Source organism: Pseudaestuariivita atlantica, from assembly GCF_001205715.1.
Taxonomy (GTDB): Bacteria; Pseudomonadota; Alphaproteobacteria; order Rhodobacterales; family Rhodobacteraceae; genus Pseudaestuariivita; species Pseudaestuariivita atlantica.
Genome location: NZ_AQQZ01000004.1, coordinates 449,029 through 505,960, shown reverse-complemented (window position 1 = coordinate 505,960; position 56,932 = coordinate 449,029). Strand labels below are relative to the sequence as shown.

Here is a 56,932-nt window from a genome sequence, read left to right as displayed (position 1 = left end):
AATCGTCGTGGTAATCGGCATCCGTCAGGCGCGGCTTGGGCGCGGATTCGTGGCGGAAGTTGGGGTCTTCCTCCCAGTATTGCTGCATCAGCGGGCGGTAGTTGAGGTATTCGAACCAGCGGCAGCGGTAAGACATCGTCGCTTCAAGGATCTCCGACCCGACCGTCAGCAGCACATCGCGCGGCGGCATGCAGCCGAACTGGCTGTCGGTGTGGAAATCGGGCGTGGTGGCGGGCAGCGAATGGTCGATGGGCGTGGGGCGGTCGACCTTGACGCCGCGCGCGCGCAACTGGTCGGCAAAGGTGTCGAGCAGCTCGTTCGCGCGGTCGATGGTTTCCTGCGGGCGCTTGCCCCACTGGCCGCGCATGTCGCTGTCTTCGGGCACCTTGGCGTCCAGCGCGGGCTCTTCCGGCGGGATGTGGCAATTGTCGGCCTTGCCCACGATGACGTGGCGCAGCGGGTCCCATTCGTTCCACGAATTGACGATGGTTTTCTCAGGCGTCCAGTTCGACATGCGACCCTCCGGTTTCAGCGGGGGCGGGCCCCCAACCTTGCGATTGAAAGTCCCGGCGTGCAGGAGCGGATATAGTGCAGAAGCGTGGCGCTTCCCGGCGACGCCATCGCCGTATGCAGGCGCGATGGTTATGCGGGGCTTGTGTCCGAGTCCAGTGCCCAAGGCGCGGAATCAAGGCCGCAGGCCGCCGCGCATCGACGGGCCGCCCCCCGGCACGTCGATTTGGTTGGTTTCAGTGCATCGCTTGAATGAAGCAAGGACTTGGCGGGCATAAAGCACCCAGCCCCAGCAGTGGATCGACGCACCGCGGCCCGCCGATGCACGGCTCATGCTATGCGGTAGAGGGGACCAGTTTCCGAACCGCCGACACCCGAAACAAATCGGTATACCACGCGCACCACACCGCCATCGCCGCACCCAGCACGTTCGCGGCAACCACCGCCCACGCGATGCCCGGAAAGCCCGCGACCATCACCAGCGCCCATGCCAGCGGCAGATACAGAAGGAACGTGCGCGAGATCGACAGCGCCATCGACACCTTGGCCATGGACCGCGCGTTCATCGCGGCATTGGTGCAGACGACCATGCCATAGCCCGCCATGCTCCACCCCGCGACGCGCAGGTAGGTGGCGGTATAGGTCGCGGCCTCGCCTCCATCCGTGATGAGGTTCGCCAAGGGCTCGGCGAAGAGCGCCAGCGCGACGCCCACTGCCACGCCATAGCCCACGCAGATCGCCCATGTCTGCAGCATCGCCGTGCGGGCGCGGCCGGGCTTGTCGGCACCCCAGTTCTGGCCCACGACCGGGCCGATCCCCGCCGACAGCGCCATCATCGGCACGTTCGTCAGCGAGGTGATCCGCGTGCCCGCCCCGAACCCCGCCACCGCCGCGCTGCCCACGGTCGCCACAGCCGCCGTCACCAGCGCCATGCCGGCCGGGTTGATCGCATTGGAAAAGCCGGCGGGCAGGCCCACGGAAAAGATCGTTTTGGTCGAGGCCCAGACGCCTCCGAACGGATTGGAACACAGCGACAGCATCCCCTGCTGCCACGCGTATCCCAGCGCCACCGCCGCCGCGACGCCCCGCCCGATGGAGGTGGCGACCGCCGCGCCCTGCGTGCCGAGTTCGGGGATCGGGCCGAAGCCGAAGATGAACAGCGGGTCGAGCCCGATATTGATCACCGCCGCCAGCACCATGATCGCGGCCGACGAAACGCCCGACCCGTATGCCCGGAACACCGCGTTCACGATCATCATCAGCACGAGGAACGGGAACGACATCGCCCAGATCGGCATGTAGGCGCGGATTTCCTGCATCGTGTCCGGCTCGGCCCCCAGCGCGCGGAACAGCCACGGATAGACGGTCCACGTCGCCAGCGCCATGAGCAGCGCCAGCGCCACGCCGATCCCGATGGCATGCAGCCCCAGCCTGCGGGTGTGTTCGGGATCGTCATCCCGACCCAGAGATTGCGACACCGCCGCGTTGGCCCCGGCGCTGAGCCCGATTGCGAGCGAGGAGAACGCCGTCGTAACCGGAAAGATGAACCCGATGGCCGCCAGCGGCGCGCCACCCAGCTGGCCAAGGAAATAGGCGTCGGCCACGCCGATGGACAGCACGGCGAAAATGCCGAAGGACATGGGCGCGGACACGGCGGCCAGCGCGGCGATCACGGGGCCTTGGGTGAGGCGAGCGTTCGTGGACATGGGGCAGAAACGCGCCCCGCCCCGCCCCGTTCCCTGCCTGCGCGCAGGTGGCGCAGGGGTGCCGGGTCGGGAAAGCCCGGCTTTTCAACGGCGATGCGATTTGCCATGCTGACGGGGAAATCGGGGGCTGGGCAGATGTAAATCGCCATAACATCTCCCATATGATTGATAACAGACAATGAATTGGAGGGATCGATGTCGGATTTTGCCGCCCAGGTCGAGGCAAGCCAGAACCAGGTTGCCGAGGCTCAATCGAAGATCGCCGAACTGACCAGCCGGATCGAGGCCGCGCGCCAGAAGATGGAAGCGGGTGAAGACGTGTCGATCGACATCGAGAACGCCTCGCTGGAAGACGTGCACGCCCATACCGAGGTGATGAACGCCAACATCGCCGAACTCATCATGGGGCTCGACGACGTGACGGCGGCCTTCTCGAAAGACTTCGACGAGATGCGCAACAAGACCGGCTGGGAAAGCTTCGTCGGCTTCTTCTCCAAGGACCGCTCGGATTCGATGCGGCAGGAACGCGTGCGCGAGGCGTCGATCGACGACAAGCTGCAGGACCTGATCTCGAAATCCGACGTGATCACCAAGCTGCTCGAAGGGCAGTTGGCGGTGCTGAACGACCAGAAGACGAAGGTGGAAACGAACCTCAGCGGCACGCTGGACGAACGCGAGATGGTGGTGGGCGAACTGGAGGCCGTGAAGGCCGAGATCATCGGGATGGACCCCAAGATCATCGAGCTAGAAACCAAGATCGCCAACGAAACCGACGCCGCCGCGCGGACCAAGCTCGAAACCGAACTGGCCGCGATGAACGCCCGCTACAACGCGCTGGTGCAGGACGAACAGGTGAAGCTGGCGAAGTCGCAGACGCTGGAGCGGTACATCGAGAAGGGCAAAAGCTGGATCGACTCGCTGCAGAACCAGGCGGCGACGCAGATGGTGCTGATCAACAAGCTGCAGACGGACACCAAGCAGCGGGTGGTGCTGTACGACGCGCTGACCAAGTCGCTGAAGACCGCGCAGCAGCAGGACGTCGCCCACCGCATCAACGAGATCGGGGTGCAGACCGACCAGGAAGCGCAATCCGCCATGGCCGCCATCGGCTCGGCCACGAACGAGCGGATGGCCTCGATGCTGGAAGCGCACGAGGATCACATGGTGTTCGCGCGGGATGTGCTGGAGGCGAAGGCCAAGGCGGACGAACGCTTTGCGAGGCGGTTCGCCGCGATTGTCGAGAAGCACGACAGCAATGCTTATGGGGGGTGACGTGGAGGCCCCGGATCAGGTCTGGGGCGGGTGGCGCGTTGCTTTGACGGCCGTCTTTAGTGCAGAGCGCCATCGACGGGCCGCGGTACGTCGATCCTACGTGGCTTCTAAGCCCCTTTATGCCTGCCACGCCCGGACGACGCCCCAGCGGCGGACCAAGACCTGCCAAATCGACGTGCCGTGGGGGCGGCCCGTCGATGGCGCGGCGGCCTGCGGCCTTGATTCCGCGCCGGAGCCTCGCAGGAACCACGCATGACTGACGCCTCCGCCCTGACAGACCTCTTCGCCTCCCGGCGCTACTTCCGGAAGTTCGAAGAGATCACCCGCCACCTTGGCCGGGTGGCGGGCGTGCTGCATGCCGAAGGCAACCTGTCGAAGGACGAGGTCGAGGTGCTGACGCGCTACATCACCGCACTCACCTTCACCTTCCGGGCACTGTCGCTGAAATACCTGCTGGTGGGCCGCGACACGGGGCGATTCTTCGGCTCTCTCCAGATCGACCAGAAGGAAAGCGGTTTCCCGGTCATCACCGAACTGATGACCATGGCCAACGATGCCAGCCAGGCCGCCAACCACCTGCGCAACGCGGCCTCGGGCCGCCAGTTGAAAGAGCAGATGGTGAAGAAGATCGTCGGCGACCACGAGATCCCGACCAAGCTGCAATTCGCCCTGTCGCAGCGCATGTATTACGAAGAACTCGCCAAGGGGGACCTCTTCTGGGCGCGCAACGACCCGGAAATCGTCTGGCTTGGCGGCGACGACGACCGCCGCACCCTGCTGATCCACTGGGCCGTCTATGACAGCGAACTGAACCTGCCGGTCATCTACCTGATGGAATGCGAGGATACCGGGCGCGAAAGCCTTTACCGCGACCAGCGCCGCTGGCCCGAGGTGCAGGCACACCTGATGGCGCAATCCCTTGCCGGGCTGAAGCTGATGACCATTGCCACCGGGTTCGACGAGGATTTCGACGACCTGCACCCCAAGAAGCTGCGCCGCATCCACCTCGGCCCCATGTATTCCTCGGCCTATACCGATCAGTCCGGCCCCCTGTCCGACGTGCTGCGCGACGCCCGCTCGCCCGAGGGGCAGGACTGGGCGCTGGTCTGGACCGAGGAGCGGCTCGTATCCAACGACGTCCGCACCGAACGCACGGGATGGTTCTCGTCCCGCGAATTGCAGATTTTCAAACGCGATCCGTTCCTGATCGACGAGGGCGCAAGCGCGCTCGACCGGGCGGTGATCCTGCCGCAGCGACCCTATCAGGTGCTCGCCGAACGCGCGCCTGCGGGGTTCGGATCGGTCCGCAAGTTCGTCGTCAGCCCCGGCGGGCGCGTACTGGATTACAGGTAGGACAGGCCCGATGCCCGCCCTGCACAAGGAGATTTGAGATGAGCCTGACATCGGACCAGATGGAACTGCGCGAGGAAGAGATCACGGCGCATTACCCCGCCGCTCTGGCGATGCTGCAGGGCTTCGATCACACGCCGCGCATCGCTTCGGGCAATGCCACGACGGGGCCGGAACGCTCTGCCGGGATCGGCACGCGGCGGCGGTTCCGATCGACCACGCCGGGCATGGTCACCCGGTCGACCGCGCGCGCCCAGGGCGTGCACCTGATCGAACGGGTGGAAGGCGAGGGCCTCGTCTCCCCCCTTCAGGCCACGGTGCTGAACACGCTCCGCCGCGCGATATCGGTCGCGCTGGCCGTGGCGGAGGCTTATGCCGAACGCACCGGCCTCTCCGACATGAAGCGCGCCAACCTGCAAGGCTCGCTGGGCGCCGACAGGAAGGCCGCGTTCGGCGAATTGCTGACGGCCGAGGCGCTGGTGACAGGCCACGTCTTTGCCAACGCCACCGCCTTCCTCTTGGCCCCGCACCTGACCGAGGCGACCGTGGACGTGGGCGAACCCGAAGAGGTCGTGGCCGATAACGGGCAGGTCATGCTGCACGGTCTTTTGTGGGAACTCGATGCCCTGATCGAACAGCGGGCCGAGGATGATCCGCGCCTTGTCGCCGCCGTCGCGGGCTTTGCCGAGGCGGTGATGGGCAAGATCGCCGCGCGCGCCACGCAGGCCGGGCGGCTGGAGCCCTTCACCTCCGCCGCATGGCGGGTAGAGGCAGACGACCTGACCATCCGCGGGTTCGAGGCAGCGGCAAAGTCCAAGGGCACCGTCCTGACGATGACCTTCAAGAAGCCGCACGAGGTCGTCGGCAACCACATCGCCAAGTACCAGGCGATGAAGCTCGCCAAGATGCTGATGGCCTACGATTTCGACCGCCGCCTCAACCCATTCGCCGAACTGGGCGGATTCATCTTCACCTTCATGGGCGACGGCAAGCCGGGCACGGGCAAGACCACGCTGATCCAGATGATGGCGGGGCTGATCAACGAATATTGTAGCGTGGCGGGCTACACCTTCCGCTACCAGAACCTCAGCACCGACAACATCGACAGCTACCAGGGCAAGTCCGGCCAGAACGCCAAGGCCTTCATCAACAACATCATCGATCCCGGCGTGATCGGGTTCGGCACCATCGACGATATCGACCAGCTGGCGGGCAAGCGCGGCGACCGGCAGTCTTCGGCGGGGCAGTTGGAGATCACCGCCGTCCTGATGGAAAGCTTCGCGGGCGCAAACACCGTGGTGCGGGGGAACTGCACCTTCGGCATGTTCTCGAACTACCCCGAGAACGTGGATGACGCCCTGCGCCAGCGGGCCGGGGCGCGGTTCCTTGTCGACGGGCCGCAGACGCGCGAGGATTACATCGACATCCTTTACCTTCTGATGGGCAAGAACCACGACATCCCGCTGGGCGAGCACGAGGTATTCTCGGCGCAGGAGATCAAGAAAGCCGTCGCGGCGTCATTCGTGTCGCACTCGAAACCGCACGAGGCCGGGCTCTTGGAGGTGTTCGACCGGGTGAACAGCCAGATCGGGGAACTGGACACGATCGTCAAGATGGGCACCTACCTGAAGGGCATTCAGGAGGCCGACGACCGCTTCACCGGCCGCGCGATCAAGAACATCACCGACGCGGTCAAGGTCCGCGCGATGGACTTCGAACTGCCCGACGAGTGGATGGAAGACCCCGAGTTGTTCCTGTTCCAGCCCTATGACCGCAAGAAGGACATGATCGCCGATCTGCGCGTGCCCATCACGACCGAGATGGTGTTGCAAGAGATCAACCGCTACGCCGACAGCGAATTCCGCTACGCCGACAAGTCGGACGAGGTCGCCATCGAGACGATGGTGCGGGAATACGGACGTCAGGAAAAGGCGAAGCGGCGGTATCTGGAGAGCAAGCAGTGAGATCCCTTGGCCCCTCCACGACAAGGGCCGCGCCCGACCTCGGGTGGGCGCTCCTCCGCGTGGAGCGGAGTAAAGCACCCGCAGCCCGCAAAACAGCCCTTCGGCGCGGGACGGATGCCATGCGCCCTCCCATGGGGGAGGTCGGGCGCGGCCCGGCGGTGCCGCCGGGCGAACGCGGCCTGATGTTCGGCAATCTCTTCGACGTCGCGCGGCGTGGCGACACGCTGACGGTCTCGCAACCGGGACGGAGGGTGCAATGACCCTCCCACGGTGTGGCCGATGATCACCTTCTGGAACACGGTCCTGCCCTTGGGCGTGTTGGCGGTGCTGGGCCTTGCGGTGCCTTACCTGCTGACGCCGAATGAGACGCGATCGCACCGGCGCGTGCTGGTGTCGGTTGTGGCAAGCGCGGGCGTGCTTGTGCTTATCTCGGCGGGAATGCTGGTCGTGCTGGGTCGCGAACAGTTCGGGGCCTTGTCCGAGGGTGGCATCGGGCTGATGGCAGAGATTGCCCTGAACGGATCGTGGCGGTTCGTGCTGGCTTGGGGGCCGATGCTGTTGCTGGCATGGTTCGGCCTGTCTCAACGGGTAGAAGCACGACGCGGGGAGGATTTGGCGCGTGAGGCGTGATGTGAAGACCGATACGTGCACGCAAAGTGACCGGGTCGCGCCCGAACTCGGATGGGCGCTCCTTCGTGTCATTTGGAGCGAGGCGCTGGCAACACGCCGACCGACCCTTCGGCGCGCGACGTATGGCATGCGCCCTCCCGTGGGGGAGGTCGGGCGCGGCCCGGCGGTGCCGCCAGGCTACAACAGCCCAGCCATGGTGCAAACATGTGAGGACACGCGATGCACCGCCTGATCAAACACGGCCTGATGTTCGGCAACCTCGTCCACGTCACCTCCCCGGTGCTGGTCGAACGGTATAACCGCGCGCTCGAACACCTGACGGGCAGGCGCACCACGCTGGACGATTTCCACATCGACATCGCGGGCTCTTCGCCCGAAGTGGGCGAAGAGCTGGGTGACCCGCTCTACCTCAACCACGCGGGCGTGAACCGGCAGTTCATCCTGCTCACGACCGAGCAGAAGACCGCCCCGCTCCTCGACGCGCAATTCTCCCATTCGCGCGACATCCTGCACCGCTTCATCGCCGAGAACGAGGCGCAGCTCTTCGCCCTGACCGCGCGCGATGCCGTGGCGGGCGAACTGGTCAACACCGTCTTCCGCGCCGACACGCCTGCGAAACTCTTCGACATCCGCCGCATCACGGTCGAGGCCGACACGACCCAGGGCACGGTCCGCGATGCCGACAGGCTGGCGGGCATGGTCGACGATTTCATGACGCGCGAGGATGCGTGGTTCGACGACGTTCTGATCGCCAACATGATCACCGTCGCCAAACGCACCGGCGACGTCACCCGCAACCCCGTCCGCCTGAAGGAAATGACGTTCGAGACGGGCAATTTCTGGACGGCGCTTTTCGGCGGGCTCTACGTCTTTCGCCGCGCCGATGACACGGCGGTGATCGGGCGACAGGCGCGCGACCACGACATGCCGGTCGAACACCGATTCACCCCCGACCAGCGGAACGAGATCGCCACGTTCTTCGAGGTCAACGGGCTGGTGGAGCCCATCGTGCAGGCGCGCGGTGTCGATGCAGGCGCGATCCTGCGCCAGAAGATGGATTTCATCGTGATCGACACCGCGGCGAGCCTTGGGCTGAACATCGGCTGGGCCGACCGGCGGGAGGTGCGGCGGCTGGCGCGGAAGGTGGCAAGCGACCTGCCACCCGAATGGCACGGCCTGCGCGCGCTGCTCGCCTATGCCGAGGAAGGCGCGCCATGGCCCAAGATCACCAGCGCCCATCCCGCCTATTTCTATGGCCTGCGCGCGGCTGACACCGACGACGCGCCGCTGGTGAACCAGCTTCTGGCGGAACTGACGCCCAAGGACGTGCGCCAGCTGTTCATCTGCCACAAACCGGCCTTCTACGCCGCCTATGCCAGCTGGCCGGACGAGAAGAAGGCCTATGTGGCGGATTTCCTCGCCAGGGAGTATCAAGTGGACAAGGAAGGGGTGCGCGCGCAGCTTTACGGATTCGAACCGGCAATGGACGACCAGCCGCCGCCCGCACCCCCCGCACCCGAGCCCCGGCCCCGCCCCCGGCGCGACGACCTTGTCGCGCGGGTCGGACCCTGGGGCGCAGTGAGGAGATAGGGGATGTTTTTCGGACTTCTGCGATTGCTGGTGATCGGCTTCGTGTTCCTCACGATCATCTACATCATCCTGTCGCTCTGGTCGCGCTCCGTCCGCCGCAAGAAGCTGGAGGCGGAGTGGGAGGGAGAGGCCATGACCGGCGACCGCGACCAGTGGGTGCGCAACGGGCTGGAAGAATATGACGGGTCGGTCCGTCGCAAACTGATCCTCGGTGTCTACATTATCCCCGTGATTGTCGTGTCGGTCATCGTGTACCTGACCAATTTCGCCTGATCGCCTGAAGGAGCGTTCCGTGATGATCTATATCCGCTGGTTTCTGTTTCTCGTGTTCTGGGGACTGGTCGTGGCCGTCTTCCACTACACCCTGCCGCAGAAGGACGTGGCCCGGATCGTGGACACGTTCGAACAGCGCGTCGATTTCGGCGAGAACTCGATCTTCTGGTCCGCGCCCGACAGCGGCAATGCCGCGACCACGACCAACCGCGACGTGCTGTTCATCCAGTCGGTGCGCCGCGACGGGCGGCCCATGGTCTATCGCAACGAGGATACCGGCTGGTCCTGGCCGCCCTATTTCAAGTTCGACACCAAGAACCTTCAGACCGAGGCGGCGGACCTGAAATCCACCAAGGCCGATCCGCAATGGGTGCTGATCACCCATTACGGCTGGCGCAACGAATTCCTGTCGATCTTCCCCAACGCGATCAGCGTGCGCCCGATTGCGGGGCCCGATGTGTCGAAACCGATCCCGTGGCTGAACATCATCATCATCACCGTGTTCCTGATGATCGTCTGGGCGATCTGGTCGCGCTGGCGGAGGTTCAAGGCGAACCGCATCGACCCCACGCTCGATGACATCAGCGACAACCTCTACATGGCGCGGGAAAACGCGCGGGAGCAGGGGCGCGGTATCCGGCGCTGGTTCCGCGGCAAGTCGTGAGCGGCACCCGCCCCAACATCCTGTTCTTCCAGGTCGACCAGCTTGCCGCGCATGTGCTGCGGGCCTACGGCGATCCCGCCTGCCTCACCCCCAACCTCGACGCGCTCGCCGCGCGCGGCAAGGTGTTCGACACCTGTTACTGCAACTTCCCCCTCTGCGCGCCTTCGCGCGCGTCGATGGCGGCGGGGCGGCTCTGTTCGGCGATCGGGGCTTATGACAACGCGGCCGAGCTTGCGGCCTCCACCCCCACTTATGCCCATCACCTCGCCGCGGCGGGGTACCGCACGGCGCTGTCGGGCAAGATGCACTTCATCGGCCCCGACCAGCACCACGGCTTCCACGACCGCCTGACGGCCGACCTGTACCCCGCCGACTTCGCGTGGGCGCCCAACTGGGCGGACGAGGGCAAGCGCGACACGAACGACGCCCGCTCGGTCACCGTGTCGGGCGTCTGCGCGCGCTCGGTCCAGATCGAGTTCGACGAGGAGGTCACCTTCCATGCCGAACGCTACCTCTATGACCGCGCCGCAAAGCAGGACGGGCCGTTCTTCCTGCAAGTCTCCTACACCCACCCGCACGAGCCCTACCTGTGCCTGCAGGAATTCTGGGACCTCTACGAAGACGCCCCCATCCCCGACCCCGCCGTCCCGGCCCTGACCGAAAAGGAACACGACGCACACTCGGTCCGCATCCTGCGCGATTTCGGCATGCTCGACGCGCCGATCTCGACCGAGGACGTAACCCGCGCGCGCCGCGCCTATTACGGCGCGGTCAGCTATGTCGACAGCCTCGTGGGAAGGGTGCTGGGCGCGCTCGACCGCGCGGGGCTGACGGACAACACGGTGATCCTCTTCACCTCGGACCACGGCGATTTCCTTGGCGAACGCGGGATGTGGTTCAAGAAACACTTCTACGAGCCGTCCATCCGCGTTCCCCTGATGATCGCCGGGACGGGCATTACGTCCGGTCGGTGCGAGACGCCGGTCTCGCTTGTGGACCTTCTGCCCACCTTCGCCGCGCTCGCCGGCGCCCCGGCACCGGACGACACCGATGGCACCGACATCCTGTCACTCGACCCCGACCCAGACCGCGTCATCTGTGCCGAATACCTTGCCGAGGCGACAAGCGCGCCCATCGTGATGGTCCGCAAAGGTGCGTGGAAATACATCCATTCCGAAGACGACCCGCCCCTCCTTTACAACCTCGCCTCCGACCCGAACGAGACGCAAAACCTCGCCTCTGACCCCGCCCATGCCGACACGCTCGCCGCCATGCAGGACGAGGTGCGGGCGCGCTGGGACCTGCCCGCTCTCAAGGCCGCGATCCTGCACAGTCAGGCGCAGCGGCGGCTGATCCGGCAGGCCCACGCCACTGGCGGCACACCGCGCTGGAACCATGGCGAGGTAGCAGGGCAGGACGTGCGCTGGTATCGTGGCGACGGCGGCTATTCGAACTGGGCGTTCGACTACCTGCCACCACAGGACGACGGTTGAGGCCTAGGCTGCGACGAACGCGTCCTTCGCATAGCCCTGCAGGTACAACAGCGCGGTCAGGTCGCAGAAGTTGACGCGCACGGGGCAGGCGGCCTGCACGGCGGGCTTGGCGTGCAGCGCCACGCCCAGCCCGGCGCGGCCCAGCATGCCCAGATCGTTGGCCCCGTCGCCCACCGCCAGCACGTCGTCCGGTGCCAGACCCAGCCGCGCGGTGATCTCTTCCAGCGCCTCGACCTTCGCCTCGCGCCCCAGAACGGGCCGCGCCACGCGGCCGGTCAGCACGCCGTCCTTGGCCAAGAGCGTGTTGGCGCGGTGTTCGTCGAACCCCAGCCGCCGCGCGACCGCGTCGGTGAACGCCGTGAACCCGCCCGACACCAGCGCCGCATGCGCGCCGTTCGCCTTCATCGTCGCCAGCAGGGCCGGCCCGCCCGGCATCAGCGTGATGCGGCTTTCCAGAACGGTTTCGATGATGCTGTCGGGCTGTCCTTCCAGCAACGCGACCCGCGCGTCGATCGCTTCCTCGAAATCCAGCTCGCCATTCATCGCGCGGGCGGTGATCGCCTTCACCCGGTCGCCGACGCCCACATGATCGGCCAGCTCGTCGAGGCATTCCTGCTCGATCATGGTGCTGTCCATGTCGGCCAGAAGCATCTTCTTGCGCCGGCCTTCGGCGGGCAGGACGTTGAGGTCGACATCCATCGTCTGCACCCCCTCCCACGTCTCGGCAAGGTTGCCGGGACGCGTGGCGATGTCGAACTCCGCCGCCTCGTCCGGGGCCAGCCAGCGCACCTCTCCGCCACCCCAAGCGTTCCGCAGGCTGTGCGCCAGCGCGGGATCAAGCGCGCCGGGACGCGCGGTGAGGATGGTGGTGAACATGCGGGCCTCCGGTCCTGTCGCGCGCTGCATAATCCAGCCCGCGCCCCGCGGCCAGAGCACCTGCACCCAGCCGACCCCCACGTTATGCCAATTTTGCTACATTTCCCGGTCGCTTGCGGGCCGCTACCGTCGAAACATCCCAATTGGTACCGGAGTGTTCAGGCAACCCATTTCAACCATCCCTTTCGGCCCCGCGGGGCCATCGTAACGCACCAAATCACCAAGACATGCGCAAAAGTCGCGGAACGGTAGAGTGAGGCTGTTCCAGAACCGGCGCGCATGGCCCCGGACATGCTGTATTCCCCAACACCGCAGCAGGGTGCCGGGCGCGGCCTTCAAGACCTGCATTGGCAGGCGCCGCGATCCCGTATCCCAATGTCCAAGGGCCTACTGGAGACGCGCGGTTCACCCGCGCGTCTCTTTTCCTTTCTTGCCGTCGCCCGTGCTCAGGAACACCGTCAGGTCGGTTTCGTGGTTCTTGATAAGCGGGTCGGGCACCAGCCCTATCCGCATCGCCAGCGCGGCGACCTCGGCCCGGTTGGTGGTGCCGGTCTTCTTCTGGATCAGCGAGATCCGCTGCCGCACGGTGGAAAAGGACACGCCCAGCGCGTGCGCGATCTGCTTGTCCTGAAGCCCCTGCCCCAGCAGCGTCAGCAATTCGCGCTGCTTCCCGCTCAGCATGTTGCGGTCGCAGAACTCGGCCTTGAACAGCTCCGTGTACCGGGTGTGCGCGCTGAGGGCCGCCGCGTGCAGCGTCCAGCCATGCCGGTCGATCAGGGCGTCGAAGGCACCGGCCTCGTAATCGCCGCCGAACAGCAGGTGCGCCGCCTGCCCCGGCACCTCCATCCGCAGCGGAATGACCCATGCCGCCCGCGACCCGAACCGCGCCGCGAGGTGCTGCATCTCCAGCCGGTCGGCGGTCATGTCCGGATACCTGTCGGCATAGGCAAGCCCGATCTTCAGCGGCGTCAGGTGAAAGACCGAATGTTGTCGGAACGTGGAATACTTGCGCACCTTGGGATTGGCCTGCGCCATGGCGATCCAGTCCGACGAAATGGTGGTGCGGATGAATTGCACCTGTTCCCAGTTCTGGAAATCCGACGCGCAGACGTAATCGACGACCGGCAGGCCGACCGACGCCGCCAGCCCGACGATCAGGGTCCAGACATCCTCGGACGTTTCCGTGCGTTCGAGCGCCTGAAGGAAATCGTGCAGGGACTCGGGACAGGCCCGCGCCTCTGGCGGGCTTGATGTTCTGAAATGCGTCATACGCCTGAATTCTGTGCGTTAACTAAAATGGGACTCCTGTTTAGGAACCGGCGATGCCGTGCGTCAAGGAATACAACGTTGGCGGATGTGCGCCCGCGTGGCCTCTGCGCCGCCGCAGCGTGACCGCATGTTTCCGATGGGCGGCACCGATCCGCGCATAACGCCGCGACGCACCGCACGGCTGCGCCATTTGGGCTTGCGCCCCCCGCGCGATGGCCATACCCCCGTCCGTGGGACACCCCTCCCCAACGAGGGGCATATATCTGGAAGGGTATCATGACCGATACACGACAACCGGCTGCGCGGCCGGCAAACCCGCGTTTTTCTTCTGGCCCCTGCGCCAAACCCCCTGCCTTCACGCTCGACAAGCTGTCCGACGCCGCCCTTGGCCGGTCGCACCGCGCCGCCGTGGGCAAGGACAAGCTGAAAGCGGCCATCGAAGGCACGCGCGAGGTGCTGGGCATCCCCGCAGACTACAAGATCGGGATCGTGCCCGCCTCGGACACCGGCGCCTACGAGATGGCGATGTGGACGATGCTGGGCGCCCGCCCGGTCGAGATGCTGGCATGGGAAAGCTTCGGCTCCGGCTGGGTCACCGACGCGATCAAGCAACTGAAACTCGATGCCAAGGTGACGACCGCCGAGTACGGCCAGATCGTCGACCTGACCGCCGTCGATTGGGACGCGGATGTGTGTTTCACCTGGAACGGCACGACCTCGGGCGTGCGGGTGCCGAACGGTGACGTGATCCCGGCGGACCGCGCGGGCCTGACGCTCTGCGACGCGACCTCCGCCGCCTTCGCGATGGACCTTCCATGGGACAAGCTCGATGTGACGACCTTCTCGTGGCAGAAGGTGCTGGGCGGTGAAGCGGCGCATGGCATGCTGATCCTCAGCCCCCGCGCGGTGGAGCGGCTGGAAAGCTACACGCCGCCATGGCCCCTGCCCAAGATCTTCCGCCTGACCAAAGGCGGCAAGCTGATCGACGGCATCTTTTCCGGGGCGACGATCAACACGCCTTCGATGCTGTGCGTCGAGGATTACCTGCACTGTCTTGACTGGGCGCGCTCGGTCGGTGGGCTTTCGGGCCTCATTGCCCGCGCCGATGCAAACGCCGCCGCGATCGCCGATTTCGTCGCGGCGCATGACTGGATCGATTTCCTCGCCGAGGACCCAGCGACCCGGTCGAACACCTCGGTCTGCCTGAAATTCACCGATCCCCGCATCGGTGACGGCGCGACCTTTGCCAAGGCGGTGGCCAAGCGGCTTGAAGCGGACGGCATCGCCTATGACATCGGCGCCTACCGCGACGCCCCTCCGGGCCTGCGCATCTGGTGCGGTGCCACGGTGGAGACGTCGGATATCGACGCCATGCTGCCATGGCTTGCCGCCGCCTTCGACGCCGAAATCACCGCTCAGGCTGCCTGAAACGGGGTCGGGTGAAATCACCCGACCTACCCGCCCCTTCCCCCTGTAGGTCGGCTGCTCGCCAGCCGACCCCCGCCATAGAAAGGAGTGCCTCCATGGCCCCCAAGGTTCTCGTCTCCGACAAGCTTTCGGAAACCGCCGTCCAGATCTTCCGCGACCGCGGTATCGATGTCGACTTCATGCCCGACGTAGGCAAGGACAAGGAAAAACTGGCCGAGATCATCGGCCAGTACGATGGCCTCGCCATCCGGTCCGCGACCAAGGTCACCGAAACCATCCTGCGCCACGCCGACAAGCTGAAGGTCATCGGCCGCGCCGGGATCGGCACCGACAACATCGACAAGGTCGAAGCCTCGAAGAAAGGCGTGATCGTGATGAACACGCCCTTCGGCAACATGATCACCACCGCCGAACATGCCATCGCCCTGATGTTCGCCGTCGCCCGCCAGATCCCCGAGGCCAGTGCCTCGACCCATGCGGGCAAGTGGGAGAAATCGAAATTCATGGGCGTCGAACTGACCGGCAAGACGCTGGGCGTGATCGGCGCGGGCAATATCGGCGGCATCGTCTGCGACCGCGCGCGCGGGCTGAAGATGAAGGTCATCGCCTACGATCCCTTCCTCGGCCACGACAAGGCCGAGAAGATGGGCGTCGAGAAGGTCGAACTGGACGAGTTGCTGACGCGCGCCGATTTCATCACCCTGCACGTCCCCTTCACCGAGCAGACGGCGAACATCCTCAGCCGTGAAAACCTCGCCAAGACGAAGAAGGGCGTGCGCATCATCAACTGCGCGCGCGGCGGTCTGGTGGATGAAGAGGCGCTGGCCGAACTCATCACTTCCGGCCATGTCGCGGGCGCCGGGTTCGACGTGTTCAAGGAAGAACCGGCAACCGACAACCCGCTGTTCAACCTGCCCAACGTCGTCTGCACCCCGCACCTCGGCGCGGCCACGACCGAGGCGCAGGAAAACGTCGCCCTGCAGGTCGCCGAACAGATGTCGGACTACCTTTTGACGGGGGCCGTGACCAACGCGCTCAACATGCCGTCCGTCACCGCCGAAGAGGCCAAGGTGATGGGCCCCTGGGTCAAGCTCGCCGATCACCTCGGTGCGTTCATCGGCCAGATGACGGACGAACCGATCAAGGCGATCAACATCCTCTACGACGGCAGCGTGGCGACGATGAACCTCGACGCGCTGAACTGCAGCGTGGTGGCGGGGATCATGAAACGGGTGAACCCGGACGTGAACATGGTCTCGGCCCCCGTGATCGCCCGCGAACGCGGCATCCAGATCTCGACCACCAACCAGGACAAGTCCGGCGCGTTCGAAGGCTACATCAAGGTCACCGTGGTGACGGCCAAGCGCGAGCGGTCGATCGCGGGCACGGTGTTCTCGGACGGCAAACCGCGCTTCATCCAGATCAAGGGCATCAACATCGATGCCGAGGTCGGATCGCACATGCTCTACACCACGAACGAGGACGTGCCCGGCATCATCGGCACGCTGGGCCAGACGATGGGCGAAAACGGCGTGAACATCGCCAACTTCACCCTGGGCCGCGCGGCGGCGGGTGGCGAGGCCATCGCGCTTCTCTACCTCGACGCGCAGCCGCCCGCGCCGGTGCTGAAGAAGCTGGAGGCGACCGGCCTGTTCACGCAGGTCAAGCCGCTGGAATTCGCGCTGGCTTGACCCGCGCGCCTTGCCGTGACACGCCGCTCCCGTCCCCATGACGGGGGCGGCGTTTTCCGTTCAGGGTCCTTTCATGGCGCAACCGATTTACGCGATTGGCGACATCCACGGCCAGATCGACATGCTCGAAGAGGCGCTCGACCTGATCGCGGCGGATGGCGGTGCGGACGCGCGCATCATCTTCCTTGGCGACCTCTGTGACCGTGGCCCCGACAGCCGCGCCGTGATCGAACGGGTCCGGTCCGGGATCGAGGATCAGGGCCGCAACTGGGCTTGCGTGCTCGGCAATCACGACCTGATGTTCCGCACCTTCGTCGAAACCGGCGCCGACGGCCCGCCCCGGCTGCACGCCAAGGGCCTGACCTGGACCAACCCGCGCCTCGGTGGCCTCACCACGCTCGCCTCTTACGGCATCGACACCGAAGACGCACCGACCGCCGAGATGCAGAAGGCCGCCGCGCAGGCGGTCGACCCGGCGCACCTGCGCTTCATCGACAGCCTGCCGCTCTACCTGTCCGAAGGCGATTGCCTCTTCGTGCATGCGGGCATCCGGCCCCACGTCCCCCTGTCCGATCAGGTCGAGGACGACCTTGTCTGGATCCGCGAAGGCTGGCTCGATTTCGACGGGGCGCTGCCGTGGCTGGTGGTGCATGGCCACACCGCGCTCGATATCGCGCAGCACCACGGCAATCGCGTGAACCTCGACAGCGGAGCGGGCTATGGCCGGCCCCTGACAGCCGCCGTGTTCGAAGGTGACAAGGTCTGGACCCTGTCCGCGCATGGCCGCGCCCGGCTCTTGCCATCGGGCTAAGGCCGGCGGGTGACCGACCGACGCGTAGGACGGGTGATCCTCACCCGTCTCCGGTTGCGATGGGCAGGGTTGGGAACTGGCCCCATTCCGACCACGACCCGTCATAGAGCGCGTGGTCATCCTTGCCGAGGATCGTCAGCGCCAGCGACAGAACCGCCGCCGTCACGCCCGACCCGCAGGTGGTGATCGCGGGTTTGGACAGATCGACGCCCGCCGCCTCGAACGCAGCGCGCAAATCGGCCTCGTCCTTCATCGTGCCGTCCCCGTTCAGGAGGCTCTGGAAAAAAACGTTCTTCGATCCGGGAATGTGGCCCGCGCGCAGACCGGGGCGCGGCTCTTCGGCCTCGCCCTGGAACCGTGCCGGGGAGCGAGCATCGATGATTTCCGTATTGCCAAGCTTGGCCGCCTGCGACACCTGCGTCACGTCCCGCACCATCTGGTTCTGGAACCTGACAACAATGTGACGGTCGCGCACGATGGGTGGCATGTCTTCTATTGGACGGTTCTCGGCACGCCATTTCGGGAAGCCGCCATCCAGCACGGCCACGTCGTTGTGGCCCATCAGGCGGAACAGCCACCAGACACGCGCCGCGCTCATCAGGCCCGACCCGTCATAGACGACGATCTGGTGCCCGTCGCCCACGCCCATCGCGCGCATCCTGCTCATGAACTTCTCGACCGGCGGCACCATGTGCGGCAGGTCGCTGCGCTGGTCGGAAATCTCGTCGATGTCGAAAAACCGCGCGCCGGGGATATGCGCCTCGGCATATTCCGCCTTGGGGTCGCGCCCGTCGGTCGGCAGGTACCACGACGCATCCAGCACCCGCAGGTCCGGGTCCTTCAGATGCGCGGCCAGCCAGTCCGTCGAGACGAGGGTTCGGGGATCGTCCTGCATGCCAGTGCTCCGCATAGATCGCATCGTGCGTACAAAGGCCGCCCTTCGGGCGCAAGGGGGCCACGCGCGCTGAACTTCACATAGCGCGTTTTGAGAAAGCCTCCCGAAATGGTACCATTGATCCAGTTATTTTGAATTGAAAGGATTTGTCATGATACCCGTTGACGGTGATTTCATCTTTGCGGTCGCCCCCCGTTTTTCCGGCGACAAGGCCGATGCCCAGCGCCGGATCGTCGGCGCGATCTCGGGCCAGTTCTCCGAAATTCTGGAAAGCTACAACATCTCGACCTTCCTGCGGATCGCGCATTTCATGGGGCAGGTCACGCATGAATGCGCAGGCTTTCGCACGACCGAGGAGTTCGCCTCGGGCGCGGCATACGAGGGGCGGCAGGACCTCGGCAACATCCATCCCGGTGACGGCAAGCGGTACAAGGGGCGCGGCCTGATGCAACTGACCGGGCGGGACAATTACCGCCGCATCGGTGGCAAGCTGGGGCTTGACCTCGAGGGCAACCCGGAACAGGCGGGCGAGCCCCTGACCTCGCTGAAGATCGCCTGCGAGTTCTGGAAAAGCCGGTCGATCAACGACCCCTCCGACCGCGACGACCTTGAAGCGGTCACCCGTCTGGTGAACGGCGGGCTGAACGGGCTGGAAGACCGCCGTCAGTACCTGCGCAAGGCGAAGGAGGCATTGCGCGCCCGTCAGGGCCTGATCGTGGCCAGCCAGCAGGGCGGCGCGCGCCCGGTGCTGCGACGCGGATCGTTCGGCGCGTCCGTGGCGGAATTGCAGAGGCTGCTGGCAGGTGCCGGCTTCCCCACCGCGATCGACTGGGATTTCGGCCCGGCCACCGAGCTTGCGGTGCTGATGTTCCAGCGCGCGACGGGGCTCGAAGACGACGGGATCGTCGGCAAGGACACGTGGGAGGCCCTCGGCGGCTGAACCGCGCCGGCGCTGCCACGCGTAAAGGGTGCCCGGCCACTGACCGGGCACCCGATCACATCACTTGGCCATCATGTTGCGCACGGCACCGACGATGGCGAGCACCACGCCGCCACCGACGCCGCCACCCGCGACCTGCCCGATGATCGCGCCGATATCGAGGCCACCGGCCTCGCCCGCCGCGCCTTCCAGACCCGGTGCGCCCATCATGCCCAGCAACTGGCCACCGATGCCGCCGCCCACGATGCCCGAGATCGAGTTGATCAGCGTGCCCTGGTCCAGCTTCTTCAGAAGGCCACCGGCGACGTTGCCGCCAACCGCGCCCGAGATCAGCGAGATAATGAGTTCCATTGCGTTCCCTTTCGCGGGCGCCCTTCAACAGGTGACACAGCGCGCCGGCCCCCGAAAGCGGCACTGCCGCCCCCGAAATACGTCCTATGCTGCATTTCACCTAGCGGGAAATGCCATTCCCGGTTCCCCGTGGCCTGCGCGCGGGCCTATTCGCCGTGGCGCAGCAGGCGCTGTTTCTGGCGGTTCCAGTCGCGCTTGGCCTCGGTCGCGCGCTTGTCGACGTTCTTCTTGCCCTTGGCGATGCCGATCTTCAGCTTCGCCATGCCGCGATGGTTGAAATACAGAACCAGCGGCACCAGCGTCATGCCCTTGCGCTGCGTATCGGCCCACAGGCGCGACAGCTCCTTGCGGCTGACCAGCAGCTTGCGGCGGCGCTTTTCGTCATGCTTGAACGTCTTGGCCTGGTCGTATTGCAGGATCGTGGAGTTCACGAGCCATAACTCGCCCTCCTCCACCGCGGCATAGCTTTCGGCGATGTTCGCGCCGCCTTGCCGCAGGGATTTTACCTCGGACCCCTCAAGGACGATGCCGCATTCGATATCGTCCTCGATCGCGTAATCGTACCGTGCGCGCCGGTTCTCGGCGACGACCTTGTAATTGGGATCTGTCTTGGGCTTGGCCATGGTGACAGCCTAGGTAGGGTGCGGCAGCGGCCTTGTCTAGGAGCGCTAGAAGTCCGTGCGCGGCTGGCAGAGACCGCCGCGCAGGCACCGGCGCAACCGCCGCTCCATTTTCGCGGTCGGGTTCGGGAAGGCATTGCCGCCGCACGGCCCGATGTCGACCTCGAAACCACCGTCATCCCTGATCCGCGCAAAGGCCAGCATCTGGCCTCCCGATTGCGCACCGCCACACCACGGGCCAAGGCACGTGACCCGCAGGGTCAGGTCGCGGTCAAGCGGCTCGGTAAACCCCTTCCGCGTCAGGCTGTGCCCGGCAAAGGCCGCCGTGATCTCGGTCACCGGTCTGGTCGCGTTCGGATCCTTGCGCGGCGGGCTCGGCAGCTTGGCCTCGTCGAACGTGAAGATGCCCCGGATCACGAGATACCGGTCCTCCTGTTCATCCGCCCACTTGAACGTCCGCGCCACGTCCGGCGGCACACAGGACAGCGCGGCGGCCTGTCCGGCGGCCAGAAGGCCAAGGATCAGGGCCAGCGCGCGCATGTCACAGGTGATCTGCGAAACTGTCGATCACGCGCGCGTAGACGTCGCGCTTGAAGGGCACGATGTTGGGGATCAGCGCATCGACCGGCGACCACCGCCATTCGGTGAATTCGTGATCGTACTTGAAGATGTCTATGCAATCGTCCGATCCGGTGAACCGCATCAGGAACCACTTCTGCGTCTGGCCGCGCCACTTGCCGCCCCACAGCCGTCCCTGCAGCTCGGGCGGCAGGTCATACTCGATCCAGTCGGGCGCTTCCGCCTCGACCCGAACCAGCGTGGGCGGGATGCCCGTTTCCTCTTCCAGTTCGCGCAGGGCGGCGGCCTGCGGGTCCTCGCCCTTGTCGATCCCGCCCTGCGGCATCTGCCAGGCCTCTGTTCCCGCGGGCCTGTCCTTGCGCTGGGCGGTAAAGACCAGCCCGTCCGCGTTGCGCAGCATGATGCCCACGTTGGGGCGGAAAGGCAGCTTGGCGATCTGTTCCGGGGTCATGACCATCACTTGCAACGGGATGTAGGTCGGATGATTTCATCCGACCTACCTTTCAGGTTCAGTCCGACGGGCCGAGCGCGCTCAGGCCCTTGAGGATGTCGATGGCATACGACAGCTGGTAATCCTCCTCGCGCAGCGCGGCGGCGGCTTCGGCCTTGGCCTGCTCTTCCTTGATCTGCTCGATCTGGTCCTCGGTCAGCGAGTCGTTGTCGAGCGATCCGCGCAGGTCCGCCTCGGACCGGTTGCGGCGGGTTTCCGTCTCGCCCTCGTCCTCGGGGTTTGTCTCGCGGCGCGGCTGGGTGACCACGATGTCGGGCGAGATGCCCAGCGCCTGGATCGACCGGCCCGACGGCGTGTAATACCGCGCCGTGGTCAGGCGCATCGCGCCGTCACCGCGGAGCGGCATGACCGTCTGGACCGATCCCTTGCCGAAGGACTTGGTGCCCACCACGATGGCGCGGCGGTGATCCTGCAGCGCCCCCGCCACGATTTCCGAGGCCGAGGCCGACCCGCCGTTGATCAGCACCACGATGGGCTTGCCCTCGGCCAGGTCGCCGGGGGTTGCGTTGAACCGGTCGCCATCCGCCGGGTCGCGGCCCCGCGTCGACACGATCTCTCCCTTTTCGAGGAAGGCGTCCGACACCCGGATCGCCTGCGTCAGGAGGCCGCCGGGGTTGTTGCGCAGATCGACGATGAAGCCCGTGACGTTGTCCATCCCGCCCAGCGCCTCGACCTCCTCGGCCAGCTTGGCTTCGAGGTTCGGCATGGTCTGGTCGTTGAACGTGGTGATCCGCAGGACGACCGTCGACCCTTCCGTCCGCGACCGCACGGCGGTCAGCTTGATGGTGTCGCGGATGATCGACACGTCGAACGGCTCCGCCTCACCCTCGCGCACGACGGTGATGATGATTTCCGACCCGACCGGGCCGCGCATCAGGTCGACCGCCTCGTCAAGGCCAAGGCCCAGCACCGATTCGCCGTCCACGTGGGTGATGAAATCACCCGCCTCGATCCCCGCTTCCATCGCGGGTGTGCCGTCGATGGGGGAGACGACTTTGACAAAGCCCTCTTCCTGCGTGACCTCGATACCAAGGCCCCCGAACTCGCCGCGCGTCTGGACGCGCATCGCCTGCGCGTCCTCGGGCGACAGGTAGGACGAATGCGGATCAAGCGAGGTCAGCATCCCGTTGATCGCCGCTTCGATCAGGTCGGATTCGTCGACCTCCTCGACATACTGCGCGCGGATGCGCTCGAAGATGTCGCCGAACAGGTCAAGCTGCTCGTAGACACTGGTTTTCGCCGTCGCTTCCTGCGCCAGCAGTGGCGCGGCGATCTGCGTCGTCGCAAGGATCCCCGCCAGCACGCCGCCCGAAACGGCCATGACCACTTTTCTCATCGACTATCCTTTGTCCTGGGCGAACCACGTTTGCGGGTCCACCGGGCTTTGCCCCTCTCTGACCTCTATATAGAGCGTCTCTGTCCGGTCAGTGCCAGCCCCCTCACGCCCCTGTGACGACAGGTCCGCGGGCGTACCTCCCATGCGGCCCACCGGGGTGCCCGCGGGCACGACCTCGCCGGTCTCGCCATAGACGACCTCCATGCCCGCCAGAACGAACATCAGATCGGCCTGCGGTTCAAGGATCATCACCAGCCCGTAATCCAGCAAGGGGCCGCGATAGCGGATCGTTGCCGCCACCGGCGTAGTGACCAGCGCCTGCGGGCGGGTCGCCATGACGATGCCGGGCCGGGTGATGCCGGCCGCGTCGGCCTCCCCCGCGCGGCGCAGGATCACGCCCTGCACCGGCATCGGCAGGCGCCCCTTGCGGTGCAGGACCGACGGCAGGCTGCCCGGCACCTCGTTGCGCGCCACGCTGCGGATCTGCGTGGCAAAGGCATCCAGCGTGTCGGTCGCGGCCAGAAGCGCGGCGGTGCGGGCGGGGTCCTCGATGAACCGGCGCGGCAGGTCGACCCGGTCGGCCAGCGCCTGGCTCAGCGCCACGCGCGCCTCCTGCACCTGCGCCAGCCCCGCCTGCAGGTCCGCCGCCGCCTTCTGGCGGACGGCACGCATGTCGCGCACGCGGGTAAGATCGGCGGCGACCGCCTGCGCGCGGGCATCCAGCGCGGGCACCACGTCGCTCACCAGCATCCCCGCCCGCGCCGTGCCCAGCGCGCCCGACGGGTGCAGCAGGGCCGTGGGCCGCGCGTTGTCGCCCATGGATTGCAGCACGCCCAGTAGCTGCGCCAGTTCCGCGCGCTGCGCGTCCAGCTTCAGCGCAAGGCGGCGCTCCTCGATGGTGGCGGCGCGCAAGCCGTCCCGCAGCGCGGCAAGCCCTGCCTCGTAACTCTGCACCGCGCCGGTCAGCGCGCGCACGCGGTCCCGCGCGCCCTTCGCTGCTTCCAGAGCATCCGTCGCCTCGGACAGCCGGTCGGCGGCGCGGGTCGCGGCGGCGGCAATCTCTTCCGCCTCCTGCGCGACCGCCGGCCCGCCGAAGCCAAGCCCGACCCCCAGCCACAGACAAAGAGCCCAGCCCAGCCTCATGCGATCAGAGACGTCCCGGTCATCTCGTCCGGCTGGTCGAGCCCCATCAGCTGCAAGAGCGTCGGCGCAAGGTCGGACAGCTTCCCACCTTCGCGCAGCGTCGCGCCCTCCGGCCCGCCAAACAGGATCACGGGCACCGGGTTCAGCGTATGCGCCGTGTGCGGCCCGCCGGTTTCGGGATCGACCATCACCTCGCAATTGCCGTGATCGGCGGTCAGCACCATCGCGCCACCGGCTTTTTCCAGCGCGGCCACCACGCGGGCCAGCCCGCGATCCACCGCCTCGCAGGCTGCAATCGCCGCATCCAGATCGCCGGTATGCCCCACCATGTCCGGGTTGGCATAATTGGTGACGATCAGGTCATAGCCGTCCTCGATTGCCTTCACGAAGGCATCGGTCACCGCCTCCGCCGACATCTCGGGCTGCAGGTCATAGGTCGCCACCTTGGGGGACGGAGGCATGTGACGGTCCTCCCCCGGTTCGGGTGTTTCCACGCCGCCATTCAGGAAAAAGGTGACGTGCGGGTATTTCTCGGTTTCCGCCAGACGGAACTGGCGCTTGCCCGCCTTGGCGACCCATGCGCCCAGCGTGTTCACGATCTCCCGCTTCGGGAACACGGTGTCGAGCCATTCGGCATGCCGGTCGGAATACTCCACCATCCCCAGCCGCGCTGCCAGCTTGGGCATCTCCCGCCGGTCGAACCCGTCGAATTCCGGGTCGCAGATCGCGGCGAGGATTTCCCGCGCGCGGTCGGCCCGGAAGTTGAGGCAGAAGAGCCCGTCCCCCTCTTCCATGCCCGCGTAGTCGCCGATGACGGTGGCGGGCAGGAACTCGTCGGTCTTGCCGTTGGTATAGCCCGCTTCGACCGCGTCCTGCGCGGTGTTGGCCCGCGCGCCCTCGCCCCGCACCATCGCGGCATAGGCGGTCTCGACCCGCTCCCACCGGTTGTCGCGGTCCATGGCATAGTAACGCCCGATCACGGTGCCGATGCGGGCGGTGGCGGGAAGGTCCGCGACGAGGTCGGCGATGAAGCCGTCGGCGGATTTCGGCGCCACGTCGCGGCCATCGGTGATCGCGTGGATGACCACCGGCACGCCCGCATCGGTCAGCGCCCGCGTCGCGGCCTTGATATGCGCGATATGGCCGTGCACGCCCCCGTCCGACACGACGCCCATCAGGTGCGCGGTGCCGCCGGTGTCCTTCAGCCTGTCGATGAAGCGTCCGAGCGCGGGGTTGTCAAAGAACGACCCGTCCTCGATCGCGAGGTCGATCTGGCCAAGGTCCATCGCCACCACCCGGCCCGCGCCGATATTGGTGTGGCCGACCTCGGAATTGCCCATCTGGCCCGAGGGCAGGCCGACGGCGGGGCCATGGGTGGTGAGCGTCGCATGCGGGCAGGTCGCCATCAGCCGGTCGAAGGTCGGCGTCCGGGCCAGCACCGGCGCGTTCGCCTCGCGCCCCTCGCTCACTCCCCAACCGTCAAGGATGCACAGGACAACGGGTTTGGGCACGGGCATGGGCGTCTCCGGGATGGCGTGCTGCCGTTTTAACGGCGCGGTGCGTCGGGGGGAACCGGGAAAGGGGGGTGCGTGCTTCCTTGCGCGGAATCAAGGCCGCAGCCCGCCGCGCCATCGCCGGCGCGCCCCCACGCGGCGGCGATTTGGCTGGTCATTGCGCAAAGCAAGTGTGTTGTGCGGAAATGGCCGCCATAAAGCACCCAAGCCCGACGTCCGGATCGCCACCGCGCGCGCCGTCAATGGCGCGCGGGGATCACGCCTAAACTGTCACTCCGTCAACTCCACCCGCGCCCGCGCGGCACGGCCGTCGGCGTCGATCACCGTCACCTCGGTCCAGCCGCGGCCCAGCCCGTCCAGCACCCGCTCCAGCCTGTGATCCCGCGCGCCCACGGGCGCACCGTTGGCCAGCCACAGGAACGGCGCGCGTCCGCCGCGCACCTTCACCGTCAGCGCGCCCCGGTCCAGCGCCACGCGCGCGCCGTCGGGCGGAAAGGCCAGCTTCGGCCCGTCCGTTCGCGCGACCTCTCCGCGCGGGCGGAACCGTTGCAGGGGCGCGGGCAGCCGGTCCTGCGCGACGATCAGCGTCTCGGGCGGCGGCGCGGGCAAGGGATCGACCTCGGGCTTCACCCGCTCGAAGGCGGCAAACAGCAACGGCGCGGCGATGTCGGCGCCGAAGGCCCCCGGCACCGGCGTCCCGTCGGGCCGCCCGACCCAGACGCCCACAACGTGCCGCCCGTCCCATCCCAGCGCCCAGGCATCGCGGTGGCCATAGGACGTGCCGGTCTTGTAGGCGAAGCGCCACGGCACCGAACCGGGCGGCGGCGGCAGGTCGGCCAGCACGTGCCCCACCTGCCACGCCGCGCGGCGTTCCACCAACCGGCGCGGCGCGGGCCCTTCGGCGCCCTTGCGCCAGTGCCACGGCGCGGTCTCGCCCATCCGGGCCAGCGCGGCGTAGGCGCGGGTCAGCTCTTCCAGCGTCAGGCCAACCCCGCCAAGCACCACCGCAAGTCCCGCCGCCTCTCCCTGCAACTCGGGAGTGGCCCCGGTGCGCGTCAGCGCCGACATCAGGTGCGCCGGACCCAGCGCCTGCGCCACCTGCACCACCGGCGTGTTCAGCGACAGCCGCAAGGCCTCGGCCACGTGCAACTCACCCCGGTACACCCCGTCGAAATTCTGCGGCGCGTAGCCGTCGAAATCGACGGGCCGGTCGTCGATCAGCGTCTCGGGATGGGCGAGCCCCCGATCAAACGCCAGCGCGTAGACAAACGGCTTCAACGTCGATCCGGGCGAGCGTTTGGCCTGCGTCATGTCGACGAACCCCTCGCGCGCCTCGTCGCGGTAGCCCGCCGACCCGACCGAGGCGAGCACCTCCCCCGTCCCGTGATCGGCCACCACGATAGCCACCGACAACCGCCGCCCCGCCTCCCGCGCCGTTTGCGCGGCAAGCTTCTCCAGCGCGACCTGCAAGCCGCGCTCCACGGTGAGGTCATGGCGCGGCCATGTCGGCTCGGCCTCTCGCGCGCGCTCCGCCAGATGCGCGGCAAGGGTCGGGAAGGGCGTGCGGCCCTCGGGGAAGGGTTCGCGATCGGCCACCGCCAGCGTCTCGTCCGCGATCAGACCGGCCTCGTGCAGCCGCGCCAGTACCCGCAGCCGCGCGGCGCGCGCGGCCTCGGGGCGGCGATCCGGGCGGCGGGCTTCGGGCGCTTGCGGCAACGCCACCAGCAGCGCCGCCTCCGCCGGGGTCAGCCGCGCCGGTTCCCTCCCGAAATACGCGAGCGTCGCCGCGCGCACGCCTTCAAGGTTGCCGCCATAGGGCGCGTGCAGCAGGTAGAGGCCAAGGATCTCGTCCTTCGACATGACCCGCTCAAGCTTCAGCGCCAGCCGCACCTGCCGCAGCTTGCCCGCCATGCGCCCGGTGCCCGAGTTCTCCAGCAGCCGCGCGACCTGCATGGTCAGGGTCGATCCGCCCGACACGACCCGCCCGTGCCACAGCGACAACACGGCCGCCCGCGCCAGCGCCACCGGGTCGACGCCACCATGTCGGTAGAACCGCTTGTCCTCGTACCGGACGAGCATCTTCAGGTAATCGGGATCGACCTGCGCGCGGTGCACCGCCAGCCGCCAGCGCCCGTCCTCGACCGTGAAGGCGCGCAGCAAAAGCCCGTCGCGGTCCCGCACCTCGACCGAGGTCTCGGCCACCAGCGGCGGCAACACGGTCGCGTCGATCCAGTCCCGCGCGGCATCCAGCCCCGCGCCCAGCGCCCACAGGGCCAACGCCGCAACAAGGACTGCATGCCTACGCATCGCCCTGCTCCTCGGCCCGCCACAAGCCCGGATAGTCTGTGACGAACCCGTCCGCGTTGACCGTCAGGTCGGCGCGAAAGCCGGTCGTGTGCGAGACGTAGCGCACGCGCGCCTCGTCCTCCCGGACATAGACCTGTTCCAGCAGCTCCAGCCGTGCCTCGGGCCACCGGAACCACGCCGCGCGCACACCGGCCTTCTGGCCCGGTTGCAACACGCGGACCGGCATCAGGTTCGTCGCCGGGGTAAAGGCAAGGTCGATGTCCCGTGCCTCGGGCGGTACGTCCTGCCGCTCGCCGTTCATCGTCCATCCGTCCGCGTCACGGGCAAAGGCCCAGCCAACGTCCCGGCCCTCCGCGGTGCCGGCCACGTCCGCGCTGATCGTGCGCCACGCGGGATCGCAGCGGACAACGTAATCCAGCGCGCTGTCATCGAACCGCGCATGGCCCACCAGCAACCAGCCGCTGTCCTGCCGGCTGAGACGGCAGGCATCCTCTCCCGGACCGTCCAGCCTGCGCCACCGGATGGACGCGACGGGCTGGGTCACCGGATCTCGATCCGGCCCGCCTCGGTGCGGGCGCGGAACTGCGGCAGGTACATGTCCTCGACCGTGGCGGCGGGGTGGTGGAACACGCCCGGCGACACCGCCCGCACGATATAGGCCAGCGTGATCGGCTTCTCGTCGCGCTTGTCCACGGCGGCAAGGAAGCGGTCGGCGCGGAACTCGGTATGCTCGGCGCGGGACGGTTTCAGCCAGTCGAGCGCGCGGATGTCGCCCGCGCGGATCAGGTTGGGATTGTCGATCTCGAACCCGGCGGGCAGCGCATCGTTCACCATCAGCCGCGCCTGCCCCTTTTCGGCGGGCGAAACGGTCAGCACCGCGACGAACCGGTCGCCCACATTCGCGATACCCGGCATCGGCTCGCCGTCCATCGTGTAAAAGGCCCGCGTCAGGGTATAGCCATAGCCCGAAGCAGGCACCGGCACGTCGGGCACACCGAAGGTGGTCAGCGTCAGGTCGGTCGTGACCGCCGCGCCGTTGGTGATCGCCAGCGGATCCGCCATCGCCTGATCCTCCAGCACGCGCACGAAGGGCCCGTCGATCGGCTGGCCGTTCACCCGCACATCCGACAGCGACGGATCGCGCAGCATCGCCTGCGCCGCCAGCAGGGCCCAGGCCTGCTCCTGCGTCGACCGGGGCCGCCCGCGCGCGTTGATCAGCTGCGTCAGCGCCTCGCGATCCACCACGGTCGAGCCATGCTCGACCGCCAGCGTCAACAGCCCCGACAGGTCCCGCTGCGACGTGCCGAAATCTGCGCGGAACAGGCGGTCTTCGCCAGGCAGGCGCACCGTCTGCCGCACGGCCTGCGCGAACATCATGTCGGCCCGCGCCTGGTCGCCGTACATCGCCAGCGCCGCGCCGATCTGCGCCGCGGCCAGCGGCGTGGCAAAGTTCGTGCGCTTTTCGTCGGCGTAGTACCGCAGCGTCCCCATCGCCGCGCGCCCCTCGCGCGCCAGCACCATCAGGGCATAGGCCAGATCCTGCCCGCCGTTGTCGAAATCGGGGGCGTAGTTCACCTGGTTCATCAGGTTGTCCAGCGCCGTGTCAAAGGCGAGGTCGGGCACCGCGTGCCCCTGCGCCCGCGCGCGGCTCAGGAAATCCGACACGTAGGCATCGAGCCACAGATCACCGCTGTCCACGCGCCACATGCCGAAGGCCCCGTTCGCGCCCTGACGGCTCAGCACCCTCTCGACCGCCTGCCCGATCCGCATGCGGATCGCGTCGCCCCGGCCAAGGTCCATCGCCTCGGCGACAGAGGACAGGTACAGAAGCGGCATCGCCTGGCTCGTCACCTGTTCGGTACAGCCGTAAGGGTAGCGATCCAGCGCCTGCAACAGCCCCGGCGCATCCAGCCGCGCCAGCGGCCCCGCCGACACGGTGGCCGACCCGGTCCCGTCACGCAGCCCTGCGAACACGTCGTCGGTCAGCGTGAAGGTATCGCCCGCCGCCAGCGCGAAACGCTGGGTCGTCGCGATCTCGGGGTCGTTGGCGCGCACCGGGAGAGTGAGCGGCTTGCGCAACTCGGTCCCGTCGGGTGTCGTCAGCGTCACCACCAGCGCATGATCGCCGGGGTCTTGCGCCGTGACAGGGATCTCCACCACCGCGCGCCCCTGAGGCGCGACGGTGACCGAAGACGGAATATCCGACAGATCGACGCTCACGCCCCGCGCCTCCAGCCGCAGGAGCATCTCGCCCGCCGGGCCCTTGGCATGGGTGATCTCGACCTTCAGGCGGGACCGGTCGCCGGGAGCAAGGAACCGGGGCAGCGATGTCGCCACCACCACCGGGTCGCGCACCAGCACGTCCCGCTCCGCCTCGCCCACACCCGTGGCCGACCACGCGACGGCCATCAACCGCACGGTGCCATTGAAGGCCGGCATATCGAAGGACACCCGCGCCAGCCCGTCCGCACCCACCGTCACGGGGCCGGAAAAGAAGGCCACCAGTTCCTCGGTCGGGGGCGGCGATTGCAGCCGCGCCTCGACCCCGCCGTCGCCGCCCGACCGCAAGCGCCCCATCGCGCCGGTCTGACCGTCCAGCAGCCGCCCGTACAGGTCGCGGAATTCCACCCCCAGCCGCCGCTGGCCGAAATAGTGGTCCGACGGATCCGGGGAGGCGAACCCGGTCAGGTTCAGGATACCCAGATCGACGGCGGCCAGCGTCACATGCGCAGTCTCTCCCGCCCTGACGCCTTCGACCCGAACGGCGACGTCCAGCGGCCCGCGCGGCGCGGTCTCTTCCGCCGCCTCGATCGACACCGCCAGCCGTTTCTCGCCCGGATCGATCCGGGCATAGGCAAGGCCCAGCGCGCGGATCGGTGTGCGCGGGGCCGCGCCCTGCATCGGCTGGATCACGGTCGCGGTTACATAGGCCCCCGCGCCCCAATCCTCGGTCACGAGCAGCGGGATGCGGTTCTCGCCCGCCGTCACCTCGACCACCTCACGCGCGATCACGCGGTTCGACATGACGGTGACCAGCGCCGTGCCCGCTGCGCGCGGCAGGACGGTCAGCGTCGCCGTGTCACCGGCCCTGTATGCGGGCTTGTCGAGCGACAGTTCCAGCGTGTCCGGCGTGGCCGACGCATCGGCGGGCGCGAACCACCCGGCATAGAAACTGACCGAGGCGCTGGCATACGGCCCGTCCGTGCGCTCCACCACCAGCTCGTACCGGCCCCAATCCACGCCCGCCTCGACCGTGATGGGGGCACCGTCGATCAGCGCCGTACCACCGGCGACCTTGGTGCGGGTGGTGATCGGTTCGTATTGCCAGCGGCCGTATTGCTCGTACCACTGGTACCGCGTCCGCACGCGGTTCAGCGTCCACGCCACCTCGAACCGGCCGGGTTTCAGATCAGGCGTCAGGCCGATCAGGTCGAACGCTGCCGTACCGCCCTCGGCCACCACCTCGTCACCGCCTTGCTGGCGGATTCCCAGCAGTGGCGTGCCGGGCAGCACTTGTGCGGTGATCGCGCGTTCGACCGGGCGGCCCGATCCTTCAGACATCTCGGCGATCACCGTCGCGGCAAAGGCCGTGCCCGTCTCCTCGACCTGCGGGAAGCTCAGCACCATCTGCGTCTCTCCCGCCGCATCCGTCCGGATCGTGTCCTGGAACCGCGAGCGCGGGGTGAAGGACACGTCATGCCGCCCGAATTCGAAACCGGGAAAGCCTTCGACCGCGCGGGTCGCGGCAAGGCGCAACTCGGCCGACACCGGCAGGTCCGCGCCCGGCGCTCCGAACAGGTACCGCGCCTCGACCGACATCAGCGGACGGTCCGTCAGGCGCAGCGGCCCGTCCGGCAGGGTCAGGTCGAAATCGATGCGCTCGGGCACGAAATCCTCGACCAGGACCCGCGCCGTGGCGAGCGGCGGCGCATCCACGTCCGCCTTGACCGCGATGGCCCACGAGCCGCGCGGCACGGTGGGACCGGTCGGCATGTCGAAGACGTGGCCGCCATCGACACCCTCGGCGCTCACATGGCGCGCGTATTCCACCCCGTCGGGCCTTGTCAGGATCGCCGTCAGCGGCACATCCGGCAGCGCACTCGCTTGCCCGTCCCGCACCAGCGCGGTGGCAAAGATCGTCTCCCCCGCGCGGTAGGCTCCGCGATCGGTCGTCAGGAACACGTCGATCGGCGGCGCGGGCGGGTTGCCGGCAACACCCCGGTCGCTCAGGTCGAACGCGGGATCGGTGAGGGTGAGGAAGGTCATGTCCTCCTCCCCCCGCCGCGCGGTGATCAGCGCCGGTGCCGCACCTCCCGTGCCGCGCGTCAGCCCGGCCTCGAACGTCACCGCGCCACTGGCGTCGGTCACGCCTGTGCCCAGCACCCGGTTCGCGCGGGAGATCAGCGTGACCTCCAGCCCGTCCATCGGATCGGCCCCGGCGAGACCACGGGCAAAGACGTGCAGACCGTCCGCGCCCGACAGGCTCGTCAGGCCGATATCGGACAGCAGGAACCACTGCGTCGCGCCATCGGCATCGTAGCGGTCCACACCCGGAACCCGCGCCGTCAGCGCGTAGATGCCGGGCTCCAGCCCGCCGATCACCTCGCCCACGGGCAGGCGCGTCGTCATCGTGCGGTTCAGCGTGTTCTCGACCTCGGCGCTGCCCGTCCAGACCTCCTCCGCGATCTGGTCGAACCGGTCCTCGGACCACGCTGACAGGGGCCGCCCGAAATAGCTGTCCTGCATCGCGCGCAACAGGTTGCGGTCGCTCACCCGGCGCATCACCAGGTCAACGGTATCAAGGTTCACCGTCTCGATCGCTACGCCCGCATCGGGCGTCTTGGGCAGGACATAGGCGCGCGAGGGGAAACGTGCCTGCGGCGACCGGTCCCGCACGTAGAGCGTCAGCGCGACATCCTTGATCAGCTCCTCTCCACTTGCCGCGGGCAGGCCCGCGCGGAAGGTCAGCTGGTAGCGGCTGCCATGTTCGACCCCGTCGACGCAGACCTGGTTGCCTTCGGCGCTCACGGCCAGCCGGTCATCGGGCAGTCGGACGTAGGTGGTGTAATCGACGCCGGTCCGCACCAGCGGCTCTGAGAAGGTCGCGCAGAGGCGCGGCAGGGCAAGGTCGCTTTCCACCCGGTGCTCGACGATGCGGAAGCCGTACTTGCCGATGGCCGCGTCCAGCGCCGCGACGATCTCGGGCCGGGGCTGCATCGTCTCCGCCAGCCGCAGCGCGCGGATCGTGTCGCGCCCGCGCCCGGCGATCTCCAGCACCTCGCCCATCTCCTGCAGGATCGTCACCTGCAACCCGGTATTCGACGTGCGCAGGTAGCCGTTCATCAGCGCCGACAGGGCCGTGGCCGCGTTGCGCCGCTTTTCCGAGGTGCTGGACGTCTTCTGCGCGCGCGCCAGCCGCGCGTAATCCAGCCACATCGCCGCGTCGTCGGTCTGCGACAGGGCCGCGCCCTGCCAGTGCAGCGCCTCGCGCAGGTTGCCGGCCTCGCGGCGGTCGCGCACCGCGTCCAGCAGCACCTCGACCGTCCACTTGCCGCCGGGATGCTTGCGGCCCAGCCCCTCGGCCTGGTTGCGCGCCGCCGTCAGGTCGCGCGCGCCAAGGAACGTCAGTTCCGCCCGCCGCGCCTTGGCACGCTCTCGTGCCGCCGCGTCGGGCCGAACCATCTCGACCGAGATCGCCCCGTCATAGGCCTCCCTCTCGGTCACCGCGCTTTTCGGGAAACAGGAATTCGACCGCCGGTTGAACGTGTAGGCCACGCAGGCCGCGTTCGCCGTGCATGTCCTGCGGCATGCCTCTTCGGTCGTGTCGAACAGCGCTTGCAGGTCGGATCCGTAAAAGTCGGTGTTTTCCGACACGACAGACCGCGCTCCCGGCAGAATCGACTGTGCCGCCAACGGCGCCGCAATCACGGCCAACAGACTGAAAATCCACGTGAACCGGCGCATCGGAACCTCCCTTAATCAATGCTCCGATGGTGCCACGAGACTTGGTTTCTGACAACCGGAGCGCTTTAAGACCATCTTCACCCGTTTGCGCAACTGTGCCCCCGGAAGAAGGCGGAGGCAGGCATGGCGGCGGACCAGACCGGCAGCAGCACGGTGCGCATCGCGCAGCTTGAGGCGCAGATCACGGACCTTGAAGACCGCCTGTCGCAGGCCCGCGCCGACCTTTCGGTGCGCGGCATCGCGGCAGAGGCGGGGGTGTGGCGGACGCTTGACGCGCTCAGCCACGGCGTGGCGCTTTTCGATTCGAAAAACCGGCTGGTCCGCTGCAATGCCTGCTTCGCCCAGCCTTTCGTGTTTCACCCCGATTTCGGGCCGGGCATGACACATGATGAACTGCTCGACATGTTCATGAACGCGAAGCTGGTCGATATGGGCGGGCTCGACCCGGTGGAGTGGCGCGACCGGATGCGCGCCCGGTGGACACAGCCCCGGCCCGAAGACATGGTCGTCGATCTGGTCGATGGCCGCGCCGTGCAACTGATCGACCGGCGCGACAGCGCGGGCAACATGATCTGCCTCGTCAACAACGTGACCGCGCTAAGACAGGCCGAAAGCCGGCTGCGCGCGACGCAGGAACGGGCCGAGGCGGCAAGCCGGGCGAAATCCGCCTTCCTCGCCAACATGAGCCACGAAATCCGCACACCCATGAACGGCGTCGTGGGCATGGCCGACCTTCTGATCGAAACCGACCTGACAGAAGAACAGCGCCTCTTCGTCTCCACCATCAAAAGCTCGGGCGAGGCGCTGCTCGTCATCATCAACGACGTCCTCGACTATTCCAAGATCGAGGCGAACCGCATGATCCTGCACCCCGAACCGTTCGAGCTTGAACGCGTGGTGCACGACCTTGTCCTGCTGATGCAGCCCGCCGCGCAGAAGAAGGGTGTGACGCTGCTGGTGGATTACGACATGTTCCTGCCGTCGCGGCTGGTGGGCGATGCGGGCCGCATCCGCCAGATCCTGACCAACCTGCTCGGCAACGCCGTGAAGTTCACGCAGGAAGGCTACGTGCTGATCCGCGTCGTCGGGATCGAGATGGAAGAGGGCCTCGCCTCCATCCACGTCACGGTCGAGGATACCGGCATCGGCATCCCCGAAGATGCGCGCGACGACGTGTTCGGCACCTTCAACCAGGTCGACAATGCCGCGCACCGCAACATCGGCGGCACCGGGCTGGGCCTGTCGATCTCCAAGCGGCTGGTCGACATGATGGGCGGCGAGATCTGGGTCGACAGCGAGGAAGGCAAGGGATCGTGTTTCGGGTTCAAGGTCGTGATGCCGGTCATGCCCGACGCGTCCGACACGCCGCCGGTCCTGCCGGAAACCCTCAAACGCGCGATGATCGTCGACGACCTCGAAGTGAATCGCCAGATCCTCGACAAGCAGTTGCGCGTGCTGGGGATCGAAACCGTCACCTGCGCCTCGGGGGCCGAGGCGCTTGAACGTCTCGACGACTCGATCGACCTGGTCCTGACCGACCAGGTGATGCCGGGCATGGACGGCGTCGCGCTGGCCCGGCGCATCCGCTCATCCGGGTCGAACGTGCCGATCCTGCTGCTCTCGTCTTTCCTCGGCGGCCTGCAACTGGCCGCGAACGAGGCCGGGATCCAGGCCGTCCTGCAAAACCCTGTCCCGCGCAAGACGCTGTTCGCCAAGCTGAAGGAACTGGGCGCGCTCAACACGGAAACGCTGCGCGTCCGCGTGCAGGATGGTCCCGCACAGATCCGGCGCGGCACAAGCGGCGCGCGCCCGATGCGCGTGCTCACGGCAGAGGACAACATGACCAACCAGCTTGTCTTCGAAAAATGCGTCGCCGCACTCGACATCGACCTGCGCTTTGCCGTCAACGGGGCAGAGGCACTGGAGCTGCACGAAAGCTTCCGGCCCGACCTGATCTTCATGGACATCTCGATGCCGCAGATCGACGGGCGGCAGGCCACGGCGGAAATCCGGTCCCGCGAAACAGCGACTGGCGCCTACGTGCCCATCCTCGCCATGACCGCCCATTCCGTGGACGAGGCCGAAAGGTCACAACTCACCCTTGGCATGGACGGATGCCTGACCAAGCCCATGCGCCGGCACGAAATCATCGCCGCGATCCGCGCGTGGCAACCCGACGACACCCGCTTCCTCGATCCCGAACCCGATGCCGATGCCGAGGAATCCGCGTAAGGAGCGCCTGATGGGTCAGGCGGTCACGGCATCCCGGACAAAGGCAGGGCGATCCGGTTCCGACAGGTCGGGGGCAAAGGCATAGCCATCTATGTCGAACGCCTCGATCGCCGCCGGGTCGGTCAGGCGGTTCTGCACGACATAACGCGCCATCGCGCCCCGCGCGCGTTTGGCGAAGAAGCTGATCGTCTTCGCCACGCCCGCCTTGCGTTCAAGGAATTGCGGCGTGATCACCCGCAGCTTCAGCCGCTTCAGATCGACCGCCCCGAAATATTCCTGGCTCGCGCAGTTCACCAGCACATCGGTGCCCGTCGCCTCGCCCCGCGCGTTCAGCGCCTTGGCGGGGGCGTCGCGCCAATAGGCATAAAGGCTCGGACCCCGCCGCGTTTTCAGGCGCGATCCCATCTCCAGCCGGTAGGGCTGGATCGCGTCGAGCGGACGCAGCACACCGTAAAGCCCCGACAGGATCGCCAGCCGCTCCTGCGCCCAGTCCAGGTCCTCCGCCGACAGGCTTGGCGCGTCGAGCCCCTGGTAAGTGTCGCCCGCGAACGCCATGACCGCCGGGCGCGTCACCTCTTGGGCGGGCGTATCCTCGAACGCCTGGAACCGGTCGCGGTTCAGGCGGGCCAGGTCGTCCGACAGATCCATCAGCGCCTTCAGGCGTCCCAGCGTCAGGTTGCGCGCCGTGCGCGCCAGCCGCACCGCGTCATCCTGGAATTCCGGCTGGGTCATCGCCACGTCGCGCGCCTGCCAGTCCAGCCGCTTGGCCGGTGAAATCGTGACCAACATCGATCAATCCCCCATGGTCGTCCGCGGGATCTAGCCTGCGGCCTGCACGACGTCCAGAAAGGCCGCGCCGAACCGCTCGGCCCGGCGCTCGCCCAGAAGCTGGGTCATGGCCGCCGCGTCGCGCGGCTTGACCTCGGCCACCTTCGCCAGTTGCGACGCCGAGCAGCTCAACGGTTTCTCGGTCCCCTCCTCGCCGCGCGCAAGCGCCGCCTGCGCTTCGAGAAGCCGGTCATAGATCGCGCCCGTCTCCCGCCCCGCCAGCTTCCGGCGCGCGGGGTGGACCTGTTCCGCCTCCCCGGTGATGACCTCAAGGAAGGTCCGGCCATAGCGTTCCAGCTTCTTCGCGCCCACGCCGCCGATCCCCGCCATTTCGTCCAGCGTGGCGGGGCGCGTCTCTGCCATCTCGGCCAGCGTGCGGTCGGTGAAGATGACATAGGCCGGGACGCGTGCGGCCTCGGCCAGGGCGCGGCGCTTGGCTTTCAGCGCCGACATCAGCGGCGCATCCTCGTCCGACACCAGCGCCTTGACCGCCGGGCGGCGGGTCGTCTCGGCGGCCTTCAGCGCGTCCTTGCGCAGGGTCACCGACGCCTCGCCCCGCAGGATCGGGCGCGCGGCCTCGGTCATGCGCAGCCCGCCATGCCGTTCGGGATCGGGCCGCACGAGGTCCAGCCCCAGCATCTGCCGGAACACCGATTGCCAGACCGGGCGCGTCATGTCGCGCCCCACGCCGAAGGTGGGCAGGTCGTCATGCCCGCGCGCGCGCACCTTGTCGGTCGCGTTGCCGGTCAGCACGTCCGTCAGGTGGCCGATCCCGAAATACTCGCCCGTGCGCAGCACCGCCGACAGCGCCTTGCGCACCGCCTCGGTCCCGTCCATCACCTCGGGCGGGCTGTCGCAGTGATCGCAGCCCGCGCAGGTCTCCAACGCGTCCCCGAAATAGGCGAGCAGCTGTTTGCGGCGGCACCCCGTCGCCTCTGCCAGCCCCAAGAGCGCGTTCAGCCGCCCGTGGTCGGCCTCCTTGCGATCGGCGGGGGCAAGGCCCTCGTCGATCTGGGCGCGGCGCAGGCGGATGTCGTCGGCCCCGTAAAGCGTCAGCGTCTCCGCCGGGGCCCCATCGCGGCCCGCGCGCCCGATTTCCTGGTAGTAGGCCTCGATCGACTTGGGCAGGTCGGCATGGGCGACCCAGCGGATGTCGGGCTTGTCGACACCCATCCCGAAGGCGACCGTCGCCACCACGATCAACCCGTCCTCGCGGGAAAAGCGCGCCTCGACCACGCGGCGGTCCTCGGCCTCCATCCCGCCGTGGTAATGCACCGCCGGGTGGCCCTCTTCCCGCAGGGCGCGGGCCAGCGATTCCGTCTTCGCGCGGGTGCCGCAATACACGATCCCCGACGCGCCCTTGCGCGCCGCCGCGAATTTCAGGATCTGCGAGCGCGGGCTGTTCTTGGGCTGGAAGGCGAGGTGCAGGTTGGGCCGGTCGAACCCGTGCAGGAAGCTGACGGGCGGCTGGCCTTCGAACAGCTTCTCCACGATCTCGGCACGGGTCTCGGCATCCGCCGTGGCGGTGAAGGCCGCGACCGGCACGCCCAGCGCGCGCCGCAACTCGCCGATCCGCAGGTAATCGGGGCGGAAATCGTGGCCCCACTGGCTGACGCAATGCGCCTCGTCCACCGCGATCCGGGTCACGCCGATCCGCCGCAGCATGCCCAGCGCCGCCCCCGCCGCCAGCCGTTCGGGCGCGAGGTACAACAGCTTGAGCGTGCCCGCCTCGGCCGCCTCCCAGACGAAATCGGTTTCTTCGGGCGTGTTGCCCGAGGTCAGCGCGCCCGCGACCACGCCCGCCTCCCGCAACCCGCGCACCTGGTCGCGCATCAGCGCGATGAGCGGAGAGATCACGACCGTCACGCCCGGCGTCATCAGCGCGGGCAGCTGGAAACACAGCGACTTGCCGCCGCCGGTGGGCATGATCGCCAGCACCTCCTGCCCAGCGGCCACCGCGCGCACGATGTCCTCCTGTCCGGGGCGGAAGGCGGAATGGCCAAACACGTCGCTCAACAGCGGCGTCGGATCGGTCATGGGATCCCTGTCGGTTTGTCTAAAACTGCTCTTAGGCAAAACCTGACATACTAAGATTCGGTGAACAAGGGCCGGTGCCGCTTGTAACAGGCGCGGAATCAAGGCCGCAGGCCGCCGCGCATCGACGGGCCGCCCCCACGGCACGTCGATCTGGTTCAGCCAAAGCATCGCTCGGACGGAGCGCGGATTTTGCAAACATAAAGCGTGAAGCGGGGCCGAAGGATCGACGCACCGCGGCCCGTCTGCACACGGTGCGTAAGCTCAAGCGTGAAGTCTTAGAAAAACACCGCCGGCAGCACGAAATCACGCAGCGAAATCACGATGATGAACGCGGCAAGCGGCGCAAGGTCCAGCGGATGCGTGTTGGGCAGAACCTGCCGGATCGGGCGATAGATCGGCTCCAGCAGCCGGTTCAGCCCAGTCCAGATCTGGTAGACGAACTGCTGATGCAGGTTCAGCACCTGGAACGTGATCAGCCACGACATGATGATGTGCACGATCATGATGAAAAAGGCGACATCAAGGATCAGCTTCAAGATGCCATAGATCGCGTCGGGTGCACCCATGCCGGTGTCTCCATTCCTTCGTGTGTCCGCACATATGGCGCGCACGGCACGTGTGCAAGAGTGCCGCAAGGTCGCGATTGACGCCAACCGGCCCCTGCGTCACCTCCGCCACAAGCAGGAGACGCCCATGTACCCGTTCATCCGACTGTTCAAGGAATTGCTGGTTCACCGCAACAGCCCGCCGCTGGGCCCCCGAGACGTGCACGTGTCGCGGCACATCTGCTGGCCGTGGGACATCGACCTGTGGGTCGAGTTGAACAACGGCCGCACGCTCACGCTTTACGACCTCGGGCGGATCCCGTTCGGGCAGCGCGTCGGGCTTCTGGCGGCGCTGAAGAAGAAGGGCTGGGGCCTGACCATCGCGGGCGCCAGCGTGCGCTATCGCCGCCGCATCCGCCCGATGGAGACGTTCACGATCCGCTCCCGCCTCGCCGGCTGGGACGACCGGTTCTTCTATATCGACCAGTCGATCTGGAAGACGTCCGGCGAATGCGCCAACCAGGCGCTTCTGCGCAGCGCCGCGACCGGTCCGGACGGAATCGTGCCGCCCGCCCTTGTGGCCGAGGCGATGGGGATCGACACCGAAAGCCCGCCTTTGCCCGCCTGGGTCGCCGCCTGGGCCGATGCCGAAAGCACGCGGCCATGGCCGCCGGAATACTCACCGGATTTCAATGACACAGTTTAAGGCTTGCGTGACAAGGCCCTAACGGGTCTAGTCGCCAAAACCGCCAAAGGAGGGGGACCTTGGCAGATACTGCGATCACACTCGAAGACCGGACGCTCCGGCGCCGTGTCTGGGGCTGGATGTTCTTCGACTGGGCGCAACAGCCCTACGCGACGCTGGGCCTGACCTTCATCTTCTCTCCCTACTTCGCTGCCGTCGCCGCCGACATGTTCATGGCGCAAGGCATGGCCGAGGACGTGGCCAAGGCAAACGCGCAGGCGACGTGGTCGGGCGCGCAGACCATCGCGGGGTTGATCATCGCCTTCACCGCGCCGTTCCTCGGCGCATGGGCGGGGGCCACGGGCCGCAAGATGCCATGGTTCTACCTGTTCACGGTGATCGCCGTGATCTGTTCGGCCAGCCTGTGGTACCTGATGCCCGATGGCACCGGACTGATGTTCACACTGCTGATGTTCTGGATCGGGTACATCGCGGCGGAATCCGCCTTCAACCTCAACAACGCGATCCTGCCGACGCTGGGAGACCCCGAAAAGGTCGGACGGATCAGCGGCGGGGCGACGGCGTTCGGGTACTGGGGCGGCGTTCTGGCGCTGTTCCTGATGCTGCTGCTCTTTGCGGAAAACGATCAGGGCGTCACGCTACTGGGCAATCCGCCGCCCTTCGGCCTTGATGCCGAGGCGCGCGAAGGCACCCGCCTCGTCGGGCCGTTCATCGCGCTGTGGTTCGCCATCTTCATGATCCCGTACTTCATGTGGGTCCGCGACGTGCGGGGCGCCAGCGTCCCCCGACCGAAGGTGAAGGACGTGCTCGACCGGCTCTGGACCAACGTGCGGGCGGTGTTCCGCCGCCGGTCCTATGCCAGCTTCCTCTTCGCCTCGATGTTCTACCGGGATGCGCTGACGGCGGTGTATTCGTTCGGCGGCATCTACGCGCGACTGGTGCTGGGATGGGACCTGACGATGATCGGTATCTTCGGCATCATCGCCGCCATCGCGGCGGCGATCCTCAGCTGGGTGGGCGGCATGGCCGACCAGCGGCTCGGGCCCAAACCGGTGATCGTCTTCTGCTGCTGGATGCTGATCCTCGTGTCGACCATCGTCGTCGGCATGTCGCGCGAAAGCCTTCTGGGCATACCGCTTGCCGAAGGCAGCATCGTGCCCGACGTGATCTTCTTCGTCTGCGGCGCGATCATCGGCGGCGCGGGTGGCGCGATGTATTCGGCCTCCCGCTCGATGATGGTGCGCCACTGCACGGCAGAGGACGCGGCGGACGCCTTCGGCCTCTTCGCCCTGACGGGCCGCGCCACGGCCTTCCTTGCCCCGGCCCTGATCACGCTCTTCACCTACTGGTTCTCCAGCAACCAGCTGGGCTTCCTGCCGGTGATCTTCCTTTTCCTTCTCGGTCTGATTCTGCTACGCTGGGTGCAAGCAGAAGGAGATCGAGCGGTATGGTCCGAAACCTCCTCATCCTCGGCCTGACACTGGCGCTGGCCTCCTGCGGGGGGCCGCGTGACGCCTCGAACGGCAACACCCGCGCGTCGCAGGCCCCCCTGCCGCGCGTGACGGGCACACTGTCCACCAAGCAGGCCAAGCAGCTGTTCGGCGCCAAGCCGACCGCGTCTTCGCAAAGCCCCGAACCCTTCGGCGGCTATGCCCGTGGCTGCCTCGCCGGGGGCGCGCAACTGCCCGAAACCGGGCCGACATGGCAGGCGATGCGCCTGTCGCGAAACCGCAACTGGGGCCACCCCGACACGATCGACTACATCAGGAAACTGTCGGCCAGGGCCGCGCGCCATCCGGGCTGGAACGGGCTCTATATCGGCGATATCAGCCAGCCGCGCGGCGGCCCGATGCTGACCGGCCACCGCAGTCACCAGATCGGCATGGATGTCGACATCTGGCTGCGCCCTGCCGACAACCTGCAACTCAGCCGCGCGGCGCGGGAAAAGATCTCGTCGATCTCGATGCGCCGCGCCAACGGGGCGTTCACCAACGACAAGTGGACCCGCGCACACCACGAAATCCTCAAGGCCGCCGCGCAGGACCCGCGCGTCGAACGCATCTTCATCTTCCCCGGCGCCAAGGTCCGCATGTGCAAGGACGCGCGCGGCGACCGGTCATGGCTGCGCAAGATACGCCCGTGGTACGGCCATCACTACCACTTCCACGTCCGGCTCAAATGCCCTCCGGGCGCACCGGGCTGCCGCAACCAGAACCCGCCGCCCGCGGGTGACGGATGCGCCGACGCGCAGACATGGGTCGACAACATCCTCAACCCGCCGCCACCCGACCCGAACGCACCGCCGCCCAAGCCGCGCCGCGAACTGGTGATGGGAGACCTGCCCGCGCAATGCGCCTCGGTCCTGTCCTCCCGCTGATAGCGGCGGCGGGGCTCGCCGCGCTCACGCTCACCGGGTCCGCCGCCACGCCCGACAAGGCTGTCCACCACGGCTCTTTCCGCTGGTCCGAACCGCAGGACTGGTTCGGCGGGTTCTCGGGGCTTGAAGTGTCCGACGATGGCCGGACCTTTACCGCGCTGACGGATCGCGGCCTGATCGTGCGCGGCGCCTTCGTTCGCAAGGCGGGCCGCATCGCGGGCGTCCGCGACACCGCCATGACCCCCCTGCGCGACCCGAAAGGCCGGGTGCCCAAGCCGTTCGACCGCGACAGCGAAGGGCTCGCCATCCGCGCCGATGGCCGCCTCTTCGTGTCGTTCGAAGGCTTCCACCGCGTCTGGGTCTACCTCAGCGATGCCGCCGCCGCGTGGATCCCGCGCCATCCCGACTTCAAGGGAATGCAAGGCAACTCCTCGCTCGAAGCGCTCGCCGTGGACGCGGCGGGCAGGCTCTACACCATCCCCGAACGCTCCGGCAAACTGACGCGGCCCTTTCCCGTCTACCGCTATGCAGGCCGCAAATGGTCCATCCCGTTCACCCTGCCCCGGCGCGGCGGCTTCCTGCCGGTGGGCGCGGATTTCGGCCCCGACGGGCGGCTCTACCTGCTCGAACGGGAATTCACCGGCTTTGGCTTCCGCAGCCGCGTCCGCGCATTCTCCCTCCTCGAAGACCGGGTGAGCGGCGAAGAGACGCTCTTCACCACCTTCACCCGCCAGCACGACAACCTCGAAGGGATCGCCGTCTGGCGCGACGATGCGGGCCGCATCCGTCTGACCATGGTGTCCGACGACAACTTCCGCCGCATCCAGCGCACCGAGTTCGTGGAATACGCGCTCTTGCCATGACGCGCGGCGCGGCGTAGAGGGGCGCACTTCGGGCCGCCCCCGGCCCCATGTCGCCGCAACCATGTAAAAACGGGCAACCAGATCATGACTCGCTATCTTCCCGGCATCCTTGCCATGGCCGCCATTGTCGTGGCCTCGAACATCCTCGTGCAGTTCCTCTTTGGCCAATGGCTGACCTGGGGCGCGTTCACCTATCCCTTCGCCTTCCTCGTGACCGACGTGATGAACCGCGTCTATGGCCGCGCCGCCGCGCGGCAGGTCGTGTTCGCGGGCTTCGTCGTCGGCGTCATCTGCTCGCTGATCGGCACCCAGATCGTCGGAGAGTTCGGCCCCCTCGTCACCCTGCGCATCGCCATCGGGTCGGGCACCGCCTTCCTTGTCGCGCAACTGATCGACGTCGCCGTGTTCCACCGGCTGCGCGACGGCCCATGGTGGCGGGCACCGCTGGCATCGACGCTTGTCGGGTCCACCATCGACACCGCGCTGTTCTTCACCATCGCCTTTTCGGCCTCGCTGATGTGGATCGAGCCCTCAAATGACGTGTCCTGGGCGAACGAGATGCTGCCGATGCTGGGCGCCGGCCCCGTCGCGCCGCTCTGGATGTCGCTCGCCGTGGCCGATTGGGCGGTCAAGATCGCCATCGCATTGATCGCTTTGGTGCCATTCCGAGTCATTGTCGGAAAATTGATGGCCCGTCCCGCCTGATTTCGTTTGGCCTGCCCGGAATTCCATGCAACGATTCGGTCAGGCGAAACATTCAGAAAGGAGGTGATCCAGTGTCGAGAAAGATGTTGGAGAGAGGTGTCGGAACAGGTCAGGAGGTCCGCCTCTAGGGCAACCCCGCGGGTGCGAAACACCCTGACTTGGTGAGAGCCTAACCGGCCCCACCTCCGGACTTTCGAAAGGGCCGCTCCATCGCCGGAGTGGCCCTTTTTTCGTGCCCGCACCTTGAGCCAGATCAAGGCGGCCCCGTCCCGCGCCTGCCACCCTGTGACCAGACGAGGAGAGGCAGATGCAGAAAATCACCCTGACCGCCGCGATGGCGCTTTTCACCGCCGGATGCGCGCTGACCCCCGAACCCCGGATCGACGCGGCGCGTGGCGAACGGCTCTTCGCCGAAAACTGCGCCGCCTGCCACGGCAGGGACGCGCGCGGCGGCGGACCGGAATCGCTGGGGCTGGGGCAGGCCCCGCCCGACCTCACCACGCTCGCCCGGCGCAATGGCGGCACCTTCCCCACCTTCCGCGTGATGGGGAAGATCGACGGCTACACGACGGATGAAGATGCCGTATCGGCCATGCCGGAATTCGGCGCCTCGGGCCTTGGCCCGACCGTGATCATCGAAACGCCCGAAGGCACCGGCCTGCCCGTTCCGGCGGATTTGCTGGCGCTGGTGGCCTACCTTCAGACGGTGCAACGCTAACGCTTTTCGCCGCGCCGAGCTATTTGTACAGTTTGCAGGGGTGAACTGTACAAATTGTACAAAACAGGGGCGCGGAATGCTGCGGGTGACCGACCAGATCACGATCGAGGACTGGGAACTGACCGAACAGTTCGTGCGCGCCTCGGGTCCCGGCGGGCAGAACGTGAACAAGGTCGCCAGCGCCGTCGAGTTGCGGTTCGAAGCCGCCCGGTCGCCCAACCTGCCCCAACCCGTGAAGGCCCGTCTGAAACGGCTTGCCGGGCGTCGCTGGACCAAGGACGGCGCGGTCGTGATCCAGGTGGACGAAACACGCCATCAGGCCCGCAACCGCGACATCGCGCGCGACCGGCTGGCCGAACTGATCCGCCGCGCGACGGTCGCCCCGAAAAAGAGGATACGGACCAAGCCCACCCGCGGCTCGATCGAACGGCGCATCAAGGCCAAGAAAGAGCGGAGCGAAATCAAGACGTTGCGCGGAAAGGTCGATCCGTGATCAGGCGTGTCGCGGACCGGGAGGAGAGACAGGACAGATGACCAGAACCCCCACCTCCCGTATCGCCGGGATGCGCAACCTGTCCCCCGACGCCCGCCGCGAAGCGGTGGCCGACGCCGCCGGGCTGGATGCAGACATGGCCGCCCGCCTCGCCGGATCCGCCCTGCCCCTGCCGGTCGCGGACGGCATGATCGAGAACGTGATCGGCACGTTCGAACTGCCCATGGGCGTCGCCACCAACTTCCGGATCAACGGACGCGACGTGCTGATCCCCATGGCGGTCGAAGAGCCCTCTGTCGTCGCCGCCGCCTCCTACATGGCCCGGATCGTGCGCTCCTGCGGCGGCTTCACCGCCGACGCCGACCCGCCCGTCATGCGGGCTCAGGTCCAGATTCTGGGCGTTTCCGACCTTGATGCGGCGAGCCGTGCGCTGACCGAGGCGGAGGCAGAAATTCGTTCAAAAACAGATGCTTGCGACCCCGTTCTGGTCGAACTGGGCGGCGGCTGTCGCGGGATCGAGGTGCACCGCTTCCCCGACACGCCTGTCGGCCCCATGCTGGTTCTGCACCTGCTGGTCGACGTGCGCGACGCGATGGGCGCGAACTCGGTCAACACCATGGCCGAAACCCTCGCCCCCCGGATCGAGGACCTGACCGGCGGCACCGTCCGCCTCCGCATCCTGTCGAACCTCGCCGACAAACGCCTCGCCCGCGCCAGCCTGCGGGTCACGCCCGAGGCGCTGACCACCGACGCGCTGCGAGGCGAGGACGTGGCACGGGGCATCGTGGAGGCCGGAGCCTTCGCCATCGTCGATCCCTACCGCGCCGCGACCCATAACAAGGGCATCATGAACGGCATCGACCCGCTGGTCGTCGCCACCGGCAACGACTGGCGCGCGATCGAGGCGGGAGCCCACGCTTTTGCCGCAAGATCAGGGCGTTACACCGCGCTGACGACATGGGAGCGGGACGACGAAGGTGTGCTGGTCGGGCGGATCGAGTTGCCCATGGCGCTCGGCCTCGTCGGCGGCGCCACCCGCACCCACCCCGCCGCGCAGGCGGTGCTGAAGGTACTGGATGTCAGCAGCGCGGGAGAACTCGCCATGATCGCCGCCTGCCTCGGCCTCGCCCAGAACATGGCCGCCCTGCGCGCGCTCGCCACCGAGGGCATCCAGCGCGGCCACATGGCCCTTCACGCCCGCAACATCGCGATCACGGCAGGGGCCGAAGGTGCCGATGTCGACCGTGTGGCCAAGGCGCTGGCGGCCGGCGACGGACCGATCACCGTCGCCCGCGCGCAGGCGCTGCTGAAAGACTGAAATCAGACCTCGACGGCGATCCGGTCCTGAGCGCCGACGCCGAAGACGCGTTTGTACCGCGCGACCTCGTCTTCAGGGCCCATCGCCTTTTCGGGGTTGTCCGACAGCTTGACCGTGGCGCGGCCATCCGCCGACACCGCCTTGCACACCAGCGAGAACGGGGCAAGCGCGTCACCGGGCACCAACCCACGGAAATCGTTGGTCAAAAGCGTGCCCCACCCGAAGGACACGCGCACCCGGCCCGCGAACCGGTTGTGCAGTTCGATGATCTTTTCGACGTCCAGCCCGTCCGAGAAAATGACGAGCTTCTCGGTCGGGTCCTCCCCCCGCTCCTGCCACCAGCGGATCGCGGTTTCCGCGCCCGTCGCCGGGTCGCCGCTGTCGATGCGGATGCCCGTCCAGCCCGCCAGCCAGTCCGGTGCCTCGTCCAGGAAACCCTGCGTGCCGTAGGTGTCGGGCAGGATGATGCGCAGGTTGCCGTCGTGTTCCTCATGCCAGTCGGCCAGAACCTCGTAAGGCGCGTGGCGCAGCGCCAGGTCGTCGGGCGCAAGCGCGGCATAGACCATGGGCAGTTCGTGCGCGTTGGTGCCGATCGCCTCCACATCGCGGTTCTTGGCGATCAGGCAGTTGGACGTCCCGACAAACGCTTCGCCCAGCCCTTCAAGCATCGCCTGCACGCACCAGTCCTGCCACAGGAACGAGTGCCGACGGCGGGTCCCGAAATCAGCCAACCGCAAGCCTTCGAGGTCGCGCAACCGTTCGATCTTTTCCCACAGCTTGGTCATGGCGCGGGCGTACAGCACCTGCAATTCGAACCGTCCAAGCTCGTTCAGAACTGCGCGTCCGCGCAACTCCATCAGCACGGCAAGGGCGGGTATTTCCCACAGCATGACCTCGGGCCAGCTGCCTTCGAAGGTCAGCTCGTACTGATCGCCCACCCGTTCAAGGTGATAGGGCGGCAGGCGCAGGTTTTCGAACCATTCCATGAAATCGGGCCGGAACATCTGCCGCTTGCCGTAGAACGTGTTGCCGCGCAGCCAGGTGGACTCGCCCCGGCTGAGCGACAGGGAGCGGATGTGATCCAGCTGTTCCCGCAATTCGCCCTCGTCGATCAGGTCGGCAAGGGGCACGTGTTTGGACCGGTTGATCAGCGAGAACGTGACCTGCGTGTCTGGCTTGTTGCGGAACACCGACTGGCACATCAGCAGCTTGTAGAAGTCCGTATCGATCAACGACCGCACGATCGGATCGATCCTCCACTTGTGGTTCCAGACGCGGGTTGCGATGTCCAAGGCCGTCCCTCCAGCGCGGTATCAGCCGGCGTTGTGTACGACAGGGGCGCGGATGGGGCCAAGTCCTATTCCGCGAGCGCGGTCAGCCGCCCTGCAACACCACCCCCGCCCCGCGCATCTGGTCGAGGGCCGAAGCAAGGGAGCCGTCGAGGTCGATGGCGCGGCAGGCGTCGAGCAGGACGGTGGTGCCGAACCCAAGGCGAGCGGCATCGAGCGCGGAGTAGGCGACGCAGAAATCGGTGGCGAGACCGGCAAGGACCACGTCGCGCACGCCACGGGTGCGCAGGTAGCCTTCCAGCCCCGTGGGCGTGGTCCGGTCGTTTTCGAAGAAGGCGGAATAGCTGTCGATCCCGCGCCGGAACCCCTTGCGGATCACCATGTCCGCCGGGTCGGTGTGCAGGTCCGCGTGGAACGCGGCGCCGTCGCTGCCCTGCACGCAATGGTCGGGCCAGAGGACCTGCGTGCCGTAGGGCATCTCGACCGTCTGGAACGGATCAAGGCCCTCGTGCTGGGACGCGAAGGAGCTGTGATCGGCCGGGTGCCAGTCCTGCGTGAAGACCCGCACGGGGTAGTCGCCGAGCATCGCGTTGATGCGGGGCACGACGGCGTCGCCATCGGCCACGGCCAGCGCGCCGCCGGGGCAGAAATCGTTCTGAACGTCGATGACGAGAAGGGCGGTGTGATCGGTCATGGCGGCCTCCGGCTTTGTCCTTGGCGTAGGCGGGCGCGCGGGGAGGGTCAAGCTTGCGGCACCGCGCGCGGGCGCTTATGTGGCGGCGCATGTTCCACATTGCTGCTCTTTATCACTTCACCACCTTCGACGACCCGGCTGCCTTGCAGGGGCCGCTTTTGGCGCTGTGCGAAGAGGCGGGCGTGACCGGAACGCTTTTGCTGGCAGGTGAAGGGATCAACGGCACCATCGCGGGCCCCCGCGAGGGGCTGGACAGGGTGCTGGCGCATGTGCAGTCCATGCCGGGTTGCGCGGGGCTGGAGTGGAAGGAAAGCACAGCCACCGTCCCGCCCTTTCGCCGGATGAAAGTGCGCCTGAAGCGAGAGATCGTGACAATGGGCCAGCCGCAGGTGCGCCCGGCCGAAGGCACGGGCACCTACGTCGAGGCACAGGATTGGAACGCGCTGATCGAACGCGACGACGTGGCCGTGATCGACACCCGCAACGATTACGAGGTCGCGATCGGATCGTTCCGGGGCTCGATCGACCCGCAAACCAAGAGCTTTGGCGAGTTCCCCGAATGGTGGGCCGCCAACAAGGCGCGGTTCGCGGGCAAGAAGATCGCGATGTTCTGCACCGGCGGTATCCGGTGCGAGAAATCCACCAACTACCTGATCGGCGAGGGGGTGGAGGACGTGTTCCACCTCAAGGGCGGCATCCTGAAATACCTTGAAGAGGTGCCGCAGGAGGCGTCCACGTGGGACGGGGAGTGCTTTGTCTTCGATCAGCGCGTGTCGGTAGGGCATGGGCTGGAAGAAGGGCCGCACCTGTTGTGCCATGCCTGTCGCCGCCCGATCCTTCCCGAGGACCGCGACCGCCCGGAATACGAGGAAGGCGTGACCTGCCACCATTGCGCCGGCGAGAAGACCGAGGACGACAAGGCCCGGTTCCGCGAACGTCAGAAACAGATCGCGCTCGCCGCAAAGCGCGGCACCACGCACATGTGAAAGAGTCGGCGGGTCCTAGACGTGGCCCGCGTCGATCAACGCTTTCGCGGCGCGGTTGAACGCCTGCGCCTCGGCACTGTCGGGGGCGGACAGAACAACCGGCTCACCAGCATCACCCGCCGTGCGGACACCCATCGCAAGCGGCACCTCGGCCAGCACGGGAACACCCATGGCGGCGGCTTCGCGCACGGCACCACCGTGGCCAAAGATGTGCTCTTCATGCCCACAGTTGGAACAGACATGGGTCGACATGTTCTCGATCACGCCGAGGACCGGCACGTTCAGCTTGTTGAACATGGTCACGCCCTTGCGCGCGTCGTCCAGCGCGATGTCCTGAGGGGTCGATACGATCACCGCGCCCTTCAGTTCGGATTTCTGCGCCAGCGTCATGGGCACGTCGCCGGTGCCGGGCGGCAGGTCGACCAGCAGCACGTCAAGCTCCCCCCATTCCACCTGCAGCAGCATCTGTTGCAGCGCGCTGATCAGCATCGGACCGCGCCAGATCACCGCCTCGCCTTCGGGCAGCATGAAGCCGATGGACATGAGCGTGACGCCATGGCCCTTGAGCGGCAGGATACGTTTGCCATCGGGTGACGCGGGGCGCCCACGCACGCCGAACATCTGGGGCTGCGAGGGGCCATAGACATCGGCATCCAGAAGGCCGACGCGCTTGCCCTGCTGGGTCAGCGCGGCGGCAAGGTTGGCCGAAACGGTCGACTTGCCCACCCCGCCCTTGCCCGAGGCAACGGCGATGATCGTCGCCACGCCGGGCAGCGCCTGCGGACCGGCCTGGTGTGCCGCGGCCTTGCGTGGCTTCAGGTCGGGCGGCGGGGCCTTTGCCTCGTGTGCCGTCATCACGGCAGAGACGGACGTGACGCCGGGCAGCTGCGCCACGGCGGCTTCGGCGGCGTCGCGGACGGGTTTCATCGCCTCGGCGGTCTTGGGGTCGATTTCCAGCACGAAGCGCACCGCACCGCCATCGACGCCCAGCGCGCGCACAAGTCCTGACGCGGCCAGATCGGTGCCGTTCGGCAGGGTGATCCGCGCCAGCGCGGCCATCACGTCCTCGCGGGTTGCAGCCATGAAACTCCCCTTCGCTTGTCGCCTTGCAGTTAGGCGCTGATCCGGGGCGCGGCAATGGCAAAGGCGCGAAGGACGGACAATTCGCAGGGACCGTTTGAAACTTTTGCGCACCCCGCCGCGTGGCTTCGGACATCGAGCCGGCATCCCGCCGGACACATGCAAGGGAGAGACACCCATGAAGACCCTGAAACTGACAGCCATCGCCGCGCTGATCGCCTCGGCCTCTTACGCCGCCAATCCCGATGTCGGCGGCGCGCCGATGTTCGAGACGAAGAACATCGTGGAAAACGCCGTAAACTCGGCCGATCACACCACGCTGGTTGCCGCCGTGCAGGCCGCAGACCTTGTCGAGACGCTGCAGGGCCCCGGCCCCTTCACCGTGTTCGCCCCGGTGAACGACGCCTTCGCCGCGCTGCCCGCAGGCACCGTCGACACGCTGCTGAAGCCCGAGAACAAGGCGCTGCTGCAGAAGGTGCTGACGGCCCACGTGGTGTCGGGCAACTGGTCCGCCGCCGATATCATCGCCGCCACCAAGCGGTCGAAGGACGGGTTCTACCATTTCAACGCGGTATCGGGTGACGCGCTGTCGGCAAAGGTCGTGGGCGGCAACGTCTATATCTTCGATGAAAGCGGCAATGCCGGGAAGGTCACCATCGCGGATGTGAAACAGTCGAACGGCGTGATCCACGTCGTCGATACGGTGCTTGTCCCGAAATAAGGGGCAGGAGGGCAGGATCGGGTTGTCCCGGCTCCCCCTCGGGCCGGGTGGCCTGGATCCTGCCGCGAACAAGGGAATCCGCTGGTGCCCATCGCCGGCGGGGTCCTCCCCCGGTGCCGGGTGGCCCGGCAGCCTGGGAGAGTGGGCCGGGCAATCCGGTGACCGGGGAGGGCCGAAACGCGGGTCAGGCTGCGGCCCGCATCACTCGCCCGCGTTGTAGACGAACAGCGCCTCTCCCCCCAGCGTGTAGCCGTCGATCACCTCCCGCGCACGGTCCGACAACAGCCAGCTTTCAAGTCGCGCGACGGCACCGGCCTGCACATGGGGGTGACGTTCGGCATTCACGGGCAGGAAGGCATACTGGTTGAACAGCGCGGGATCGCCGGCGAACAGCAGCGCGAGCCCGCCGCGATTGCCGAAATTGAGCCAACTTGCACGGTCCGACAGGACATAGGCATCGAGCCCCGAAGCGGTATTGAGCGCGGCCCCCATCCCGGCACCCACCGGTTTGTACCACGCGCCTTCCGGCGCGATGCCGGCAGCGGACCAAAGCGCCAGTTCCGCCTTGTGCGTGCCGCTGTCATCGCCACGGCTGACAAACGCCGCCCCTGCCGTCGCGATGCGGGTCAGGGCCTCTGCCGCGGTGCCTGTATCGGCGATGCCCGCGGGATCGGCGGCGGGGCCGACGAGGATGAAATCGTTATACATCAGCGGCACCCGGCGCGTGCCGTGCCCGGCGGCGACAAAGGCCTCTTCAGCGCTGCGCGAATGGACAAGAACCGCGTCCACGTCCCCCGCCGCGCCAAGGCGCAGGGCTTGCCCGGTTCCGACCACCAGCAACTGCACCTCGATCCCGGTATCGCGCGCGATTTCCGGCAGCAGCACGTCGGCGAGGCCGGAGTTGTGGAAGGAGGTCGTCACCGCCATGCGCACCGTATCGGCCTGCGCGGCAAGCGCTGAAAGCAACAGGCCAAGCGACAGGATCAGGCGGGTCATCATTCGACGATGTCTCCCTTCAGGAAGGCGCGCGCGGCGTCGGTTGCGGGGGCCTCGAAAAAGTTCGGGGCGGCGGCGCGTTCGGCAACGCGGCCCTGATGCAGGAACACGACGTCGTCGGCAAGCCGCCGCGCCTGTCCCATGTCGTGCGTGGCAAGGATCAGGCGGCGGCCTTCGTCCCGCGCGGCGGCGAGGATCGCCTCGATCTCCCGCGTGGCAGCGCCGTCAAGCGCGGCGGTGGGTTCATCAAGGAACACGACGCGCGGATCGGCGATGAAAGCGCGGGCCAGCGCGAGCTTCTGCTGCTCCCCTCCCGACAGTGACCAAGCCGGGCGGCCCTTCATCGCGTCGAGCCCGACGCGCGCCGCCCAGTCGAGCGCCTGCGCCCGCGCCGACGCCCGCGACACGCCGCGCAGGCGCAAGGGGTAGGCGATGTTCTGCACGACGGTCCGGCGCAGCATGACCGGGCGCTGGAACACGAAGGCAAGCTGCGGGCGGGCGTCTTCGGGCGGGCAGGCCCATGCGATCCGCCCTGCGGACAGGCGCGCGGTGCCGTGCAGCAGCTTCAGAAGCGTCGTCTTGCCGGACCCGTTGGGACCCATCACCACGGTGATCCCTTTCGCATCCAGCGTCAGGTCGACCGGGCCGACCAGCACCCGCCCGCGGCGGGAGGCCTTTGCCCCCTCGACCGTCAGGGGAAACAGCGCGCTCACCACCTGCCCTCCCGTTCGGTTTGGCCCAGCCAGTGCGTGACGAGGTTCACCGCCAGCGCCAGCGCGATCAGGACGAAGCCAAGCCCCAGCGCCAGCGCGAAATCGCCGCGCCCGGTTTCCAGCGCGATGGCGGTGGTCAGGACGCGGGTGGCGTGGTCGATGTTGCCTCCGACGATCATGATCGCGCCGACCTCCCCGATGCCACGGCCGAACCCGGCAAGGGCCGCCGTGATCAGCGCCCGGCGCGCGTCCCACATCAGGGTCGTGATCTTCTGCCACGGCGTCACGTTCATCGCGATCAAGAGGTCGTGGTATTCGCTCCACAGATCGCGGAGCGACTGGTGCGCGACCGAGGCGATGAGCGGCACCAGGATGATGACCTGCGCGATGACCATGGCCGAGGGCGTGAACAACAGACCCAGCACCCCGAAGGGCCCCGAACGGCTGAGCAGGATATAGACGATCAGCCCCACCACGACCGGCGGCAGGCCCATCAGCGCGTTCAGTATCGCGATGGTCAGACGCCGCAGGCGGAACCGCTTGACGGCGAGCAGCGCGGCCAGCGGAAAGGCAATCGCAGACGCGATCAACAACGCGGTCAGCGTGACGCGAAGGGAGCGCAACGTGATCTCGACCAGTTCGGGATCAAGCGTGGCCACCATCCAGAAGCCCTGCGCCAGCCCGGCCCACAGATCGCCCATGTCAGGCCTCTATTCGCATGTGGCGGCGCATCACGGGCACGGGGCCAAAAGCGACGGTGCAGGGGTCATGCGACGAACTCCGCAACCGGGCGGATCTGCCCGGTGAGCAGCCCGCGCCAGTTCTGGATATCCGGCGTCAGGCGGGCCTTGGCCGCCGGATGCTGCGGGTCGAGCACGCCAAGCCGGATCAGCAGCGCCGCGATCGCACATTCCGACGCGCGCGTCGCCCCGTCGGTGATCTTGACCGCGATGCCCATCTGCTTTTCGGGCAGGATCGCGACGAACACACCTTCGGCCCCGGTCTTGATCGCGGCCTTGCCGCCCATCGCGCGCATCAGGTCGGTGCAGGCGCGGGTTTCCCCGGCGACGAGTTCGGGATGCGCCATCATCGCCGCGACGAGGTCCGCCGCCGCCCGCGATGCGGTGTCGCTGCGGGTGTGGGCCCCGGCGAACCACGCCATCGCGCGCGCCAGCCCGTGCATCGTGGTCGCGAAATTGGGGGCCGAGCATCCGTCGATGCCAAAGCCGGGCGACGCCTCTCCGGTCGTCTCTTCGAACGCGGCAAGCGCGGCGCGCTGCACCGGGTGGTCGGGGTCCACGTATTCCGGCCCGGCGCCAAGGTGGCGGGTGAGGGTCAGGAACCCGGTATGCTTGCCCGAACAGTTGTTGTGGACCTGGCAGGGCGTTTCGCCGGCGCGGATCAGACCGTGACGCGCGGTCTTGTCGTTGGGCGGCTGCGGGCCGCATCGCAGGGCATCGTCACCCAAGCCCAGCGCATCCAGCCACGCGGTGACCCGGTCGGTATGGATCGCCGCGCCCTGGTGGGAGGCGCAGGCCAACGCAAGCTGTTCGGACGTCAGCCCGTGCGCGCGGGCCGCGCCCGAGGTCAGAAGCGGCAGCGCCTGTATCATCTTGGCAGACGAGCGCGGCAGTATCACCTCTGCCGGATCGCCCCATGCCTCGACCACCTGCCCGTCCCCGGCGCAGATCACGGCATGGCCGTGATGCTTGCTTTCAAGGAAGGGGCCGCGCCAGATCTCGACCATGGGGGCAGGGTGCGACATGAAACCTCGCGTTTTCGTCAAGCGGAAATCTGCCAAGAGGCCTTCCACCGCTCTGCAGCTTTGCGCTAGTGTGTAGCCGTCGAGCCAGAAATGGTCCATGACCCCTGCCGACAACACGGCCGTCGAGGGCCGGAGCGCAGGACAGTTGAGGTAAAGCGCAGCTTGGAGGCTGGAGCCATGCGATTTTTCAACCTTCGCCACATCGCGGTATGCGCCGCGTTGATCGGCGCGCACGGCGCGCAGGCGCAGGAAGTGAGCACCAACCGGGTCGCGGCAAAGACCGACTGGAGCGTGTTTGAAGGGGACAACCCGCGGGAATGCTGGGGCGTATCCGCCCCCAAGGAAACGGTGAACACCCGCGACGGGCGTGTCGTGGCCGTGCGCCGGGGCGACATCCTTTTGATGGTCTTTTACCGCCCGGCGGCGGGCAAGGACCCGCTGGTCGCCTTCACCGGCGGCTATCCGTTCAAGAGCGGGTCGACCGTGAACGTGGCGGTGGGCAGCAACAGTTACGAATTGATCACCGATGGCGAATGGGCATGGCCCGCGACGCCTGCCGACGATGCCAAGCTGGTCGCCGCGATGAAACGTGGCGCCGACGCCGTCCTGACCGCGCAATCGGGCCGGGGCACGGTGACGAAGGACACGTTCTCGTTGCTGGGCTTCACCGCCGCGATCGAAGAGGCCGAGAAACGCTGCCAGGGCTGACGCCGCAAGAATTTTCGCAGGAAAATTCTGACACACCGCAAGGGGGGCAACGCTGCCCCTCTTTTTCTTTGCGCATCGATGCTATATCGGGCGGGACTTCTCATGTGAGGACAGCAACATGCCCGGCGCTCCGGTCACACAGGACGTACTGACGATTCCCCGCAAGTTGCCGGAGGGGCCGGTGAACCTTGTCGGGTTGACGCGGGCCGAGATGAAGGACGCGCTGGCCGCAGCCGGGACGCCCGAGAAACAGCTGAAGATGCGCGTGAACCAGGTCTGGCAGTGGGTCTACCAATGGGGCGTGCGCGACTTCGACGCGATGACGAACCTGTCGAAAGCCTACCGCGTCCTTCTGGCCGAGCATTTCGTGATCGCCCTGCCCGAGCTTGTGACGCGGCAGGTGAGCGAAGACGGCACCCGCAAGTACCTTGTCCGCATCGCCGGCGGTCACGAGGTCGAGGTCGTCTATATCCCCGAGGAAGATCGCGGCACGCTCTGCGTGTCGAGCCAGGTCGGCTGCACGCTGACCTGTTCGTTCTGCCACACCGGCACGCAGAAGCTGGTGCGTAACCTGACCGCCGGAGAGATCGTGGGCCAGGTCATGCTGGCGCGGGACGACCTCGGCGAATGGCCGAAGCCCGGTGAGCCAAAGGACGAAACGCGCCTGTTGTCGAACATCGTGCTGATGGGAATGGGTGAGCCGCTTTACAATTTCGACGCCGTCCGCGACGCGATGAAGATCGCGATGGACCCCGAAGGCATCTCCCTCTCGCGCCGCCGCATCACCCTGTCGACCAGCGGTGTGGTCCCGGAAATCGCCCGTTGCGCGGAAGAGATCGGCTGCCAGCTGGCCGTGTCCTTCCACGCCACGACGGACGAGGTGCGCGACGTGCTGGTGCCGATCAACAAGCGCTGGAACATCGACACGCTGCTGGAGGCACTGAAGGCCTATCCGCGCCTGTCGAACTCGGAACGGATCACGTTCGAATACGTGATGCTCGACGGCGTGAACGACAGCGATGAAGACGCGCACCGACTGGTCAAGCTGATCGAAGGCATCCCCGCCAAGATCAACCTGATCCCGTTCAACGAATGGCCCAGTGCGCCCTATCAGCGGTCCTCGAACAACCGCATCCGGCGGTTCGCCGATATCATCTACAAGGCCGGGTATGCCTCCCCCATCCGCACGCCGCGCGGGGAGGACATCATGGCCGCCTGCGGACAGCTGAAATCCGCGACCGAACGCGCCCGGAAATCCAAGGCGCAGATCGCCGCCGAAGCCGGGCTGTAACCTCCGCCGCGACGCGCAAAAATTTTCCTGCGAAAATTTTTGCGCCGGATGTCGATTGGGCGGTCTCCCGTTCGTCTTGTTCGTGAAAGCCCATGCTTTCAGGGACAGACAGAGGAGACTTACCATGGCCCTTGCAACCACACTGACCATCGCCGCGGGGGTTCTCGCGGCCACGACGGC

General features: G+C 67.1%; 52 protein-coding genes (2 of these 52 running past the window's edge). 27 read left to right on the top strand and 25 right to left on the bottom strand.

Going from position 1 to position 56,932, the window contains the following annotated elements; all coding sequences use genetic code 11:
• Together ATO11_RS11805 and ATO11_RS11800 are read right to left on the bottom strand one after the other, a co-directional pair.
• Window positions 1-514 carry the 5' end (the start) of a serine/threonine protein kinase gene (locus tag ATO11_RS11805; protein ID WP_050531053.1) on the bottom strand. It extends 614 nt beyond the left edge of the window, so 514 of the gene's 1,128 nt are visible here — the first part of the coding sequence; it begins with the start codon at window positions 512-514; the stop codon falls past the left edge of the window.
• A 331-nt stretch (window positions 515-845) separates the two neighbouring features.
• Entirely contained in the window at window positions 846-2,216 is a 1,371-nt protein-coding gene (locus ATO11_RS11800) for an MATE family efflux transporter (RefSeq protein ID WP_050531052.1), read from the bottom strand.
• Between the two features lie 195 nt (window positions 2,217-2,411).
• On the opposite strand from ATO11_RS11800, the gene ATO11_RS11795 reads away from it, so the two are divergent.
• The 9 genes from ATO11_RS11795 to betC all read left to right on the top strand — a co-directional run bounded on the left by ATO11_RS11795 (window position 2,412) and on the right by betC (window position 11,452).
• Complete coding sequence (locus ATO11_RS11795; protein WP_050531126.1) at window positions 2,412-3,488, top strand: hypothetical protein; 1,077 nt, start codon at window positions 2,412-2,414, stop codon at window positions 3,486-3,488.
• A gap of 252 nt (window positions 3,489-3,740) precedes the next feature.
• A complete protein-coding gene (locus ATO11_RS11790; RefSeq protein ID WP_050531051.1) occupies window positions 3,741-4,841 on the top strand; it encodes a hypothetical protein in 1,101 nt (366 codons plus the stop codon).
• 38 nt (window positions 4,842-4,879) lie between these two features.
• Window positions 4,880-6,802, top strand: a complete 1,923-nt coding sequence (locus ATO11_RS11785; protein ID WP_050531050.1) for an AAA family ATPase — start codon at window positions 4,880-4,882, stop codon at window positions 6,800-6,802.
• A gap of 119 nt (window positions 6,803-6,921) precedes the next feature.
• Window positions 6,922-7,062 carry a hypothetical protein gene (locus ATO11_RS22150; protein WP_165586965.1) on the top strand — a complete coding sequence of 47 codons (141 nt, stop codon included), beginning with the start codon at window positions 6,922-6,924 and terminating at the stop codon, window positions 7,060-7,062.
• Window positions 7,063-7,081: 19 nt separating this feature from the next.
• On the top strand, window positions 7,082-7,432 hold the full coding sequence (locus ATO11_RS11780) for a hypothetical protein (RefSeq protein ID WP_050531049.1): 351 nt from the start codon (window positions 7,082-7,084) through the stop codon (window positions 7,430-7,432).
• A 219-nt stretch (window positions 7,433-7,651) separates the two neighbouring features.
• Window positions 7,652-9,022 carry a DUF6638 family protein gene (locus ATO11_RS11775; protein WP_050531048.1) on the top strand — a complete coding sequence of 457 codons (1,371 nt, stop codon included), beginning with the start codon at window positions 7,652-7,654 and terminating at the stop codon, window positions 9,020-9,022.
• Window positions 9,023-9,025: 3 nt separating this feature from the next.
• The gene (locus tag ATO11_RS11770) at window positions 9,026-9,295 is read left to right on the top strand and encodes a hypothetical protein (RefSeq protein ID WP_050531047.1); all 270 of its coding nucleotides are present in this window, start codon (window positions 9,026-9,028) and stop codon (window positions 9,293-9,295) included.
• A 22-nt stretch (window positions 9,296-9,317) separates the two neighbouring features.
• The gene (locus tag ATO11_RS11765; RefSeq protein WP_050531046.1) at window positions 9,318-9,959 is read left to right on the top strand and encodes a DUF1523 family protein; all 642 of its coding nucleotides are present in this window, start codon (window positions 9,318-9,320) and stop codon (window positions 9,957-9,959) included.
• On the top strand, window positions 9,956-11,452 hold the full coding sequence (gene betC, locus ATO11_RS11760) for a choline-sulfatase (protein ID WP_050531045.1): 1,497 nt from the start codon (window positions 9,956-9,958) through the stop codon (window positions 11,450-11,452). Before ATO11_RS11765 ends, betC begins: the two co-directional genes overlap by 4 nt.
• 3 nt (window positions 11,453-11,455) lie before the next feature.
• Here betC and serB read toward each other — a convergent pair whose 3' ends face one another.
• Together serB and ATO11_RS11750 are read right to left on the bottom strand one after the other, a co-directional pair.
• Window positions 11,456-12,328 carry a phosphoserine phosphatase SerB gene (serB, locus tag ATO11_RS11755; protein WP_050531044.1) on the bottom strand — a complete coding sequence of 291 codons (873 nt, stop codon included), beginning with the start codon at window positions 12,326-12,328 and terminating at the stop codon, window positions 11,456-11,458.
• Window positions 12,329-12,733: 405 nt separating this feature from the next.
• Window positions 12,734-13,597 (bottom strand): helix-turn-helix transcriptional regulator, encoded by an 864-nt coding sequence (locus ATO11_RS11750; RefSeq protein ID WP_050531043.1) that lies wholly within the window; start codon window positions 13,595-13,597, stop codon window positions 12,734-12,736.
• A gap of 276 nt (window positions 13,598-13,873) precedes the next feature.
• Between ATO11_RS11750 and ATO11_RS11745 the strand changes: the two genes are divergently transcribed.
• The 3 genes from ATO11_RS11745 (at window position 13,874) to ATO11_RS11735 (ending at window position 17,527) form a co-directional block, all read left to right on the top strand.
• Window positions 13,874-15,025 carry a phosphoserine transaminase gene (locus ATO11_RS11745; RefSeq protein WP_050531042.1) on the top strand — a complete coding sequence of 384 codons (1,152 nt, stop codon included), beginning with the start codon at window positions 13,874-13,876 and terminating at the stop codon, window positions 15,023-15,025.
• Window positions 15,026-15,120: 95 nt separating this feature from the next.
• Window positions 15,121-16,716, top strand: coding sequence for a phosphoglycerate dehydrogenase (gene serA / locus ATO11_RS11740; protein ID WP_050531041.1), 1,596 nt, complete (start codon window positions 15,121-15,123; stop codon window positions 16,714-16,716).
• A 73-nt stretch (window positions 16,717-16,789) separates the two neighbouring features.
• A complete protein-coding gene (locus ATO11_RS11735; protein ID WP_050531040.1) occupies window positions 16,790-17,527 on the top strand; it encodes a metallophosphoesterase family protein in 738 nt (245 codons plus the stop codon).
• Between the two features lie 40 nt (window positions 17,528-17,567).
• On the opposite strand, the gene sseA is transcribed toward ATO11_RS11735, so the two are convergent.
• A complete protein-coding gene (gene sseA / locus ATO11_RS11730) occupies window positions 17,568-18,422 on the bottom strand; it encodes a 3-mercaptopyruvate sulfurtransferase (protein WP_050531039.1) in 855 nt (284 codons plus the stop codon).
• A gap of 151 nt (window positions 18,423-18,573) precedes the next feature.
• On the opposite strand from sseA, the gene ATO11_RS11725 reads away from it, so the two are divergent.
• Window positions 18,574-19,362: a peptidoglycan-binding protein gene (locus ATO11_RS11725; RefSeq protein ID WP_050531038.1), complete on the top strand. Its 789-nt coding sequence runs from the start codon at window positions 18,574-18,576 to the stop codon at window positions 19,360-19,362.
• Window positions 19,363-19,422: 60 nt separating this feature from the next.
• On the opposite strand, the gene ATO11_RS11720 is transcribed toward ATO11_RS11725, so the two are convergent.
• From ATO11_RS11720 to ATO11_RS11675, 10 genes are all read right to left on the bottom strand, one after another.
• On the bottom strand, window positions 19,423-19,713 hold the full coding sequence (locus ATO11_RS11720) for a hypothetical protein (RefSeq protein WP_050531037.1): 291 nt from the start codon (window positions 19,711-19,713) through the stop codon (window positions 19,423-19,425).
• 146 nt (window positions 19,714-19,859) lie between these two features.
• Window positions 19,860-20,336: an SsrA-binding protein SmpB gene (gene smpB, locus ATO11_RS11715; RefSeq protein ID WP_050531036.1), complete on the bottom strand. Its 477-nt coding sequence runs from the start codon at window positions 20,334-20,336 to the stop codon at window positions 19,860-19,862.
• A gap of 45 nt (window positions 20,337-20,381) precedes the next feature.
• Window positions 20,382-20,873, bottom strand: a complete 492-nt coding sequence (locus ATO11_RS11710) for a hypothetical protein (RefSeq protein ID WP_050531035.1) — start codon at window positions 20,871-20,873, stop codon at window positions 20,382-20,384.
• Window position 20,874: 1 nt separating this feature from the next.
• A complete protein-coding gene (locus ATO11_RS11705; RefSeq protein WP_050531125.1) occupies window positions 20,875-21,363 on the bottom strand; it encodes an RNA pyrophosphohydrolase in 489 nt (162 codons plus the stop codon).
• Between the two features lie 58 nt (window positions 21,364-21,421).
• Window positions 21,422-22,759, bottom strand: a complete 1,338-nt coding sequence (locus tag ATO11_RS11700; protein WP_050531034.1) for a S41 family peptidase — start codon at window positions 22,757-22,759, stop codon at window positions 21,422-21,424.
• 3 nt (window positions 22,760-22,762) lie between these two features.
• Window positions 22,763-23,902, bottom strand: coding sequence for a murein hydrolase activator EnvC family protein (locus ATO11_RS11695; RefSeq protein WP_050531033.1), 1,140 nt, complete (start codon window positions 23,900-23,902; stop codon window positions 22,763-22,765).
• Window positions 23,899-25,419 (bottom strand): 2,3-bisphosphoglycerate-independent phosphoglycerate mutase, encoded by a 1,521-nt coding sequence (gene gpmI / locus ATO11_RS11690; RefSeq protein ID WP_050531032.1) that lies wholly within the window; start codon window positions 25,417-25,419, stop codon window positions 23,899-23,901. The genes ATO11_RS11695 and gpmI overlap by 4 nt, the downstream gene beginning before the upstream one ends.
• A 267-nt stretch (window positions 25,420-25,686) precedes the next feature.
• On the bottom strand, window positions 25,687-27,723 hold the full coding sequence (pbpC, locus tag ATO11_RS11685) for a penicillin-binding protein 1C (RefSeq protein WP_050531031.1): 2,037 nt from the start codon (window positions 27,721-27,723) through the stop codon (window positions 25,687-25,689).
• The gene (locus tag ATO11_RS11680; protein WP_050531030.1) at window positions 27,716-28,267 is read right to left on the bottom strand and encodes a putative glycolipid-binding domain-containing protein; all 552 of its coding nucleotides are present in this window, start codon (window positions 28,265-28,267) and stop codon (window positions 27,716-27,718) included. The genes pbpC and ATO11_RS11680 overlap by 8 nt, the downstream gene beginning before the upstream one ends.
• Entirely contained in the window at window positions 28,264-33,687 is a 5,424-nt protein-coding gene (locus tag ATO11_RS11675; protein ID WP_050531029.1) for an alpha-2-macroglobulin family protein, read from the bottom strand. Before ATO11_RS11675 ends, ATO11_RS11680 begins: the two co-directional genes overlap by 4 nt.
• Before the next feature lie 123 nt (window positions 33,688-33,810).
• Here ATO11_RS11675 and ATO11_RS11670 point away from each other — a divergent pair, with 123 nt between their 5' ends.
• Window positions 33,811-35,919, top strand: a complete 2,109-nt coding sequence (locus tag ATO11_RS11670; protein WP_050531028.1) for a response regulator — start codon at window positions 33,811-33,813, stop codon at window positions 35,917-35,919.
• Between the two features lie 15 nt (window positions 35,920-35,934).
• Here ATO11_RS11670 and yaaA read toward each other — a convergent pair whose 3' ends face one another.
• The 3 genes from yaaA to ATO11_RS11655 all read right to left on the bottom strand — a co-directional run bounded on the left by yaaA (window position 35,935) and on the right by ATO11_RS11655 (window position 39,350).
• Complete coding sequence (yaaA, locus tag ATO11_RS11665) at window positions 35,935-36,708, bottom strand: peroxide stress protein YaaA (RefSeq protein WP_050531027.1); 774 nt, start codon at window positions 36,706-36,708, stop codon at window positions 35,935-35,937.
• A 30-nt stretch (window positions 36,709-36,738) separates the two neighbouring features.
• Window positions 36,739-38,784, bottom strand: a complete 2,046-nt coding sequence (gene recQ, locus ATO11_RS11660; RefSeq protein ID WP_050531026.1) for a DNA helicase RecQ — start codon at window positions 38,782-38,784, stop codon at window positions 36,739-36,741.
• 275 nt (window positions 38,785-39,059) lie between these two features.
• Window positions 39,060-39,350 carry a YggT family protein gene (locus tag ATO11_RS11655; protein WP_050531025.1) on the bottom strand — a complete coding sequence of 97 codons (291 nt, stop codon included), beginning with the start codon at window positions 39,348-39,350 and terminating at the stop codon, window positions 39,060-39,062.
• 127 nt (window positions 39,351-39,477) lie between these two features.
• Between ATO11_RS11655 and ATO11_RS11650 the strand changes: the two genes are divergently transcribed.
• The 8 genes from ATO11_RS11650 (at window position 39,478) to ATO11_RS11615 (ending at window position 46,509) form a co-directional block, all read left to right on the top strand.
• Window positions 39,478-40,035 (top strand): acyl-CoA thioesterase, encoded by a 558-nt coding sequence (locus tag ATO11_RS11650; RefSeq protein WP_050531124.1) that lies wholly within the window; start codon window positions 39,478-39,480, stop codon window positions 40,033-40,035.
• Between the two features lie 119 nt (window positions 40,036-40,154).
• A complete protein-coding gene (locus tag ATO11_RS11645) occupies window positions 40,155-41,513 on the top strand; it encodes an MFS transporter (RefSeq protein WP_050531024.1) in 1,359 nt (452 codons plus the stop codon).
• Window positions 41,483-42,412 (top strand): penicillin-insensitive murein endopeptidase, encoded by a 930-nt coding sequence (gene mepA, locus ATO11_RS11640; RefSeq protein ID WP_050531023.1) that lies wholly within the window; start codon window positions 41,483-41,485, stop codon window positions 42,410-42,412. The genes ATO11_RS11645 and mepA overlap by 31 nt, the downstream gene beginning before the upstream one ends.
• Window positions 42,385-43,275, top strand: coding sequence for an esterase-like activity of phytase family protein (locus ATO11_RS11635; RefSeq protein ID WP_050531022.1), 891 nt, complete (start codon window positions 42,385-42,387; stop codon window positions 43,273-43,275). Before mepA ends, ATO11_RS11635 begins: the two co-directional genes overlap by 28 nt.
• Before the next feature lie 84 nt (window positions 43,276-43,359).
• Complete coding sequence (locus ATO11_RS11630; RefSeq protein WP_050531021.1) at window positions 43,360-43,980, top strand: queuosine precursor transporter; 621 nt, start codon at window positions 43,360-43,362, stop codon at window positions 43,978-43,980.
• 307 nt (window positions 43,981-44,287) lie between these two features.
• A complete protein-coding gene (locus ATO11_RS11625; protein WP_050531020.1) occupies window positions 44,288-44,698 on the top strand; it encodes a c-type cytochrome in 411 nt (136 codons plus the stop codon).
• A 76-nt stretch (window positions 44,699-44,774) separates the two neighbouring features.
• A complete protein-coding gene (gene arfB, locus ATO11_RS11620) occupies window positions 44,775-45,191 on the top strand; it encodes an alternative ribosome rescue aminoacyl-tRNA hydrolase ArfB (RefSeq protein ID WP_050531019.1) in 417 nt (138 codons plus the stop codon).
• Window positions 45,192-45,228: 37 nt separating this feature from the next.
• Window positions 45,229-46,509: a hydroxymethylglutaryl-CoA reductase, degradative gene (locus ATO11_RS11615; protein ID WP_050531018.1), complete on the top strand. Its 1,281-nt coding sequence runs from the start codon at window positions 45,229-45,231 to the stop codon at window positions 46,507-46,509.
• A 2-nt stretch (window positions 46,510-46,511) separates the two neighbouring features.
• Here ATO11_RS11615 and pncB read toward each other — a convergent pair whose 3' ends face one another.
• Together pncB and pncA are read right to left on the bottom strand one after the other, a co-directional pair.
• Window positions 46,512-47,801 (bottom strand): nicotinate phosphoribosyltransferase, encoded by a 1,290-nt coding sequence (gene pncB, locus ATO11_RS11610; protein WP_050531017.1) that lies wholly within the window; start codon window positions 47,799-47,801, stop codon window positions 46,512-46,514.
• Window positions 47,802-47,883: 82 nt separating this feature from the next.
• A complete protein-coding gene (pncA, locus tag ATO11_RS11605) occupies window positions 47,884-48,492 on the bottom strand; it encodes a bifunctional nicotinamidase/pyrazinamidase (protein ID WP_050531016.1) in 609 nt (202 codons plus the stop codon).
• An 89-nt stretch (window positions 48,493-48,581) separates the two neighbouring features.
• On the opposite strand from pncA, the gene trhO reads away from it, so the two are divergent.
• Window positions 48,582-49,478 carry an oxygen-dependent tRNA uridine(34) hydroxylase TrhO gene (trhO, locus tag ATO11_RS11600; RefSeq protein WP_050531123.1) on the top strand — a complete coding sequence of 299 codons (897 nt, stop codon included), beginning with the start codon at window positions 48,582-48,584 and terminating at the stop codon, window positions 49,476-49,478.
• A 15-nt stretch (window positions 49,479-49,493) separates the two neighbouring features.
• Here the strand turns inward: trhO and ATO11_RS11595 are convergent, their stop codons facing one another.
• Window positions 49,494-50,561, bottom strand: coding sequence for an Mrp/NBP35 family ATP-binding protein (locus ATO11_RS11595; RefSeq protein WP_050531015.1), 1,068 nt, complete (start codon window positions 50,559-50,561; stop codon window positions 49,494-49,496).
• Window positions 50,562-50,736: 175 nt separating this feature from the next.
• On the opposite strand from ATO11_RS11595, the gene ATO11_RS11590 reads away from it, so the two are divergent.
• On the top strand, window positions 50,737-51,279 hold the full coding sequence (locus tag ATO11_RS11590) for a fasciclin domain-containing protein (RefSeq protein WP_050531014.1): 543 nt from the start codon (window positions 50,737-50,739) through the stop codon (window positions 51,277-51,279).
• Between the two features lie 201 nt (window positions 51,280-51,480).
• On the opposite strand, the gene ATO11_RS11585 is transcribed toward ATO11_RS11590, so the two are convergent.
• The 4 genes from ATO11_RS11585 to ATO11_RS11570 all read right to left on the bottom strand — a co-directional run bounded on the left by ATO11_RS11585 (window position 51,481) and on the right by ATO11_RS11570 (window position 54,753).
• A complete protein-coding gene (locus ATO11_RS11585) occupies window positions 51,481-52,275 on the bottom strand; it encodes an ABC transporter substrate-binding protein (protein ID WP_050531122.1) in 795 nt (264 codons plus the stop codon).
• On the bottom strand, window positions 52,275-52,988 hold the full coding sequence (locus tag ATO11_RS11580) for an energy-coupling factor ABC transporter ATP-binding protein (RefSeq protein WP_050531121.1): 714 nt from the start codon (window positions 52,986-52,988) through the stop codon (window positions 52,275-52,277). The genes ATO11_RS11585 and ATO11_RS11580 overlap by 1 nt, the downstream gene beginning before the upstream one ends.
• Entirely contained in the window at window positions 52,985-53,689 is a 705-nt protein-coding gene (locus tag ATO11_RS11575; RefSeq protein ID WP_050531013.1) for an ABC transporter permease, read from the bottom strand. The genes ATO11_RS11580 and ATO11_RS11575 overlap by 4 nt, the downstream gene beginning before the upstream one ends.
• 65 nt (window positions 53,690-53,754) lie before the next feature.
• Window positions 53,755-54,753, bottom strand: a complete 999-nt coding sequence (locus ATO11_RS11570; RefSeq protein WP_050531012.1) for an asparaginase — start codon at window positions 54,751-54,753, stop codon at window positions 53,755-53,757.
• Between the two features lie 177 nt (window positions 54,754-54,930).
• On the opposite strand from ATO11_RS11570, the gene ATO11_RS11565 reads away from it, so the two are divergent.
• From ATO11_RS11565 to ATO11_RS11555, 3 genes are all read left to right on the top strand, one after another.
• Window positions 54,931-55,461 carry an invasion associated locus B family protein gene (locus ATO11_RS11565; RefSeq protein ID WP_050531011.1) on the top strand — a complete coding sequence of 177 codons (531 nt, stop codon included), beginning with the start codon at window positions 54,931-54,933 and terminating at the stop codon, window positions 55,459-55,461.
• A 118-nt stretch (window positions 55,462-55,579) separates the two neighbouring features.
• Complete coding sequence (rlmN, locus tag ATO11_RS11560) at window positions 55,580-56,752, top strand: dual-specificity RNA methyltransferase RlmN (RefSeq protein ID WP_050531010.1); 1,173 nt, start codon at window positions 55,580-55,582, stop codon at window positions 56,750-56,752.
• 124 nt (window positions 56,753-56,876) lie between these two features.
• Window positions 56,877-56,932: the start of an SRPBCC family protein gene (locus ATO11_RS11555; RefSeq protein ID WP_050531009.1), read on the top strand. It continues 457 nt past the right edge of the window; only the first 56 of its 513 coding nucleotides appear in the window; its start codon is at window positions 56,877-56,879; its stop codon lies beyond the right edge, outside the window.

Coding starts and splice junctions, on each gene's coding strand:
- serB (WP_050531044.1), bottom strand. CDS start 12,328: ATGTTCACCACCATCCTCACCGCGCGTCCCGGCGCGCTTGATCCCGCG.
- ATO11_RS11785 (WP_050531050.1), top strand. CDS start 4,880: ATGAGCCTGACATCGGACCAGATGGAACTGCGCGAGGAAGAGATCACG.
- yaaA (WP_050531027.1), bottom strand. CDS start 36,708: ATGTTGGTCACGATTTCACCGGCCAAGCGGCTGGACTGGCAGGCGCGC.
- ATO11_RS11570 (WP_050531012.1), bottom strand. CDS start 54,753: ATGTCGCACCCTGCCCCCATGGTCGAGATCTGGCGCGGCCCCTTCCTT.
- ATO11_RS11710 (WP_050531035.1), bottom strand. CDS start 20,873: ATGCGCGCGCTGGCCCTGATCCTTGGCCTTCTGGCCGCCGGACAGGCC.
- ATO11_RS11695 (WP_050531033.1), bottom strand. CDS start 23,902: ATGAGGCTGGGCTGGGCTCTTTGTCTGTGGCTGGGGGTCGGGCTTGGC.
- pbpC (WP_050531031.1), bottom strand. CDS start 27,723: ATGCGTAGGCATGCAGTCCTTGTTGCGGCGTTGGCCCTGTGGGCGCTG.
- ATO11_RS11615 (WP_050531018.1), top strand. CDS start 45,229: ATGACCAGAACCCCCACCTCCCGTATCGCCGGGATGCGCAACCTGTCC.
- ATO11_RS11775 (WP_050531048.1), top strand. CDS start 7,652: ATGCACCGCCTGATCAAACACGGCCTGATGTTCGGCAACCTCGTCCAC.
- ATO11_RS11565 (WP_050531011.1), top strand. CDS start 54,931: ATGCGATTTTTCAACCTTCGCCACATCGCGGTATGCGCCGCGTTGATC.
- ATO11_RS11650 (WP_050531124.1), top strand. CDS start 39,478: ATGTACCCGTTCATCCGACTGTTCAAGGAATTGCTGGTTCACCGCAAC.
- ATO11_RS11655 (WP_050531025.1), bottom strand. CDS start 39,350: ATGGGTGCACCCGACGCGATCTATGGCATCTTGAAGCTGATCCTTGAT.
- ATO11_RS11765 (WP_050531046.1), top strand. CDS start 9,318: ATGATCTATATCCGCTGGTTTCTGTTTCTCGTGTTCTGGGGACTGGTC.
- serA (WP_050531041.1), top strand. CDS start 15,121: ATGGCCCCCAAGGTTCTCGTCTCCGACAAGCTTTCGGAAACCGCCGTC.
- ATO11_RS11790 (WP_050531051.1), top strand. CDS start 3,741: ATGACTGACGCCTCCGCCCTGACAGACCTCTTCGCCTCCCGGCGCTAC.
- ATO11_RS11675 (WP_050531029.1), bottom strand. CDS start 33,687: ATGCGCCGGTTCACGTGGATTTTCAGTCTGTTGGCCGTGATTGCGGCG.
- ATO11_RS11745 (WP_050531042.1), top strand. CDS start 13,874: ATGACCGATACACGACAACCGGCTGCGCGGCCGGCAAACCCGCGTTTT.
- gpmI (WP_050531032.1), bottom strand. CDS start 25,419: ATGCCCGTGCCCAAACCCGTTGTCCTGTGCATCCTTGACGGTTGGGGA.
- ATO11_RS11795 (WP_050531126.1), top strand. CDS start 2,412: ATGTCGGATTTTGCCGCCCAGGTCGAGGCAAGCCAGAACCAGGTTGCC.
- ATO11_RS11630 (WP_050531021.1), top strand. CDS start 43,360: ATGACTCGCTATCTTCCCGGCATCCTTGCCATGGCCGCCATTGTCGTG.
- sseA (WP_050531039.1), bottom strand. CDS start 18,422: ATGCAGGACGATCCCCGAACCCTCGTCTCGACGGACTGGCTGGCCGCG.
- ATO11_RS11595 (WP_050531015.1), bottom strand. CDS start 50,561: ATGGCTGCAACCCGCGAGGACGTGATGGCCGCGCTGGCGCGGATCACC.
- ATO11_RS11585 (WP_050531122.1), bottom strand. CDS start 52,275: ATGACCCGCCTGATCCTGTCGCTTGGCCTGTTGCTTTCAGCGCTTGCC.
- recQ (WP_050531026.1), bottom strand. CDS start 38,784: ATGACCGATCCGACGCCGCTGTTGAGCGACGTGTTTGGCCATTCCGCC.
- rlmN (WP_050531010.1), top strand. CDS start 55,580: ATGCCCGGCGCTCCGGTCACACAGGACGTACTGACGATTCCCCGCAAG.
- ATO11_RS11705 (WP_050531125.1), bottom strand. CDS start 21,363: ATGACCCCGGAACAGATCGCCAAGCTGCCTTTCCGCCCCAACGTGGGC.
- mepA (WP_050531023.1), top strand. CDS start 41,483: ATGGTCCGAAACCTCCTCATCCTCGGCCTGACACTGGCGCTGGCCTCC.
- ATO11_RS11735 (WP_050531040.1), top strand. CDS start 16,790: ATGGCGCAACCGATTTACGCGATTGGCGACATCCACGGCCAGATCGAC.
- ATO11_RS22150 (WP_165586965.1), top strand. CDS start 6,922: ATGCGCCCTCCCATGGGGGAGGTCGGGCGCGGCCCGGCGGTGCCGCCG.
- arfB (WP_050531019.1), top strand. CDS start 44,775: ATGCTGCGGGTGACCGACCAGATCACGATCGAGGACTGGGAACTGACC.
- smpB (WP_050531036.1), bottom strand. CDS start 20,336: ATGGCCAAGCCCAAGACAGATCCCAATTACAAGGTCGTCGCCGAGAAC.
- pncA (WP_050531016.1), bottom strand. CDS start 48,492: ATGACCGATCACACCGCCCTTCTCGTCATCGACGTTCAGAACGATTTC.
- ATO11_RS11780 (WP_050531049.1), top strand. CDS start 7,082: ATGATCACCTTCTGGAACACGGTCCTGCCCTTGGGCGTGTTGGCGGTG.
- ATO11_RS11750 (WP_050531043.1), bottom strand. CDS start 13,597: ATGACGCATTTCAGAACATCAAGCCCGCCAGAGGCGCGGGCCTGTCCC.
- ATO11_RS11575 (WP_050531013.1), bottom strand. CDS start 53,689: ATGGGCGATCTGTGGGCCGGGCTGGCGCAGGGCTTCTGGATGGTGGCC.
- ATO11_RS11800 (WP_050531052.1), bottom strand. CDS start 2,216: ATGTCCACGAACGCTCGCCTCACCCAAGGCCCCGTGATCGCCGCGCTG.
- ATO11_RS11590 (WP_050531014.1), top strand. CDS start 50,737: ATGAAGACCCTGAAACTGACAGCCATCGCCGCGCTGATCGCCTCGGCC.
- ATO11_RS11625 (WP_050531020.1), top strand. CDS start 44,288: ATGCAGAAAATCACCCTGACCGCCGCGATGGCGCTTTTCACCGCCGGA.
- ATO11_RS11670 (WP_050531028.1), top strand. CDS start 33,811: ATGGCGGCGGACCAGACCGGCAGCAGCACGGTGCGCATCGCGCAGCTT.
- ATO11_RS11770 (WP_050531047.1), top strand. CDS start 9,026: ATGTTTTTCGGACTTCTGCGATTGCTGGTGATCGGCTTCGTGTTCCTC.
- trhO (WP_050531123.1), top strand. CDS start 48,582: ATGTTCCACATTGCTGCTCTTTATCACTTCACCACCTTCGACGACCCG.
- ATO11_RS11635 (WP_050531022.1), top strand. CDS start 42,385: ATGCGCCTCGGTCCTGTCCTCCCGCTGATAGCGGCGGCGGGGCTCGCC.
- ATO11_RS11700 (WP_050531034.1), bottom strand. CDS start 22,759: ATGAGAAAAGTGGTCATGGCCGTTTCGGGCGGCGTGCTGGCGGGGATC.
- ATO11_RS11645 (WP_050531024.1), top strand. CDS start 40,155: ATGTTCTTCGACTGGGCGCAACAGCCCTACGCGACGCTGGGCCTGACC.
- ATO11_RS11720 (WP_050531037.1), bottom strand. CDS start 19,713: ATGGAACTCATTATCTCGCTGATCTCGGGCGCGGTTGGCGGCAACGTC.
- ATO11_RS11725 (WP_050531038.1), top strand. CDS start 18,574: ATGATACCCGTTGACGGTGATTTCATCTTTGCGGTCGCCCCCCGTTTT.